The sequence below is a fragment of the Bradyrhizobium sp. USDA 4503 genome, from assembly GCF_054055815.1.
This window is the reverse complement of sequence record NZ_JBSRXS010000001.1, coordinates 4,740,001-4,796,267: the sequence shown is the minus strand read 5'-3', so window position 1 is coordinate 4,796,267 and position 56,267 is coordinate 4,740,001. Positions and strand designations below refer to the sequence as shown.

At 64.5% G+C, this 56,267-nt stretch carries 50 protein-coding genes, 2 tRNA genes, 2 rRNA genes and 1 riboswitch (2 of these 55 only partly in view); of the genes, 31 read left to right on the top strand and 23 right to left on the bottom strand.

All coding sequences use genetic code 11. The annotated features are described in order from the left end of the window. Positions 1–642, top strand: partial view of an electron transfer flavoprotein subunit alpha/FixB family protein gene (locus ACVMIH_RS23160; RefSeq protein ID WP_057017750.1) — the 3' portion only. Its footprint begins 309 nt before the window's first position; the window shows 642 of its 951 coding nt (coding positions 310–951); the start codon falls outside the window, past its left edge; it ends in the stop codon at positions 640–642. 248 nt (positions 643–890) lie between these two features. Beyond that, a complete protein-coding gene (locus tag ACVMIH_RS23155; RefSeq protein WP_076827506.1) occupies positions 891–1,772 on the top strand; it encodes a 3-hydroxybutyryl-CoA dehydrogenase in 882 nt (293 codons plus the stop codon). A gap of 133 nt (positions 1,773–1,905) precedes the next feature. Here ACVMIH_RS23155 and ACVMIH_RS23150 read toward each other — a convergent pair whose 3' ends face one another. Further along, complete coding sequence (locus ACVMIH_RS23150) at positions 1,906–3,117, bottom strand: pyridoxal phosphate-dependent aminotransferase (protein WP_456855182.1); 1,212 nt, start codon at positions 3,115–3,117, stop codon at positions 1,906–1,908. Between the two features lie 15 nt (positions 3,118–3,132). Next, positions 3,133–3,489, bottom strand: a complete 357-nt coding sequence (locus ACVMIH_RS23145) for a tautomerase family protein (protein ID WP_456855183.1) — start codon at positions 3,487–3,489, stop codon at positions 3,133–3,135. 110 nt (positions 3,490–3,599) lie between these two features. Here ACVMIH_RS23145 and ACVMIH_RS23140 point away from each other — a divergent pair, with 110 nt between their 5' ends. Beyond that, positions 3,600–4,451 carry a LysR substrate-binding domain-containing protein gene (locus tag ACVMIH_RS23140; RefSeq protein WP_375166546.1) on the top strand — a complete coding sequence of 284 codons (852 nt, stop codon included), beginning with the start codon at positions 3,600–3,602 and terminating at the stop codon, positions 4,449–4,451. An 8-nt stretch (positions 4,452–4,459) separates the two neighbouring features. Here ACVMIH_RS23140 and ACVMIH_RS23135 read toward each other — a convergent pair whose 3' ends face one another. Then, positions 4,460–4,717 (bottom strand): hypothetical protein, encoded by a 258-nt coding sequence (locus ACVMIH_RS23135; protein ID WP_092080523.1) that lies wholly within the window; start codon positions 4,715–4,717, stop codon positions 4,460–4,462. A gap of 196 nt (positions 4,718–4,913) precedes the next feature. Here ACVMIH_RS23135 and ACVMIH_RS23130 point away from each other — a divergent pair, with 196 nt between their 5' ends. The 3 genes from ACVMIH_RS23130 to ACVMIH_RS23120 all read left to right on the top strand — a co-directional run bounded on the left by ACVMIH_RS23130 (position 4,914) and on the right by ACVMIH_RS23120 (position 5,977). Continuing rightward, entirely contained in the window at positions 4,914–5,489 is a 576-nt protein-coding gene (locus ACVMIH_RS23130) for a DUF2975 domain-containing protein (protein ID WP_063790103.1), read from the top strand. Positions 5,490–5,499: 10 nt separating this feature from the next. Then, positions 5,500–5,718 (top strand): helix-turn-helix domain-containing protein, encoded by a 219-nt coding sequence (locus tag ACVMIH_RS23125; RefSeq protein ID WP_057017783.1) that lies wholly within the window; start codon positions 5,500–5,502, stop codon positions 5,716–5,718. A gap of 70 nt (positions 5,719–5,788) precedes the next feature. Then, positions 5,789–5,977, top strand: a complete 189-nt coding sequence (locus ACVMIH_RS23120) for a putative motility protein (RefSeq protein WP_253625359.1) — start codon at positions 5,789–5,791, stop codon at positions 5,975–5,977. Here the strand turns inward: ACVMIH_RS23120 and tlpA are convergent, their stop codons facing one another. Further along, positions 5,978–6,658 carry a thiol:disulfide interchange protein TlpA gene (gene tlpA, locus ACVMIH_RS23115; RefSeq protein WP_168857833.1) on the bottom strand — a complete coding sequence of 227 codons (681 nt, stop codon included), beginning with the start codon at positions 6,656–6,658 and terminating at the stop codon, positions 5,978–5,980. A gap of 126 nt (positions 6,659–6,784) precedes the next feature. Here tlpA and argH point away from each other — a divergent pair, with 126 nt between their 5' ends. From argH to lysA, 3 genes are all read left to right on the top strand, one after another. Then, on the top strand, positions 6,785–8,182 hold the full coding sequence (gene argH / locus ACVMIH_RS23110; RefSeq protein ID WP_057017757.1) for an argininosuccinate lyase: 1,398 nt from the start codon (positions 6,785–6,787) through the stop codon (positions 8,180–8,182). 92 nt (positions 8,183–8,274) lie between these two features. Next, positions 8,275–8,544, top strand: coding sequence for an LPS translocon maturation chaperone LptM (gene lptM, locus ACVMIH_RS23105; RefSeq protein ID WP_057017758.1), 270 nt, complete (start codon positions 8,275–8,277; stop codon positions 8,542–8,544). A 16-nt stretch (positions 8,545–8,560) separates the two neighbouring features. Continuing rightward, positions 8,561–9,826, top strand: a complete 1,266-nt coding sequence (gene lysA / locus ACVMIH_RS23100; protein WP_057017759.1) for a diaminopimelate decarboxylase — start codon at positions 8,561–8,563, stop codon at positions 9,824–9,826. A 236-nt stretch (positions 9,827–10,062) separates the two neighbouring features. Here lysA and ACVMIH_RS23095 read toward each other — a convergent pair whose 3' ends face one another. Further along, entirely contained in the window at positions 10,063–10,974 is a 912-nt protein-coding gene (locus ACVMIH_RS23095) for an NAD(P)-dependent oxidoreductase (protein WP_253588807.1), read from the bottom strand. Positions 10,975–11,172: 198 nt separating this feature from the next. Continuing rightward, positions 11,173–11,556: a carboxymuconolactone decarboxylase family protein gene (locus tag ACVMIH_RS23090; RefSeq protein ID WP_018268955.1), complete on the bottom strand. Its 384-nt coding sequence runs from the start codon at positions 11,554–11,556 to the stop codon at positions 11,173–11,175. A gap of 172 nt (positions 11,557–11,728) precedes the next feature. On the opposite strand from ACVMIH_RS23090, the gene ACVMIH_RS23085 reads away from it, so the two are divergent. The 3 genes from ACVMIH_RS23085 to ACVMIH_RS23075 all read left to right on the top strand — a co-directional run bounded on the left by ACVMIH_RS23085 (position 11,729) and on the right by ACVMIH_RS23075 (position 16,870). Further along, positions 11,729–14,347 carry a TIGR02302 family protein gene (locus tag ACVMIH_RS23085; RefSeq protein WP_456855184.1) on the top strand — a complete coding sequence of 873 codons (2,619 nt, stop codon included), beginning with the start codon at positions 11,729–11,731 and terminating at the stop codon, positions 14,345–14,347. 319 nt (positions 14,348–14,666) lie between these two features. Further along, entirely contained in the window at positions 14,667–16,496 is a 1,830-nt protein-coding gene (locus ACVMIH_RS23080) for a TadE/TadG family type IV pilus assembly protein (protein WP_456863457.1), read from the top strand. Next, entirely contained in the window at positions 16,493–16,870 is a 378-nt protein-coding gene (locus ACVMIH_RS23075) for a TadE/TadG family type IV pilus assembly protein (protein ID WP_225164603.1), read from the top strand. Before ACVMIH_RS23080 ends, ACVMIH_RS23075 begins: the two co-directional genes overlap by 4 nt. 171 nt (positions 16,871–17,041) lie before the next feature. Here ACVMIH_RS23075 and ACVMIH_RS23070 read toward each other — a convergent pair whose 3' ends face one another. Next, positions 17,042–17,419: a response regulator gene (locus ACVMIH_RS23070; RefSeq protein WP_016845302.1), complete on the bottom strand. Its 378-nt coding sequence runs from the start codon at positions 17,417–17,419 to the stop codon at positions 17,042–17,044. Positions 17,420–17,456: 37 nt separating this feature from the next. Beyond that, positions 17,457–18,323, bottom strand: a complete 867-nt coding sequence (locus ACVMIH_RS23065; RefSeq protein WP_456863454.1) for an MJ0042-type zinc finger domain-containing protein — start codon at positions 18,321–18,323, stop codon at positions 17,457–17,459. Positions 18,324–18,504: 181 nt separating this feature from the next. On the opposite strand from ACVMIH_RS23065, the gene ftsE reads away from it, so the two are divergent. The 4 genes from ftsE to ACVMIH_RS23045 all read left to right on the top strand — a co-directional run bounded on the left by ftsE (position 18,505) and on the right by ACVMIH_RS23045 (position 21,908). Further along, the gene (gene ftsE, locus ACVMIH_RS23060) at positions 18,505–19,164 is read left to right on the top strand and encodes a cell division ATP-binding protein FtsE (RefSeq protein ID WP_016845305.1); all 660 of its coding nucleotides are present in this window, start codon (positions 18,505–18,507) and stop codon (positions 19,162–19,164) included. Further along, positions 19,157–20,128, top strand: a complete 972-nt coding sequence (locus ACVMIH_RS23055) for a cell division protein FtsX (RefSeq protein ID WP_057017877.1) — start codon at positions 19,157–19,159, stop codon at positions 20,126–20,128. Before ftsE ends, ACVMIH_RS23055 begins: the two co-directional genes overlap by 8 nt. A 162-nt stretch (positions 20,129–20,290) precedes the next feature. Then, on the top strand, positions 20,291–21,001 hold the full coding sequence (locus ACVMIH_RS23050; protein ID WP_076827440.1) for a YdcF family protein: 711 nt from the start codon (positions 20,291–20,293) through the stop codon (positions 20,999–21,001). Between the two features lie 139 nt (positions 21,002–21,140). After that, a complete protein-coding gene (locus ACVMIH_RS23045; RefSeq protein WP_057017876.1) occupies positions 21,141–21,908 on the top strand; it encodes a lysophospholipid acyltransferase family protein in 768 nt (255 codons plus the stop codon). Between the two features lie 233 nt (positions 21,909–22,141). Here ACVMIH_RS23045 and ACVMIH_RS23040 read toward each other — a convergent pair whose 3' ends face one another. The 4 genes from ACVMIH_RS23040 to ACVMIH_RS23025 form a co-directional block, all read right to left on the bottom strand. Next, positions 22,142–23,365, bottom strand: a complete 1,224-nt coding sequence (locus tag ACVMIH_RS23040; RefSeq protein WP_057017875.1) for an ABC transporter substrate-binding protein — start codon at positions 23,363–23,365, stop codon at positions 22,142–22,144. 161 nt (positions 23,366–23,526) lie between these two features. Then, positions 23,527–25,008 carry an aldehyde dehydrogenase gene (locus ACVMIH_RS23035; RefSeq protein WP_057017874.1) on the bottom strand — a complete coding sequence of 494 codons (1,482 nt, stop codon included), beginning with the start codon at positions 25,006–25,008 and terminating at the stop codon, positions 23,527–23,529. A 107-nt stretch (positions 25,009–25,115) separates the two neighbouring features. Then, positions 25,116–25,586, bottom strand: a complete 471-nt coding sequence (locus tag ACVMIH_RS23030; RefSeq protein ID WP_057017873.1) for a peroxiredoxin family protein — start codon at positions 25,584–25,586, stop codon at positions 25,116–25,118. 57 nt (positions 25,587–25,643) lie between these two features. Continuing rightward, positions 25,644–28,946, bottom strand: coding sequence for an efflux RND transporter permease subunit (locus ACVMIH_RS23025; protein ID WP_229189169.1), 3,303 nt, complete (start codon positions 28,944–28,946; stop codon positions 25,644–25,646). 64 nt (positions 28,947–29,010) lie between these two features. Here ACVMIH_RS23025 and ACVMIH_RS23020 point away from each other — a divergent pair, with 64 nt between their 5' ends. Further along, the gene (locus ACVMIH_RS23020) at positions 29,011–29,244 is read left to right on the top strand and encodes a hypothetical protein (protein WP_456855186.1); all 234 of its coding nucleotides are present in this window, start codon (positions 29,011–29,013) and stop codon (positions 29,242–29,244) included. Positions 29,245–29,261: 17 nt separating this feature from the next. Here ACVMIH_RS23020 and ACVMIH_RS23015 read toward each other — a convergent pair whose 3' ends face one another. Beyond that, positions 29,262–29,858 (bottom strand): gamma-glutamylcyclotransferase, encoded by a 597-nt coding sequence (locus ACVMIH_RS23015; protein ID WP_456863451.1) that lies wholly within the window; start codon positions 29,856–29,858, stop codon positions 29,262–29,264. A 153-nt stretch (positions 29,859–30,011) separates the two neighbouring features. Between ACVMIH_RS23015 and ACVMIH_RS23010 the strand changes: the two genes are divergently transcribed. The 4 genes from ACVMIH_RS23010 to ACVMIH_RS22995 all read left to right on the top strand — a co-directional run bounded on the left by ACVMIH_RS23010 (position 30,012) and on the right by ACVMIH_RS22995 (position 34,886). Next, positions 30,012–31,199: a DUF2125 domain-containing protein gene (locus ACVMIH_RS23010; protein ID WP_057017871.1), complete on the top strand. Its 1,188-nt coding sequence runs from the start codon at positions 30,012–30,014 to the stop codon at positions 31,197–31,199. Between the two features lie 284 nt (positions 31,200–31,483). Further along, complete coding sequence (locus ACVMIH_RS23005) at positions 31,484–33,052, top strand: hypothetical protein (RefSeq protein WP_225160494.1); 1,569 nt, start codon at positions 31,484–31,486, stop codon at positions 33,050–33,052. Positions 33,053–33,290: 238 nt separating this feature from the next. Then, entirely contained in the window at positions 33,291–33,800 is a 510-nt protein-coding gene (locus ACVMIH_RS23000) for a hypothetical protein (protein ID WP_253625366.1), read from the top strand. Positions 33,801–33,896: 96 nt separating this feature from the next. Continuing rightward, positions 33,897–34,886 carry a Bug family tripartite tricarboxylate transporter substrate binding protein gene (locus ACVMIH_RS22995; RefSeq protein ID WP_057017869.1) on the top strand — a complete coding sequence of 330 codons (990 nt, stop codon included), beginning with the start codon at positions 33,897–33,899 and terminating at the stop codon, positions 34,884–34,886. 35 nt (positions 34,887–34,921) lie between these two features. Here ACVMIH_RS22995 and ACVMIH_RS22990 read toward each other — a convergent pair whose 3' ends face one another. The 5 genes from ACVMIH_RS22990 to ACVMIH_RS22970 all read right to left on the bottom strand — a co-directional run bounded on the left by ACVMIH_RS22990 (position 34,922) and on the right by ACVMIH_RS22970 (position 39,741). Continuing rightward, positions 34,922–35,773 (bottom strand): hypothetical protein, encoded by an 852-nt coding sequence (locus ACVMIH_RS22990; protein ID WP_141340956.1) that lies wholly within the window; start codon positions 35,771–35,773, stop codon positions 34,922–34,924. 246 nt (positions 35,774–36,019) lie between these two features. Beyond that, positions 36,020–36,454 carry a VOC family protein gene (locus ACVMIH_RS22985; protein ID WP_057017867.1) on the bottom strand — a complete coding sequence of 145 codons (435 nt, stop codon included), beginning with the start codon at positions 36,452–36,454 and terminating at the stop codon, positions 36,020–36,022. 289 nt (positions 36,455–36,743) lie between these two features. After that, the gene (locus ACVMIH_RS22980; RefSeq protein WP_057017866.1) at positions 36,744–37,676 is read right to left on the bottom strand and encodes a prephenate/arogenate dehydrogenase family protein; all 933 of its coding nucleotides are present in this window, start codon (positions 37,674–37,676) and stop codon (positions 36,744–36,746) included. A 4-nt stretch (positions 37,677–37,680) separates the two neighbouring features. Then, positions 37,681–38,778, bottom strand: a complete 1,098-nt coding sequence (gene hisC / locus ACVMIH_RS22975) for a histidinol-phosphate transaminase (protein WP_168859392.1) — start codon at positions 38,776–38,778, stop codon at positions 37,681–37,683. 99 nt (positions 38,779–38,877) lie between these two features. Next, entirely contained in the window at positions 38,878–39,741 is an 864-nt protein-coding gene (locus tag ACVMIH_RS22970; protein WP_253606686.1) for a chorismate mutase, read from the bottom strand. Positions 39,742–39,915: 174 nt separating this feature from the next. Next, positions 39,916–39,995: riboswitch (SAM riboswitch) on the top strand. A gap of 85 nt (positions 39,996–40,080) precedes the next feature. On the opposite strand from ACVMIH_RS22970, the gene metX reads away from it, so the two are divergent. Next, entirely contained in the window at positions 40,081–41,286 is a 1,206-nt protein-coding gene (gene metX / locus ACVMIH_RS22965) for a homoserine O-acetyltransferase MetX (protein WP_456855188.1), read from the top strand. Beyond that, the gene (gene metW, locus ACVMIH_RS22960; RefSeq protein ID WP_057017864.1) at positions 41,283–41,948 is read left to right on the top strand and encodes a methionine biosynthesis protein MetW; all 666 of its coding nucleotides are present in this window, start codon (positions 41,283–41,285) and stop codon (positions 41,946–41,948) included. Before metX ends, metW begins: the two co-directional genes overlap by 4 nt. A 91-nt stretch (positions 41,949–42,039) precedes the next feature. Here metW and ACVMIH_RS22955 read toward each other — a convergent pair whose 3' ends face one another. Further along, positions 42,040–42,912 (bottom strand): alpha/beta fold hydrolase, encoded by an 873-nt coding sequence (locus ACVMIH_RS22955; protein WP_456855189.1) that lies wholly within the window; start codon positions 42,910–42,912, stop codon positions 42,040–42,042. A gap of 243 nt (positions 42,913–43,155) precedes the next feature. Between ACVMIH_RS22955 and ACVMIH_RS22950 the strand changes: the two genes are divergently transcribed. After that, complete coding sequence (locus tag ACVMIH_RS22950; protein WP_456863447.1) at positions 43,156–43,821, top strand: TIGR02594 family protein; 666 nt, start codon at positions 43,156–43,158, stop codon at positions 43,819–43,821. Between the two features lie 42 nt (positions 43,822–43,863). Here ACVMIH_RS22950 and ACVMIH_RS22945 read toward each other — a convergent pair whose 3' ends face one another. Both ACVMIH_RS22945 and ACVMIH_RS22940 read right to left on the bottom strand, forming a co-directional pair. Continuing rightward, positions 43,864–44,655, bottom strand: coding sequence for an MOSC domain-containing protein (locus tag ACVMIH_RS22945; RefSeq protein WP_456855190.1), 792 nt, complete (start codon positions 44,653–44,655; stop codon positions 43,864–43,866). 55 nt (positions 44,656–44,710) lie between these two features. After that, on the bottom strand, positions 44,711–45,226 hold the full coding sequence (locus ACVMIH_RS22940; RefSeq protein WP_456855191.1) for an N-acetyltransferase family protein: 516 nt from the start codon (positions 45,224–45,226) through the stop codon (positions 44,711–44,713). Between the two features lie 58 nt (positions 45,227–45,284). On the opposite strand from ACVMIH_RS22940, the gene ACVMIH_RS22935 reads away from it, so the two are divergent. From ACVMIH_RS22935 to ACVMIH_RS22925, 3 genes are all read left to right on the top strand, one after another. After that, entirely contained in the window at positions 45,285–45,848 is a 564-nt protein-coding gene (locus ACVMIH_RS22935; RefSeq protein WP_168858416.1) for a helix-turn-helix domain-containing protein, read from the top strand. 191 nt (positions 45,849–46,039) lie between these two features. Then, positions 46,040–48,691, top strand: coding sequence for an ATP-dependent chaperone ClpB (gene clpB, locus ACVMIH_RS22930; RefSeq protein WP_456863444.1), 2,652 nt, complete (start codon positions 46,040–46,042; stop codon positions 48,689–48,691). A 295-nt stretch (positions 48,692–48,986) separates the two neighbouring features. Next, positions 48,987–49,409 (top strand): hypothetical protein, encoded by a 423-nt coding sequence (locus ACVMIH_RS22925; RefSeq protein ID WP_456863441.1) that lies wholly within the window; start codon positions 48,987–48,989, stop codon positions 49,407–49,409. 15 nt (positions 49,410–49,424) lie between these two features. On the opposite strand, the gene ACVMIH_RS22920 is transcribed toward ACVMIH_RS22925, so the two are convergent. Together ACVMIH_RS22920 and ACVMIH_RS22915 are read right to left on the bottom strand one after the other, a co-directional pair. After that, entirely contained in the window at positions 49,425–49,682 is a 258-nt protein-coding gene (locus ACVMIH_RS22920) for a hypothetical protein (RefSeq protein ID WP_456863438.1), read from the bottom strand. A gap of 94 nt (positions 49,683–49,776) precedes the next feature. Further along, positions 49,777–51,840 carry a M23 family metallopeptidase gene (locus tag ACVMIH_RS22915; protein ID WP_057017855.1) on the bottom strand — a complete coding sequence of 688 codons (2,064 nt, stop codon included), beginning with the start codon at positions 51,838–51,840 and terminating at the stop codon, positions 49,777–49,779. Positions 51,841–52,848: 1,008 nt separating this feature from the next. On the opposite strand from ACVMIH_RS22915, the gene ACVMIH_RS22910 reads away from it, so the two are divergent. From ACVMIH_RS22910 to ACVMIH_RS22895, 4 genes are all read left to right on the top strand, one after another. Next, positions 52,849–54,337, top strand: a 16S ribosomal RNA gene (locus ACVMIH_RS22910). Positions 54,338–54,548: 211 nt separating this feature from the next. Then, positions 54,549–54,625, top strand: a tRNA-Ile gene (locus ACVMIH_RS22905). 35 nt (positions 54,626–54,660) lie between these two features. Further along, positions 54,661–54,736, top strand: a tRNA-Ala gene (locus ACVMIH_RS22900). 402 nt (positions 54,737–55,138) lie between these two features. Continuing rightward, positions 55,139–56,267 (top strand): 23S ribosomal RNA (locus ACVMIH_RS22895) (it continues 1,717 nt past the right edge of the window). The 16S and 23S rRNA genes sit together here with 2 tRNA genes alongside, the layout of an rRNA operon.

The following is a 56,267-nucleotide window of genomic DNA, read 5'->3' as shown; positions in this document are numbered from 1 at the left end:
GTCGCGGCCTTGCTCGACGTCATGCAGGTCTCCGAGATCATCAAGGTCGTCGCCCCCGACACCTTCGAGCGGCCGATCTATGCCGGCAACGCGATCCAGACCGTGAAGTCGAAGGACGCCAAGAAGGTGATTACGGTGCGCACCTCGACCTTCGCCGCCGCCGGCGAAGGCGGCAGCGCTGCGATCGATAACGCCGCTGCGGCCGCCGATCCCGGCCTGTCGACGTTCGTCGGCGAGGAAGTCGCCAAGAGCGACCGTCCCGAGCTGACCTCGGCCAAGATCATCGTCTCGGGCGGCCGCGCCATGCAGAGCCGCGAGAACTTCGCCAAGTACATCGAGCCGCTCGCCGACAAGCTCGGCGCCGGCGTCGGCGCCTCGCGCGCCGCGGTCGATGCCGGCTATGCGCCGAACGACTGGCAGGTCGGCCAGACCGGCAAGGTGGTGGCTCCGGAACTTTATGTCGCGGTCGGCATCTCCGGCGCGATCCAGCATCTGGCCGGCATGAAGGACTCCAAGGTGATCGTCGCCATCAACAAGGATGAGGACGCGCCGATCTTCCAGGTCGCCGATTACGGCCTGGTCGCCGACCTCTACCAGGCGGTTCCGGAGCTCACCGAAGCGCTCGGCAAGCTCGGAAAGTAAGCGACAAGACACCGGCCGGGTGGGTAAGCTCCGGCCGGTGTTATTATTTTCGAGGCAATGATCCGGAAACGTTTTTCCGAAAGGATCGTGCTCGACGGGGGAAAATGGGACCCGGGTATGATGACCTGTCATCACATCATGGTCCCGGGAAACGTTTTCCGGCGGATTGGGCAACCCGGAAGGCTTTACTTCGGGTATCGTTGGAATTGGGCAGGCGCGATGTGCGCGCCGTTCCGGTGGATGACAAGATGACGGTGGCAATCAAAAAGGTCGGCGTGATCGGTTCGGGCCAGATGGGCAATGGCATTGCCCATGTGGCGGCGCTGGCCGGCTTCGACGTGGTGCTCAATGACGTGTCCGGCGACCGGCTGAAGTCGGCGCTGGCGACCATCAACGGCAATCTGACCCGGCAGGTCGCGAAGAAGGCGATCAGCGAGAGCGACCGCAAGCAGGCGCTCGACCGCATCGCCTCCGCCGAGTCGCTCGACGCGCTCGCCGATTGCGATCTCGTGATCGAGACCGCGATCGAGAAGGAAGAGACCAAGCGCAAGATTTTCCACGAGGTCTGTGCGGTACTGAAGCCGGAGGCGATCGTCGCGACCAACTCGTCGTCGATCTCGATCACAAGGCTCGCCGCCTCGACCGACCGCCCGGAGAAGTTCATCGGCATTCATTTCATGAATCCGGTGCCGGCGATGGAACTGGTCGAGTTGATCCGCGGCATCGCCACCGACGACATGACCTTCGACACCGCCAAGGCGTTCGTCGCCAAGCTCGGCAAACAGGTCGCGGTGTCGGAAGATTTCCCCGCCTTCATCGTCAACCGCATCCTGTTGCCGATGATCAACGAGGCGATCTACACGCTGTATGAAGGCGTCGGTAACGTCGAGGCGATCGATGCCGCGATGAAGCTCGGCGCGCACCATCCGATGGGCCCGCTCGAGCTCGCCGATTTCATCGGCCTCGACACCTGTCTGTCGATCATGCAGGTGCTGCACGAGGGGCTGGCCGACTCCAAGTACCGGCCGTGTCCGCTGCTGGTGAAGTATGTCGAGGCCGGTTGGCTCGGACGCAAGAGCCAGCGCGGCTTCTACGACTATCGCGGCGACAAGCCGATCCCGACGCGGTAATCGTCGCGTCTTCAGATCAGTGCCCGCAGCAGCGCAAGCGTCGCGGGCACCAGACCGACAATCATCGTCACACCCGTTCCAAGTCCGAGCAGATGTGCTGTCAGCGCGAGGCGCGGGGTCCGTCCGTGAGGCGTCATTGCAGTGCCGCGCAGGCGCGCTTCAGCCGCCTTGCGGCCTCCTCGATGGTCGATGACGGGTTGGCGAAGCTGAGGCGGATATAGGGCGACAGCCCGAGATCCTCGCCGGGAAACACTGCCACGTCGGCCGCCTCGAGCAGATAGGCCGAGAAATCGCGGTCGGTCCGGATCACTCTGCCGTCGGGCGCGCGCTTGCCGATTATGCCGGCGCAGGCGACCAGCAGATAGAACGTGCCTTCCGGCGGTGTGCAGGACAGCCCGGCGCATTCGTTCACGAGTTCGGCAAAGCGGTCACGCTTGGCGCGCAGGATGGCGGCACGCGCAAGCAGCACATCCTGCGCGCCGTCGAGCGCGGCAATTGCCGCGGCCTGGCTGATCGACGACGCGCCGGACGTGGTCTGCGACTGGATCGTGATCATCGCGCGGATCAGCGCCGCGGGTCCGGCGGCATAGCCGATGCGCCATCCCATCATGGCGTAGCTCTTGGCGAGGCCACTGACGGTCAGCGTCCGCGGCTTCAGGCGCGGCTCGATTTCCGCAAGCGTCGGCGCCGGAGATCCGTTGAACACGATGTGCTCGTAGAGCCCGTCGGCCAGCACCCAGATGTCCGTATGCCGTAGCAGGACCGTGGCGATCTCGGACAGATCATCACGCGAATACAGCGCGCCGGATGGGTTGACCGGATTGTTGACGATGATCCAGCGGGTTCGCGCCGAGATCGCCGCCTGCAAATCCTCCGCGCGCAGCTTGAAGCCTTTGTTCTGCGCGCACGGCACCACCACCGGCGCCGCACCGGCCAGCCGTACCTGATCGAGATAGGGCGCCCAATAGGGCGCGGGGATGATGACCTCGTCGTCGGGCGCCAGGGTCGCCAGCAGCGCGTTGAACAGCGCCTGCGTCGAGCCGTTGGTGATGACGATCTCGTCCGGGCCGTAGTCGAGATGATGGTCGCGCAGCAGCGCGGCCTGCACCGCCCGCTTCAGTTCCGGCGTGCCGTCGACATCGGTGTAACGGGTTTCGCCGCGCAATGCGGCTGCATGCGCCGCTGCGATCACATGGTCCGGTGTCGGGAAGTCCAGATTGCCCGACGACAGCTCGATGATGTCGCGCCCGGCAGCTCGCAGTTCGCGGGCGCGGCGGCGCAGCACTGATGCGGGCGATGCCGTGATGCCGCTCATGCGCGGTGAGAGAAGCGGTGCAGCGGTCATCGGACGTATTGCGCCTCACCGTTGCCAGTTCTCGGGGAGCACCTCGACAAGGTTGATGAAGATGTCCTCGGCGCGCAGGCCGGGGCTTTCGGTCAGCCGTTCCGCGATCCGTCGATAGAGCTTCTGCTTCTGCGCCACCGGGCGGGTATTGCTGACAGTAATCTGGATGATGATCAGATCATCGCGGCGCCTGATGCCGAGATAGTCGGCACCATAGAGGAAATCATCGTCATCGTGCTCGGAGATTGTCATGAAGCGATCGCCTTCCGGCACGTCGAAGGTCTCGCGCATGGCGCGATAAAGGCTTTCGAGAACGGCCTTGCGGTAGGCGGCGGGCTTGCCCCGTCGCAATGAAACGCGGGTCAGCGGCATGATGGTGGCTCTCCTGGTGGCGTGACGTGCCGCCGATCCTAGAGGCTCCTTGTTCATTGAAAAACGGTATGATAAAGCATTTCAATGATTTCATATTTAAATGAATGACCATGAAGGCGCTCGACCTCGAGGCGGTCCAGGCGTTCGTCCTGGTGGCCGATCTCAGCAGCTTCACGCGCGCGGCGCAGGCGATGGAGACCACGCAGTCCGCGGTCAGCCTGAAGATCAGGCGTCTGGAAGACGGCCTCGGCCGACGGTTGCTGGAGCGAACGCCGCGGCTGGTTCGGCTGTCAGCTGAAGGTGCCGCCTTCCTCGGCGCCGCGCGCAATCTGGTGGCCGCGCATCAATCGGCGATCAACTCGTTTGCCGTCGAGCATCGGCGGCTGGTCGTCGGCATCAGCCACCACATCGTCGGCTCGGAGCTCGCCTCGCTGCTGAAGCGGATGAACAGCACCGATCCCGGGCTGGTGATCCAGCTGCACGTCGACACGTCGCGTTCGGTGCTTAGCGCATTCGACGACGGCAGGCTCGATGCTGCGATCGTGCTCCGCCACGACGCCAAGCGCCGCGATGGCGACGTGCTGTTCGAAGAGCCGTTCGGCTGGATGGCCGCACCCGATTTTCACCATCGACCGGGCGAGCCGTTGCGCCTCGCGACGCAAGCCGAGCCGTGCAGCGTGCGTGCCATGGCGGTCGAAGCGCTCGACGCCGCCGGCATCGCCTGGACCGAGGCATTCGTCGGCGGCGGGTTGTCGACGATCGGAGCTGCGATCTCCGCTGGCCTTGCGGTCGCGGCGCTGGCGCGCCGGGTGGCGCCGGCGGACACCGTCGATCTCGGGCCGCGGCTTGGCCTGCCGCCATTGCCGTCCCGCGACGTCATGCTTCACTCAAAACTGTCCGATGCGCGGACACGGCAGGCGCTGCGCACCCTCGGCGCCGCCTTCGCGGCGAACGCGGCCTGAGCGGCTGTTCATTCTGTCAGACGGCAGCCGGCGCGCTTGAGCATGTCGCGGATGATCAGCGGCGTTGCCGGTGTCTCGGTCGCAGCGGTGGTTGCCGCGCCGGCGATCGCGTCACGGGCCTGCTGGGCGTCGAGCGTCAGCCGTCGGGCGCAGGGTGGCACGCCGTGCGCTGCATCGAGCAGCCAGCCGGTGGTTTCGCCGGCGCCGGCCAGATAGGCCGTCAGGGCCTGCCGCGCGGTCGGATTGGTGGCGGCCTGATCCAGCATGGCCCTGACTTGCGCGACGGAGATTTGCCCACGCGATGTCGAGGGTTGAGCGTGCGCGGCTGTCGTCAACAGGAGGAGGGCGCAGATGGCGCGGCTCGGGCGGTTCAGCATGAATTGGCCTTTCGATGTATGTTGACTTGCAGATATTAATTATCGTAAAACAATAATATAAGGTCAACAACCATCAAGGTCGAGCATGTCCGCGTCCCTCTCGTCAGAGCTTTCCCGATCCGCACGGCCAACGCGCCTCGAACGCATCCGCGCGGTCAGCCGCGTGCTCGCCTACGCCTGCATCGGCATTTCGCTCCTGCTTGCTGTTGGATTGCTGGCCTATTGGGTGGCGAGCCCGGATCAAGCGATCCTGCGCGACGCCGGGCTGACCGGCATCGCGTTCCATCCTGTCGGCTGGCTGGTGCGGCTGATGGGCCTCGCGGTCTCGGCGTTGCCGCTCGCCGGTCTGATCTGGGGATTGTCGCGCGTGCGCGGCTGCTTCAATGCGTTCGCGCAGGGGCGCTTCTTCACGGCCGACAACGTGGCGAGGTTGCGCGACCTTGCGATCGCGATGCTGGTTTCGACCTTGCTCAAGCCGTTGATCGGCGCGCTGCTCTCGATCCTGCTGAGCTGGCAAACCTACGCGCAGGGCAAATCCATCGTCGTCGCGTTCGGGTCCGACACGCTACTCGCGTTGCTGTTCGCCGGCCTGGTCGCGGTCACGGCCTGGGTGATGGCCGAGGCCAATGCGATCGCCGATGAGCACGCGCAATTCGTCTGAGGCATTCGCGATGCCGATCCGGGTCAGGCTGAATGTGATGCTCGCCGAGCGCAACGTGAAATCGAAGGAGCTTGCCGAATATGTCGGGATCACCGAGGCCAACCTGTCCCTGCTCAAGCAGGGCAAGGTGAAGGGTGTCCGCTTCGATACGCTGGAGCGGATCTGCACTTACCTGAAGTGCCAGCCCGGCGACCTCTTGCGCCATGAAGCGGACGATGCGTCAGCCTGACGCGGCCATCGATTACCCAAGCATTAACTTTCGCGCGTTACCTCAAACCCCAGTTTTGGGAGTGCCGCGTATGGACATGATGAGCATGGTCACCAGCATCCTGTCGATGCAGCAGGGTAGTCTGCAGGGTGAGATCGCAACCCGCGTGACCAAGCAGAACCTCGACGCCGAGAAGTTCGCGGTTCAGACCCTGCTCGGCACGCCTTCCACCGCGAATTTGTCGCCCGGCATCGGCGACAACCTCGACACCGTCGCCTGATCAGAACCCGGCTGCGGCTGGCTGCAGCGCGGCCTTCACCAGCTTGATCGCGTCGTCGCTCGCCCATTCGGCGGGACCGGCGATATTGGCGATTTCGCAGCCCTTGCCGTCGACCAGCACCGAGGTCGGCATGCCCAGCGCCTTGCCTATGTTCTTAAGATCCTGAAAAACCTTGGCTTTCTGATCCGAAAAATAGCCGAGACTGGTCAGATTGGCCTCTTTCAGGAAGTTTTTCGGCTTGTCCGGGTCGCGGGTGTCGATGTTGATCGCGACCACCTCGAAATCCTTGCCGCCGAGCTTGGTCTGCAGGCTGTCGAGCGCCGGCATTTCCTTGCGGCAGGGCACGCACCAGGTCGCCCACAAATTGACCAGCACGGTCTTGCCGCGCCAGTCCGAGAGCTTCTTCGGCTGGCCGTTGGCGTCCTCGAAGGTCAGGTCGGGCAGCATCAAGGGGGTGGTCGCCATGGTCAGCGCCGCGACCTCGCCGTGGGCAAGCGGGGCGATCTTCTTCGCAAGAGCCACCGCGCTGTTGCAGGCGATATCGCCGCCCGCGGGATGCTTGAGGCTGGAGACCCCCGCATAGCCGATCACAGCCCCGGCCAGCACGGCGCCGATCACCAGCGGGATGCGCCACTTGGCGGTCGGCCTGGCGGTCGGGTTGGGTTGGGTCGTCTCGGGCATATCGTTTGTCATCCTGGGTCGATGTGGCTAAGCAGTGCCGGGAATACGACCGGAACTGCGGTGCTGTTTCGCCGCCTCCGGCCATGAAACCGCAAGGCTGAAATACGAATTCGTGAGCGAGATGTCATGAGCAACAAGATGTGGGGCGGCCGCTTCTCGGAACGTCCCGACGCGATCATGGAGGAAATCAACGTCTCCATCGACGTCGATCGTCACCTTTATGCCCAGGACATTGCCGCGTCCAAGGCCCACGCCGCGATGCTCGCTGCGCAGGGCATCATCACGTCCGCTGATGCGAAAAATATCGGCAAAGGTCTAGACACGATTTTGTCAGAGATCGGCAAGGGCGATTTCGATTTCAAGCGCGCGCTCGAGGACATTCATATGAATGTCGAGTCGCGGTTGTCCGAATTGATCGGGCCCGCGGCGGGCCGGCTGCACACCGCGCGCTCCCGCAACGACCAGGTCGCGACCGATTTCCGGCTTTATGTCCGCGACACCATCGATGAGACCAATGCGGCGCTGGCCGCGTTCCAGCAGGCGCTGGTCGCCCGCGCGCTGGAGCATGCCGGCACGGTGATGCCGGGCTTCACCCATCTGCAGACCGCGCAGCCCGTGACCTTCGGTCATCATCTCCTAGCCTATGTCGAGATGGCCAGCCGCGACCGCGGCCGCTTCGCCGACGCGCGCAAGCGGTTGAACGAATCGCCGCTGGGCGCGGCCGCGCTCGCCGGGACCTCGTTTCCGATCGACCGCGCCACGACCGCAAAGGCGCTCGGCTTCGACCGTCCGATGGCCAATTCGCTCGACGCGGTATCCGACCGCGATTTCGTGCTGGAGACGCTGTCGGCGGCCGCGATCTGCGCAGTGCATATGTCGCGCTTCGCCGAGGAGATCGTGATCTGGACCTCGCCCTTGGTCGGCCTCGTCAAGCTCAGCGACAAGTTCACCACCGGCTCGTCGATCATGCCGCAGAAGCGCAATCCGGACGCGGCCGAGCTGGTGCGTGCCAAGACCGGCCGCGTGATCGGCGCGCTCACCGCGCTGCTGATCGTGATGAAGGGCCTGCCGCTCGCCTATCAAAAGGACATGCAGGAGGACAAGCAGGGCGCGATGGAGGCTTTCGAGGCGCTGTCACTGGCAATTCGCGCCATGACAGGCATGGTCGAGGACCTGGTGCCGGACGAGGCCAGGATGAAGGCCGCCGCCGGCGAGGGCTATGCCACCGCGACCGACCTCGCCGACTGGCTGGTCCGCACCCTGAAAATGCCGTTCCGTGACGCCCACCACGTTACCGGGCGCATCGTCGGCCTGGCATCGAAGCAGGGTGTGGCGCTGCACGAGCTGCCGCTCAAGGCCATGCAGGAGGTTGAGCCGAAGATCACGGCCGACGCGCTGAGGGTGCTCAGCGTCGAATCCTCTGTGCAGAGCCGGACCTCGTTTGGCGGCACGGCGCCGAAGAATGTGATGGCGCAGGCCAAGGCCTGGGCCAAGCGGCTGGAAAAAGAGCGAAAATTGGGCTGAACCGGAAAATTTGGCCGTGATTTCATGGCGCTCCGCCTCTCGCCAGAGCACGCCAATGTTTGTATGGTGCCGCCCGAATTGGGGAATTCGTCGTGATTAGCAAGAACCGCCTGACCCCCTCGGGATGGGCCATCATTGTGCTGGGCGTATCCGCGCTGGCGCTCGGCGGCTGCGGCCGCAAGGGACCGCTCGACCTGCCGCCGACCGCGAACGTCGCGCCGGGCGCGGCACCGAGCGACACCGAGAGCGAGCGGGCGGCGCAGCCCAGCGTGTTCAATCCGACCTATGGCTCGGAGGCCGCGCCGGCCGCGCCGCGAGGCAATAAACGGCCCTTCCTCCTCGATCCGCTGCTCGGCAATTAGTATTTAAAAGCGTGTCATGAACCATTTCGACTATCGCAACGGCGTGCTGCATGCCGAGGCGGTCAATCTCATTGAGCTGGCGGAGGCCGTCGGCACGCCGTTCTATTGCTATTCGACCGCGACGCTGGAGCGTCACTACCGCGTCTTCACCGAAGCCTTCGCCGGCGAGAAGGCGCTGGTCTGCTACGCCATGAAGGCGAACTCCAATCAGTCGGTGCTGCGCACGCTGGCCAAGCTCGGCGCCGGCGCCGACGTGGTATCCGGCGGCGAGTTGAAGCGGGCTCTGGCGGCCGGCATTCCGCCCTCGAAGATCGTGTTCTCCGGGGTCGGCAAGACCGAAGGCGAGCTGCGCGCCGCGCTCGCAACTGACATCCTCTGCATCAATATCGAGTCCGAGCCGGAGCTCGAGATGCTGTCGCGTCTCGCGGTCGAGATGAAGAAGACGGCCCGCATCTCGGTGCGGGTCAATCCCGATGTCGATGCCGGCACCCATGCCAAGATCTCGACCGGCAAGTCCGAGAACAAGTTCGGCATTCCGATCGCCCGCGCCCGCGAGGTCTATGCCCGCGCGGCAAAGCTGCCGGGCATCAAGGTCACCGGTACCGATGTGCATATCGGCAGCCAGATCACCGATCTCGGCCCGCTGGAGGTCGCTTTCCGGCTGCTCGCCGAATTCGTGCAGACGCTGCGCGCCGACGGCCACGACATCTCGCATATCGATTTCGGCGGCGGCCTCGGCATCCCCTACTACATGGATCGCGCCGCGCCGCCGGCGCCGGACGCCTATGCGGCGATGGTCAAGCGCGTCACGCACAATCTCGGCTGCACGCTGATGTTCGAGCCGGGACGCATGATCGTCGGCAATGCCGGCATCCTCGTCACCCGCGTGATCCATGTGAAGCCGGGCGATGCCAAGAACTTCGTCATCATCGACGCGGCGATGAACGACCTGATCCGGCCGACGCTGTACGAAGCGCATCACGACATTCTGCCGGTGCGCCAGCCCGCGCCCGGCACCCCGACCATGGTCGCGGATGTAGTCGGCCCGGTCTGCGAGACCGGCGATTACCTCGCGCTCGATCGCGCGCTGCCGCAGCCGAAGGCCGGCGATCTGCTGGCGATCATGACCGCCGGCGCCTACGGCGCGGTGCAGTCCGGCACCTACAACACGCGGCCTCTGGTGCCCGAAGTGCTGGTCAAAGACGACCAGTACGCCGTGGTCCGCCCGCGCATCGACGTCGACGCCCTGATCGCGATGGACAAGCCGGCGCCGTGGCTGTGATGGCCGGTGTCGCGCTTCACTAACGGTGTTGTCCCTGCCTAGTGCGCAATTGCGCACGGGAGCAGGGACCCATAACCACCGCTCCTGATTGTTGTCCTGAGCTGGGGCCGCAGCTCAGCTAAACCACGAAGTGCTGTGGTGATGGGTCCCGGGTCGCGCGGAGCCTGTCATCGGGCGGCGCTTCGCGCCGACCCGTTGGCTTGCCCGGGACGACAGCGTTTATTTCGGCGAGAGCGTTACTTCGCGGCGTGCGCGCCGCCCTTGCCGCCGCCGACGATCACGCCCGCGGCCTTCTCGATCGGCTTGATCGCCGCGGTGAAGTCCGACTCCGGTCCCTCGTCGCGGATGATGACTTCCCAGAGCCGGCCGACCGCCTCGGCGACTTCCATCGACAGCCCGAGCGCGCGCATTTCCTCGACCGCAAGCCGCACGTCCTTCACCATCAAGCCGGTGGCGAAGCCGAAGTCGAAGCTGCGCGGCAAGACCGAGCGCGGAAACTTGTCGCGGCTCGCGGTGTTCAGCCCGGAGCCGGCATTGATGACGTCGATCATCACGGCCGGATCGAGCCCGGACTTGACGCCCATCACAACAGCCTCCGAGGTCGCCACCATCGCGGTCGCCGACAGGAAGTTGTTGGCGAGCTTCATGGTCTGGCCGGAGCCCGGCTTGGTGCCGATGAAGAACACCTTGCCGATGACGTCGAGCGCGCCCTTCACCAGTTCGAAATCGGCGCGCGGGCCCGACACCATCACTGCCAGCGTGCCCTTCTCGGCGCCGGCGACGCCGCCGGAGACCGGGCTGTCGATCTGCACGATGTTCTTCTTGGCCAACAGCTCGTGGATCTTCACCGCCATCCGCGAGCCGACGGTGGAGAGGTCGATGAAGCGTTTGACGCGCGTGCCCTCGATCACGCCGCCCGCGCCGGTCGCCACCTCGAGTGAGGCCTGCAGCGAGGGCAGGCTCGCCATCACGGTCTCGACGCGGTCGGCGATGTCCTTGGGCGAGGTTGCGGCCACCGCGCCGAGTGCGACCAGCCTGTCGAGCGCGTCCTTGCTGGTGTCGAACACGGTGAGCTTGTGGCCGGCCTCGATCAGCCGGCGTGCCATCGGGAAGCCCATCTTCCCGAGGCCGATGAATCCGATTTCCATGAGTCGTTTCCTCTATGTCGTTGTGCGCGATATGCGCGCCTCCCACACGATGTCGTCTCTGCGAAAGCAGGGACCCATAACCCCAGGACTAAGTTGTTTGGTGCAGTCGGGGCCACAGCCGTCGTAACCACGACGACCTGTGGTTATGGGTCCCGGCTCGCGCTTCGCTTGGCCGGGACGACAACGAGTGGAGCTCGCTCACGCCTTGTTGTCGAGTTCGGCGAACACCTCGCGCGCGATGCGGAAGCTGTCGACGCCGGCGGGGATGCCGGCATAGATCGAGACCTGCATGAAGATCTCGCGGATTTCGTCGCGGGATACGCCGTTGGTCAGCGCGCCCTTGATGTGGGCCTTCAATTCGTGCGGCCGGTTCAGGATCGAGATCATGGCGAGGTTGAGCATGCTGCGGGTCTTGCGCGGCAGTTCCTCGCGGCCCCAGACCGCGCCCCAACAATATTCGGTGACCAGTTCCTGGAATGGTTTGTTGAAGCTGTCCGAATTCTTCAGCGCATTGTTGACATAGGCTTCGCCCAGCACCGCCTTGCGGATTTCGAGCCCCTTGTCGTGCGTTTTTTGGTCCATATCGCGTTCCTCATGCGTTAATGCGATGGTTCGGCCGGGACGTTACGGGGTCGAACCGCCGCAGTCACGCCTTCGTGTTATGCGTATTTCCCGGTGTGGGTTACTGCCTGGAACGGGTGCCTCAAAGCCGCCGCCGTGCTAGGCTGACCTGCCGGCTACCCCGGAGATTTTATTGAGCGGAGCCAACATCGACCCCTCTGACCCGTCACGCGCCGTCCGCGACAGCGATGCGATCGCGCGGCTGAAACTGACAGAGGCTCTGCAGCGGGCAAGGTTCGCGATTGGGTGGGAACGGGCTTGGCCGCATCTGGCCCGGTTCCTGACGGTCGCAGGATTGTTCCTGGTCGCGTCCTGGGCCGGGTTGTGGCTGGTGCTGCCGTTTGTCGCACGCGTGGCCGGTGCCGGCCTGTTCGCGATTGCCGCGCTCGCGGCGCTGTCGCCGCTGGTGCGCTTCCGCTGGCCGAGCCGCGAGGAGGGCCTGAGCCGGCTCGACCGCGGCGCCGGCATTCGCCATCGTCCGGCGACCACGCTCTCCGACACGCTCACCAACAAGGACCCGTTTGCGCTGGCGCTGTGGCAGGCGCAGCGCGAGCGCACGCTGGCCTCGATCAAGCGCATCCGCGCCGGGCTGCCGCGGCCGCGCGTGTCGCTGCACGACCCCTGGGCGCTGCGCGCGCTGGTCATCGTGATGCTGGTCGCGAGCTATGTCGCCGCCGGCGACGAGCGCGGCCTGCGGGTCGCCTCCGCATTCGACTGGAACGGCATCATGGCGCCGGCCAATATCCGGGTCGATGCCTGGGTGACGCCGCCCAACTACACCGGCAAGCCGCCGATCATTCTGTCCAACGCCAACAAGGACGCCAACGCGGCGGACACCACCCCGCTCGCGGTTCCGGCCGGCAGCACGCTCCTGGTGCGCTCCAGCGGCGGCAGCATCGACGTCGTCGTCGGTGGCGGTGTTACCGAGGTCGCGCCGGACGGGCAGGCGCCCAGGGGCACCAACGAGCGGCATTTCAAGATCACCGGCGACGGCACCGCGCATGTCCGTGCGCCGGCCGGCCAGCCGCAGTGGAAATTCACCGCGACGCCGGACCGCCCGCCGTCGATTGCGCTCGCCAAGGATCCGGAGCGGCAGGCGCGCGGCGCGCTGCAGATGTCCTACCGGCTCGAGGACGATTACGGCGTCAGCGAAGCGCGCGCGCAATTCGCGGTGCGGCCGACCGATGCGCCGAAGGAGGCTGACGGCAAGAAGGATGCCGACGGCAAGGCGGCGCAACCACGGCCGTTGTTCGAGCCGCCGCAATTCGCGCTGGTGCTGCCGAATGCGCGCACCCGCAACGGCGTCGGCCAGACCGTGAAGGACCTCAGTGAGGATCCCTATGCCGGCGCCGACGTGACCTTGACGCTGACGGCCAAGGACGAGGCCGGCAATGAGGGCAAGAGCGAGCCGTTCAACATGCGGCTGCCGGAGCGCCTGTTCACCAAGCCGCTGGCGCGCGCGCTGATCGAGCAGCGCCGTATCCTGGCGCTCGACGCCAACCAGAACGGCCAGGTGTTCGCCGCGCTCGAGGCGCTGATGATCGCGCCCGAAATGTTCATGCCGGAGACCGGCTATTACCTTGGCCTGCACACCGTGAGCCGGCAGCTTGAGGCGGCGCGCACCGACGACCAATTGCGCGAGGTGGTCGCCAGCCTGTGGTCGCTCGCCGTCACCATCGAGGACGGCAATATCTCGGACGTCGACAAGGCGCTGCGCGCGGCGCAGGACGCGCTCAAGCAGGCGCTCGAGCGCGGCGCGACCGACGAGGAGATCAAGAAGCTCACCGACAATCTGCGCGCCGCGCTGGACAATTTCCTCCGCCAGATGGTCGAGCAGTTCCGCAACAATCCGCAGCAGCTCGCCCGGCCGCTCGATCCCAATGCCAAGGTGCTGAGCCAGCAGGATCTCAAGAACATGCTCGATCGCATGGAGCGGCTGTCACGCTCCGGCGACAAGGATGCGGCGCGGCAGCTGCTCGAGCAGATGCAGCAGATGCTGGAAAACCTGCAAATGGCGCAGCCCAATCAGGGCGACGACGACATGCAGCAGTCGCTCAACGAGCTCGGCGACATGATCCGCAAGCAGCAGCAATTGCGCGACAAGACCTTCAAGCAGGGCCAGGATTCCCGCCGCGACCGCATGCGCGGCAAGCAGGGCGAGCAGTCGATGGGCGACCTGCAGCAGGACCAGCAGGCGCTGCGCGACCGCTTGAAGAAGCTGCAGGAAGAACTCGCCAAGCGCGGCATGGGACCGGACCAGCGCGGCCAGAAGGGCCAGAAAGGCCAGGGTCAGAAGGGCGACCAGGCGCAGCCGGGCGATCAAGGCGGCGACCAGGGCGATGACGGCGATGACGGGCTCGACCAGGCCGATTCCGCGATGGGCGATGCCTCCGGGCGGCTCGGCGAGGGCAATGCCGACGGCGCGGTGGATTCGCAGGGCCGTGCGCTGGATGCGCTGCGCAAGGGCGCCCAGAGCCTCGCCGACGCGATGCAGCAGGGCGATGGCGACCAGCCGGGCGACAACCCCGGCAACCGCGCCGGCCGCCAGCAGAGCGGCGGCAACCAGACCGATCCGCTCGGCCGCCCGTTGCATGGCCGGGAATTCGGCGACGACTACACGGTGAAGATCCCCGGCGAGATCGACGTGCAGCGCGTCCGCCGCATCCTCGAAGAGCTGCGCCGCCGCCTCGCCGATCCGTCGCGGCCGCAGATCGAGCTCGACTACATCGAGCGGCTGCTGAAGGATTATTGAGCGCCTCGTCCTTCGACTGTCGTCATCCGTGAAAGCTCGTGCCTACTCACGAGACATCGGCGCTTTGAATCGAACGGCCACGGCGACCTGTATGCCGCGCTTCCACTGGAATGACGCGGAATCTGCACGACGGTCGTAAGCCAGCGGACGTCAGCTTCTGCGGGCTACGCGCCCCGTATTCCAATCGGTGCGATCGGGACCGGGTGTCGTCCGCCCGTTGCGCACAATTTTCCTAAAATTGTCGGGTTCCCGTTGGTGCGCATTTAAGTCGCTTGCGTCACCTTACTTCGGAAAATTGGCAAGCGTCTCAGGAGAGCACATGAGGCACAGCCGTTTATTCATTGCATCGTCATACCGGCCATTGGGTATTACTCGCCGGCACCAACATCAGACCAGCTTGGTTCGACAATTCGTTCGAGACCAGTCGGGCAGCTATGTGATCATTTCAGCGCTGCTCATGCCGGTCCTGGTCGGCACGGCAGGGCTGGGTACCGAAGTGGGATGGTGGTACTACAAACATAAGAACATGCAGAGTGCCGCCGACTCCGGCGCGGTGAGCGCCGCAACGGCGGCAAGTGCAGGCGCCGACCTTTTGTCCGAAGCCAATGCGGTCACGGCAAACTACGGTTACGCGAACGGGGCGAACAACGTCACGGTCAGGGTGAATCAACCGCCGAAGACCGGCAGTCAGACGTCGAACCTGCAGGCGGTCGAAGTCATCGTGAGCCAACCGCAACAGCGGTTGCTGTCAGCCTTGTTCGGCTCGGCCCCGGTGCCGGTCACCGCGCGCGCGGTCGCGCTGCCGAATTCCGGGACGGGCTGCGTGCTTGCGCTCAACGCCAGCGCCAGTCCCGCGGTCAACGTGAGCGGCGGCAACCAGCTCAACCTGATCAAGTGCAACCTTTACAGCAACTCGGGTGCAAGCCCATCGCTCAACGTGGCCGGCAGCGCGACGGTCGCCGCCAATCAGGTCGGCGTCGTCGGCGACGTCTCCGGCACCAGCAACATCACGGCCACCAACGGCGTCAAGACGCATGTGAAGCCAATGGCTGACCCGTATGCGAACGTCTCTCCGCCGTCGAAGCCGAGCTGCACGAACGCCAAGATTACGGTCAATTCCAACGGAAAGACGAACTCCCTCAGCCCCGGCTGCTACTCGGGCAGCATTACGGTGAACGCCGGCGCAACGCTGAACCTCGATCCAGGCATCTATTACCTGGACGGCTCGAACTTGAGCGTCGCGGGCAACGCCACCATCACGGGCAGCGGCGTGACCCTGGTCTTTACGGGCTCGGGAAGCAAGTGGGGCACGGCTTCGATCGGCAGCAACGCCATCGTCGATCTGACGGCGCCGACCTCCGGCTCCACGAAGGGCATCGTCATGTATGGCGACCGCAACATGCCGGCCGGGACTACCTTTAATCTCACGGGGTGGTGCCACCCAGAACTTCGGCGGCGCCATCTACCTGCCGAAGGCCGACCTCAGCTTCGGCGGTGGCAACGGCACAAGCACATCATGCACCAAGATCATCGCGGACACGCTGACGTTCAGCGGCACGTCGAACCTTCAGGTCAATTGTTCGGCGCTCGGCACCGCGACGATAGGCACGCAAACCGCGCAACTCATCGAGTGAGGTTGGCCCCGATGCAAATCCAGAGATCCTCATCCAACAGCCGTGGTCGATTGGTTTTCTCTCTGACGCGGCTTGTGCGCACCGCCGTTCACGACAGGGGCGGCGTCGCGGCCATCGAATTCGGGATCATGATCCCGTTGCTGTCCCTGATGGTCGTCTCGGTAACCGACATCGGACTCGCGCTCTATCGCAAGATGCAGGTCGAGAATGCCGCGCAGGCGGGAGCGCAATACGCCATCGTGCGCGGCTTTGACGAGACTGGCGTCACCAGCGCCGTAACAGCCGCCACGAATTCCACAGCCATCAATGCTTCGCCCAAGCCGTACCAGTTTTGCGGGTGCCCGACCAGTTCGGGGGTCAGCACCGTCAGTTGCGGTGCGGTCTGCCCCAGCGGCGCGCAGGCCGGAACATATGCCATGGTTTCGGCGCAAGGGACCTACTACACGCTGATCAATTATCAGATTGTGGCGGCCTCCTACACCTATAGCGCCCAGTCCACTGCGAGGCTGCAGTGAAACTCACACCGCTATGGCGGGACAATCGAGGGGCCTCCGCGCTGGAATTCGCCCTGACCGCTCCCGTGTTCTTCCTGTTCATATTTGGCATCATCGAATTCGGACTGCTGTTCTGGACTCAGCTCGGGCTGCAGCACGGCACCGAAATGGCGGCGCGTTGCGCGACCGTCAACAGCACGCTCTGTCCGAGCGGGAGCGCCATCACGAATTACGCCGCGCAGCAGGCGTTCGGCCTCACGCTCCCGGCGCAGACATTCACCTATTCCACGTCAGCCTGCGGCAACGTGGTCAGCGCGAGTTATGCATTTCAATTTGCGCAATTTCTCAATCTGTCCCCGGTGACGCTGACCGCCCGGGCATGCTTTCCGAGTTGAGCTCATAACCCTAGTGTCCCGAATCCGAAGTTCGCATCATTTGCCCCATCTTCGGAGCGAACTTCGGATTCGATAAGGACACTAGCAAACTGATGATTCTAGTGTGCTTTATGAATGCGAAGTTCGTGAAAGTGGCTGCCGCGAAATCGCACGAACTTCGCATTCAGCACACTAGCCGGCCTTCCGCGCCGCCAGCGCGTCCGCGACTGCGGTGCGGATATCGGCCACCGAGAACGGTTTCGTCACCACGTCATGCACGATCGCCTCGAGGCCGGAGGCGCGTTCGCGCTGATGGGCGAAGCCGGTCATCAGCAGGATCTTCAGCGCAGGGAAGTCGCGCGCCGCGGTCAGCGCCAGCGCGATGCCGTCCATCACGGGCATCTGGATGTCGGTGAGCAGAAGGTCGAACGCGCCTTCGTCGCGCGTCAGCACCTCCAGCGCCTCGGCGCCGTCCTGCGCGGTCACGGTTTCGTGGCCGTCCATGGCGATGGCGCGCGCCACCAGCGAGCGCATTGAGTCTTCGTCGTCGGCGATCAGAACACGCGTCATGGTGATTGGTCGGTTCCCGATGGAGTTGGCCGGCGGCTCACGCGCGGCCGCCGGTGAGATCACGCTTGTTGAAGAAGCGTACGTCGATATTGCGGCCTTCGGGCGGCGGCGAGGCGAGGCGCGACTTGAAGAAGGCCCGCTCGCCGGGATTGAGCACCGGCTGCTCCAGCACGGCGTTCCAGGCATAGATTTCGGCGCCTTGCGCGTCGCGGACCGAGAAGCGCAGCCGCGGCAATTCGACCGGCTTCCTGGTCTGGCCGACGATCATGCCCTCGATCACCAGCACCGGCTTGCCGTCCACGGTCTCGTTGGTGATCTTGAGATCCTTGAAGGCGAGCCCGCGCAGATTCACGTCGAGCCCGGCCATCTTGTAGAACAGCGCGGTCTGCGGCAGCAGCCGCACCACGTCGTTGCGCCAGACGAACAGCGCGATGATCAGCGCGGCCATGGCGCCGCAGGTGGTCGGCAGGGCACCGATTACCGGCATGAACGGAATTCGGGGCAGGGCGGGCAGCCGGAACAGGCGGGGAAGCCGGGGCAGGCGGAAGCGGCCCCTGGTTCCCGCGTCCCCGGCGTCGGCATGGGCCGCGGCATCCGCCTCGGCCAGCGCCGGCCATTCCGTGTCGGCGTCGCTGCCCTCGGTGGGCAAATCGGCCGAAATCGAGGGGCTCTCGACCATCGGGGTCGCGTCAGCCTCCTCCCGGCCCATGGCCTCCCATTCGGCGGCGAGGTCGGATCCGGCGGACTGATAGGCCAGAGTGGGCGCGGTCGCCCCGACGGCGTACTCCGGCCGGGCCAGCCAGACCTCCCGGCAGCGGGAACAACGGACGGTACGTCCGGCCTCGCCAAGGGTGGCCGGATTGATGGCGTAGGATGTTGTACAATGCGGGCAGACAATATGCATGGAGGCCGAATCTCCACCGTGTGGATGCCCGGATGCTACTTAGCGACCGTTAACGAATCGGAAACCATAACCGAAGCACAAGCTTTCTGTGCGGTTCGCGGGCGCTCGGCCGGGGTTCGGGCCGTCTTCGCCGTCGGTGTAGGGTATTGGGCCATCGGCCCTCTCGAACGGAGCTAGCGCATTGGTTCGGTTCGAAAATGTCGGTCTGCGCTACGGGCTCGGCCCGGAGATTTTGCGCGACCTCTCGTTCATGATCCCGGCGCACTCGTTCCAGTTCCTCACCGGGCCGTCGGGCGCGGGCAAGACCTCGCTGCTGCGGCTGTTGTTCCTGTCGTTGCGGCCGACCCGCGGGCTGGTCAATCTGTTCGGCAAGGACGTCTCGCTGCTGAGCAAGGATCAGGTCGCCGACCTGCGCAAGCGGATCGGCATCGTGCTGCAGGATTTTCGCCTGCTCGATCACATGACCACCTATGAGAACGTCGCGCTGCCGTTCCGCGTGATGGGCCGCGAGGAATCGAGCTATCGCCGCGAGGTGATCGATCTCTTGAAATGGGTTGGCCTCGGCGAGCGCATGGACGCGCTGCCGCCGATCCTGTCGGGCGGCGAGAAGCAGCGCGCCGCGATCGCGCGCGCGGTGATCTCGCGGCCGCAACTGCTGTTGGCGGACGAGCCGACCGGCAGCGTCGATCCGACGCTCGGGCGCCGCCTGCTGCGGCTGTTCATCGAGCTCAACAAATCCGGCACCGCGGTCATCATCGCGACCCACGACATCACGCTGATGGATCAATACGAAGCGAGGCGGCTGGTGCTGCATCAGGGACGGCTGCACATCTATGAATAGGAGCGGCGACGAGAAAGTGTCGTTGGTCGATCTCGGGCGCGAACGCCCGCAGGTCCCGGCCACTGCGCGCAACATGTCGCCGATCGTGCCGCGGGCGTCGATTTCGGGCCGTGCACTGGTCGCGGTCGTCGCGATCATGACCTTCCTCGCCTCGCTGACGACAGGCACCGTGCTGCTGGTCAGCGCGTCAGCCGCCGAATGGCAGTCGGAAGTATCGAGCGAGATCACCATCCAGGTGCGCCCCTCGCCGGGCCGCGACCTCGATCGCGACGCGCAGGCCGCGGTGGACGCGATGCGGGCGCAGCCCGGCATTCTCGAGGTCCGTCCGTTCAGCAGGGAGGAATCCGCCAAGCTGCTGGAGCCGTGGCTCGGCAGCGGGCTCTCGATCGACGAACTGCCGGTGCCGCGCGTCATCGTGGCGCGGGTGCAGCCCGGCACCACGCTCGATCTCGCCGGCTTACGCGCGCGGGTGACGCAGGCGGCGCCGACCGCAAGCGTCGACGATCACCGCGCCTGGATCGAGCGCATGCGCTCGATGACCGGCGCCACGACGTTCGCCGGCGTCGGCATCCTCATCCTCGTGATCATCGCAACCATCATCTCGGTGTCGTTCGCGACCCGCGGCGCGATGGCCGCCAACCGCCCGATCGTCGAGGTGCTGCATTTTGTCGGCGCCGGCGACAGCTTCATCGCCAACCGCTTCCTGCGGCATTTCCTTCGGCTCGGCCTCGAAGGCGGGCTGATCGGTGGCGGTGCGGCGATGCTGGCGTTCGGCTTCTCCGAGTCGATCGCCAACTGGTTCTCCGGCACGCCGGTGGGCGACCAGTTCGCGGCCCTGCTCGGCACGTTCTCGCTGCGTCCGTCGGGCTATCTGGTGCTGGCGATGCAGGCGGTGCTGATCGCGGCGATCACCGCGTGGGCATCGCGGCGCACCCTGTTTGCCACGCTCGACGACATCGACTGACGGCGCCGCGAAAACTCGAAATCATGGCGCCGCCTCGTGATCGCATTTCGTCGCCCAAGTGTGATTTCGCGCGCGGCACGCGGCACTGGTCCCGAGGAAAACCGGTTTCCACTTTTCCGGATCATGCTTTAAAATCCCCCGGGGGAAGGATAACCGCATCACATGAGTTTGCAGTCCGACGATACGTCGCCGAATGGCTTTGCCGCGCGCCCGCGCGGCTGGCTGCGCGCCGTCATCGTCGCGCCGCTGGCGCTTGCCTTCGTCGCCGCGGCGGTCGGCTTTGTCGGCTTCCTCTCGCAATTGCGCGGCGTCGAGACCGACCCGCCGCAAAATGCCGACGGCATCGTGGTGCTGACCGGCGGCTCGTCGCGGGTGTCCGACGCCATGGAACTGTTGGCTGCCGGCTACGGCAAGCGTTTGCTGATCTCGGGCGTACATCCGACCAACGACGCCAGCGACATTTCCCGCTCCGTGCCGGACAGCAAGGGGCTGATGAGCTGCTGCGTCGATCTCGACCGCTCGGCGCTGAACACCCGCAGCAACGCGGCGGAGACGCGGCGCTGGGCGCGCGAGCGCGGCTTCAAGTCGCTGATCGTGGTGACCTCCAACTACCACATGCCGCGGGCGATCGTGGAACTGTCACATGCGATGCCCGACGTCACGCTGATCCCGTTCGCGGTGGTCGGCGACAAATGGCGCGACGAGCCGTGGTGGACGAGCGGCGCGACGTTCCGTCTCTTGCTATCGGAATACGCCAAATATGTCGCCGCCGAGATGCGGGTGCGGCTGGCCGGTCTCGGCCTCGACCTGACCTCCGATCTCGCCGAGCCGGCTGCCGCGCCGCGCCGCCCGGCGACGGCGCAGGCGAATTGATGTATCAGGCACCGTCATTCCGGGGCGATGCGCGGCATCGAACCCCAATTCGTAATTGCGAATTGTGGAATCTCGAGATTCCGGGTCTGGTGCTGACGCACCATCCCGGAATGACGGTGTAAAGGATAGTGTTGAGAGAATGACTTCAATCTTCCTGCGCTCGCTGATCTTCAACGTGCTGTTCTATCTCGTGCTGGTGGTGCTCTGCATCATCGCGCTGCCGGCGCTGCTGTTGCCGCGGGGGGCGTTGATGGCGCTCGAAGTCGCGTGGGCCAACACCAGCCTGTTCCTGATGCGCGTGATCTGCAACATCAGGATCGAGTTTCGCGGGATCGAGAAGATACCGAGCGGGCCGCTGGTCGTCGCCTCGAAGCACCAGTCGTTCTGGGAGACGTTCGCGCTGGTGCGCTTCTTCGAGCATCCGCTGTTCATCCTGAAGCGCGAGCTGATGATGATCCCGGTGTTCGGCTGGTACCTCAAGAAGGTCGGCATGATCTCGGTCGAGCGCGGCGGCGGCCCGCGCTCGCTGATCAAGACGCTGAAGCGCGCGGCGGCCGAGGTGAAGCTCGGCCGGCAGCTTGTGATCTTTCCCGAGGGCACCCGTACCGCACCAGGGGCGCCGCCGAACTACAAGGCCGGCGTCGCGCAGATCTATGCCGAGAGCGGCGTGCCGTGCCTGCCGATCGCGCTCAATTCCGGGCTGTTCTGGCCGCGCCGCACCTTCATGCGCTATCCGGGGACGCTGGTGGTCGAATTCCTCGATCCGCTGCCGCCGGGATTGCCGCGCGATGAGTTCATGGCTCGCTTGCGCGACCAGATCGAAACCGCCACCACCCGCATCGTCGAGGCCGGCCGCGCCGAGCAGGCGAAATTGTTCGGCGGTGTGCCGAACGCGGCGAAAGGGTAGGGCGCAGCACAAGCCCTGGTGCGGTTGCTGCCGGGAATTTCGTGCGCGCGGTTTCGTCGGTCCCTTCAGAAATCGTCATGCCCGGGCTTGTCCCGGGCATCCACGTTTTTGGTTCGGCCCGAAGCAAGACGGTGGATGGCCGGGCACAGGCAAGCCGAAGCGATGCCGTCCTTCGGGCGGCTGCCCGGCCCATGACGATGCGGAGAGTTACCGTATTGCGAATGGCGTCGCCACTACTGACCGGCCGCCGCGTCGGTGTTGAAGGTCTCGCCTTGCGGCACCCAACTCTTGCCGTCGAACGTCGCGATCTGCATCTGCGTGAACGGCGCATAGCGGTCCGGCCGCGTCGAGATAGCGATGCCGGGCAGCAGCAACGGCGCAACCACCTTGTTGAGGTTGGTTGCCTGCTTCAGCAAATTCTCGCGCGTCAGATCATCGCCGCACATCTCGATGACCTTCACCGTCATATAGGCCGAGATGTAGCCGGTGACGTTGCTGCCGTCGGCGATGTCGCCTTGCGGATACCACTTCGCCAGGAATTCCTTGAACTCCTTCACGTCGGCGGCGTTCTCCCAGGTGGGATCGGTCGGCGTCTTGAACGCCAGCGCGGTCAATAATCCCTTCGAAGCTTCGATGCCGGCCGGCTCCATGACGCCCTTGATCGATGAGGAGACGCTGACCACGTAGTTCAGCGGTTTCCATCCGAGCTCGTAGACCTTGCGTATCGCCTGCGCGCCGAACTTGGGCGTCGCCATCGTGAACAGCGTGTCGGCGCCGGAGGCTTTCAGGGAGACGATCTGCGAATCGACCGTCGGATCGGAAACCTCGTAGGTCACTTCCTTCACGATCATCGTCTTCGCCTTGTCGCCGAGGCCATCCTTCAGCCCCTTGACGTAATCCTTTCCGGCATCATCGTTCTGGGAGAACACGCCGAGCTTCGCGTCGGGCTTGTTCTTCAACAGATATTTGGCGAAGATCATGCCCTCCATCTGGTAGGGCGGATAAAGCTGGGTGGTCCACGGGAAGTTCTTCGGGTCGTCCCATTTTGCCGCGCCCGTCGAAATGAAGATCTGCGGGACCTTCTTCTGGTTCAGATACTTCTGGATCGCTGAATTGGTCGGCGTGCCGATGGTACCGATGATTGCCAGCACCTCGTCCTGTTCGACGAGGCGTCGCGTCTGCTCCACGGTCTTCGGCGGCGAATAGGCGTCGTCCAGTGAAATCAGCTTGATCTTTCGGCCGTTCACGCCGCCCTTCGCGTTGATCATCGCGTAGTAGGCCTCTTCGAGACGCCCCTGGGTGCCGTAGGCGGACGCCGGGCCGCTATAGGGCATGGTCTGGCCGATCTTCACCTCGGTATCGGTGACACCGGGGCCGTATTTCTTGTCGGCGAGGGCAGGTTGGGCGGTGGCGAGCATCAGCGCGCAGAACACTGCGCGTGAGTAACGAAACGTCATGGCGAATCTCCCCAAGTATCGGCCACGCTCTTCGGCGTGTGCCGTGGGGCTGATGATCGCTGCTCCACCCTGCACGTCAAGTGCGACAGCTCGGCGCGCGGGTGCCGTCGTACCGCTGTCCGTCCGGGAGCGGTGAAGCAAGCGATGTCAGTGCGGAAAACTCACCGCATCACGAACGGATTGGCCGGGACGTCCGTCGCGGTCGAGATCCAGACGCTCTTGGTCTCCTGATATTCGCGGACCGCGTCGATGCCGCTTTCGCGGCCGACGCCGGAGTGCTTCATGCCGCCGAACGGCATCATGTAGCTGATGGCCCGGTAGGTGTTCACCCACACGGTGCCCGCGCGCAGTTGCTTCGGCACGCGGATGGCGCGCGCGAGATCCTTGGTCCAGATGCCGGCGGCGAGGCCGTAGATCGTGTCGTTGGCGATCCGGATGGCGTCCTCCTCGGTGTCGAAAGAGATGATCGACAGCACCGGTCCGAACACCTCCTCGCGCGCGATCCGCATGGTGTTGTCGACGTCGGTGAAGATGGTCGGTTCGACGAACTGGCCGCCCTTGATGCCGTCGCCGGTGGCCGGCTTGCCGCCGAGCAGGCAGCGCGCGCCCTCGGCCTTGGCGATGTCGATATAGTCGAGCACCTTCTTGTACTGCGCCGGCGTCGTGATCGGGCCGACATTGGTGTCGGACTGCATGGGATCGCCGATCTTGGCGGACTTTGCCAGCTCCAGCACCCGCGCGACGAATTTTTCCTTGATCGAGCTCTGCACCAGAAGGCGCGATCCCGCGATGCAGGTCTGCCCCGTGGCAGCGAAGATGCCGGAGATCGCGCCGGCCGCGGCGGCGGTGAGGTCGGCGTCCTCGAACACGATGTTGGGCGACTTGCCGCCGAGCTCGAGCGAGACGCGCTTCAGGCTCTTGGCCGCGGTCTCGTAAACCTTTGCGCCGGTCGTATCGGATCCCGTGAAGGTGATCTTGGCGACGCCGGGATGGGCGATCAGCGCGGAGCCCGCCTCGGGACCGAAGCCGGTCACCACGTTGAAGATGCCGTCGGGAATTCCGGCTTCCTTGGTCAGCGCGGCGAATTCCAGCGTGCTGGCCGAGGTGAATTCCGACGGTTTGACGACCACGGCGCAACCAGCGGCGAGCGCGGCGGCGCACTTCCAGGCGACGAACAGCAGCGGCGAATTCCAGGCGGTCAGCGCCGCGACCACCCCGACCGGCTCATGGGTCGTGTAGGCAAAGGTCTCCGCCTTGTCGATCGGCACCAGGCCGCCCTCGAGCTTGTCGACGAGCCCGCCGAAATACCACCACCACTCCGGATGGTAGCGCAACTGGCCGAGCATCTCGGCCATCAGCTTGCCGTTGTCGCGCACCTCGATCTCGGCAAGGCGCTCGGCATTGGCCGCGACGAGGTCGCCGAGCTTGCGCATCACCTTGCCGCGTGCGGAGGCCGTCATCTTCGCCCAGGGGCCGCGCCACATCGCCTCATTGGCTGATTTCACCGCCTTGTCGGCGTCGGCGGCCGTGCCGCGCGGAATCTTCGCCCAGGCCTCGCCGCGATAGGGATCGATGCTGTCGAACCATTCGCCATTGGCGGGGTCGACATACTGGCCGTTGATGTAGAGCTGATAGGTTTTCATGACATCCTCCCGCAAGGCGATGGTTCTGGTTGGCGGAACGCTATCACGCATTGCGCGACGCCGTCATAACGCAGTCGCGTGAGCCGGGTTGCAGCCGAGGCGGGCCGCTATCGGCCATGCGGCGCGGCAAGCTCGGCCGCGATGATCGCGCCGAGCGCCATGTCGCTCTGTTGTCCGAAGCCATGATGCACGACGTTGCCGTCGCGGCCGATGAGGATGCTGGTCGGCGTTCCCTGCATGCCGTAGCGCTGCATGGTGACCGGGATCGGCGTGCCTTCGCCGGCCTCGTCGACGCCGATCGGGAAGGTCAGCCGGTACTCGTGGATGAAGGCTTCCAGCGACACCTCCGTCATCGCCGCGTGGTGCTCGAATACGGTGTGCAGCCCGATCACCTGCAGGTCCGAATGCTTGAACAGCTCGAACGCGCGCTGGGTCTGCGGCGTGCCGTGCGCGACGCAGCCGGGGCACAGCATCTGGAACGCGTGCAGCAGCACCGGCCGGCCGCGCAGCCCAGCCAGGGTCAGCGGCTCGCTGGTGTTGAACCAGCGCGACGCGGCGAGTTCAGGTGCGAGAGTCACAGATCGGTTCCTTGCGTCCGCTCACGGCGCAAGGTTGGCAAGATCGATACCGGTCTGTCAACGACCGGCGGCGCTTGATGCCGCGGCCCGGCGTGCGCGGCGCGCGGCGCGGCGGCGCTGGGTCCAGAGCCTGGCGCGGTCGAGATAGAGATAGACCACCGGCGTCGTGTAGAGCGTCAGGATCTGGCTCAGGATCAGCCCGCCGAAGATCGCGATGCCGAGCGGCTGACGCAGCTCGCTGCCTTCGCCGAGGCCGATCATCAGCGGCACCGCGCCGAACAAGGCAGCCAGCGTCGTCATCATGATCGGCCGGAAGCGCATCAGGCAGGCCTCGTAGATCGCATCGCGCGACGACAGCCCGCGCTGGCGCTCGGCATCGAGCGCGAAGTCGATCATCATGATGGCGTTCTTCTTGACGATGCCGACCAGGAGGATCACCCCGATCATGCCGATGATGTCGAAATCGGTGTGCGACAGCATCAAGGCCGCCACCGCGCCGACGCCTGCCGAGGGCAAGGTGGAGAGGATGGTCAGCGGGTGGATGTAGCTCTCGTAGAGCATGCCGAGCGAGATGTAGATCGTCGCCAGCGCGGCGAGGATCAGGAACAGCTCGTTCGCCAGCGCCTGCTGGAAGATTTTCGCGGAGCCCGCAAACCCGCCGGAAATGCCCGCGGGCATGCCGAGCGCGTGCATCGCGTTCTCGATCGTGGTGGTCGCCGTGCTCAGCGAGACGCCCGGCGGCAGGTTGAACGAGATGGTACTCGAGACCAGGAGATCCTGGTGGTTGACGGAAAGCGGCGTCTCGCCGTGCTCGAAGCGTGCGACGCTCGACAGCGGGATCATGGTCTCCGCGCTGGTGGAGACCGCGGTACCGGTCGATGCGACGCCCTTGCCGGTGGCGCCGATCGAATTGGTGGCCTGGTTGCGCACCACATTGGCGGCGACCGCGCTGACCGAGCTTTTTTGCGAGGACGAGGCCACCGTGCCGGCCACGGCATTGGTGCTCTGCGTGCCGCTCGCCGAGCCGCCCGAGGTCGAGATATAGACCTCCTTGAGGGTCTGCGGGTCCTGCGAGAAACGCGGCGCGACCTCCATGATGACATGATACTGGTTGCGCGCGACGAAAATGGTCGAGACTTGGCGCTGCCCGAACGCGTCATAGAGCGTGTTGTCGAGCTGGCTGACGGTGATCCCGAGCCGGGAGGCGGCGTCGCGATCGATGATCAGATTGGCTTGCAGCGCCTTGTTCTGCTGGTCGCTGTTGACGTCGGCGAGCGTCGGCTCCTTCTGCAATGCCGCGACGAGCTTCGGCGTCCACTCGTTCAGCTCCTCGAAGGTCGAGCCCTTCAGCGTGTACTGATACGCCGCATTGCCCGAGCGTCCGCCGGCGCCGAGGTCGCCGATCGATTGCAGGAACAGCGTGGCGCCCGCGACGCTTGCCAATGGCTCGCGCAGCCGCTCGATCACCTTGTCGGCGCGCAGCCGGCGCTCGTCCATCGGCTTCAGCGAGGCGAACACGGTGCCGGTGTTGGTGCCGCCGGGACCTACGCCGCCGCCGCCGGTGAAGCCGACCGCGGTGTCGACCGCCGGATCTGATTTCACGATGTCGATGAACTGGGTCAGCTTCTGCTGCATCAGCTGGAACGAGGTGCTCTGGTCGGCCTGAATCGAGCCGACCAGCAATCCGGTGTCCTGCTGCGGCACGAAGCCCTTGGGCACCACCTTGTAGAGATGGAAGTTCAAATAGAGCGTCGAGCAGAGGATCAGCATCACCAGGAGCGGATGGCGCAGCGCGAGGCCGAGCGTCGCGCGGTAGCCGTTCAGCATCAGCTCGAAGATGCGTTCGCTGATCCGGTAGATCCGGCCGTGCGGCCGGCCCTCCTCCTTGCGCAGCAGTACCGCGCACATCATCGGCGTCGTGGTCAGCGAGACCACCAGCGAGATCACGATCGCGATCGTGATGGTCATGGCGAATTCGCGGAACAGGCGGCCAACCAGGCCGCCCATCAGCAGGATCGGCACGAACACCGCGATCAGCGACACGCTCATCGACAGCACCGTGAAGCCGACCTCGCGGGTGCCGACCAGCGTGGCCTCGAGCCGCGACAGCCCGGCGTCCATGTGCCGGGTGATGTTCTCCAGCACCACGATGGCGTCGTCGACCACGAAGCCGGTCGCCACCGTCAGCGCCATCAGCGAGAAGATGTCGAGCGTGTAGCCGAGTAGATACATCACGGCGAACGTCGCGATCAATGACACGCCGACCGCCACCACCGGGACCAGCGTGGCCCGGGCATTGCGCAGGAAGGCGAACACCACCAGGATCACCAGCGCCACCGCGATCAACAGCGTGATCTCGACGTCGTGCAGCGAGGCCCGGATTGTCTTCGAGCGGTCCATCGCGAGGGTGATGTCAACCGCAGGCGAGACCGAGGCCTTCAGCTGCGGCATCAGCCCTTTCACGGTGTCGACCATCTTGATGATGTTGGCGCCCGGCTGCCGGTACACGATCATCACGACGGCCGGCTTGCCGTTGGAAAGGCCGAGCGTGCGCACATTCTCGACGGAATCGATCACGTCGCCGACATCGGTCAGGCGCACCGCCGCGCCGTTGCGGTAGGCGACGACCAGCGGCCTGTAGTCGGCCGCCTTGCGGGCCTGGTCGTTGGCGTAGATCTGGTAGCGCTGGTTGCCGACGTCGATGCCGCCCTTCGGGCTGTGCGCATTGGCGCTCGAGAGCGCGGCGCGGACGTCCTCGAGCCCGATGCCGTATTTGTACAGCGCCGGCGGGATCAGCTCGACGCGCACCGCCGGCAGCGAGCCGCCGCCGACCGAGACTTCGCCGACGCCCTCGACCTGCGACAACTTCTGCGCCAGCACGGTCGAGGCGGCGTCATAGAGCTCGGCCGGCGTCAGCGTGTCCGAGGTCAAGGTGTAGATCAGGATCGGCGCCGAGGCCGGGTTGAACTTGCGGTAGGTCGGGTTGGCGCGCAGGTTGGTCGGCAGGTCCGCCCGCGCCGCGTTGATCGCCGCCTGCACGTCGCGCGCGGCGCCGTTGATGTCGCGGTCGATATCGAACTGCAGCGTGATGCGGGCAGAGCCGAGCGAGGACACCGACGTCATTTCGGTGACGCTGGCGATCTGGCCGAGGTGGCGCTCGAGCGGGCTTGCCACCGTGGAGGCGACGTCGGCCGGGCTGGCGCCGGGCAGGGTCGCCTGCACCATGATGGTCGGGATGTCGACGTCGGGCAGCGGCGACACCGGCAGCTTGAAGAACGCAATGATGCCCGCCACCACCAGTCCAAGCGACAGCAGCGTGGTGCCGACCGGCCGTCGGACAAAGGGGGCGGAGAGGTTCATCGAATTTGCGAGCGCTGTTTGCGGATCAGCTTCTATCCGTCCGCGCCGGGATGCAAAAGCCTAAATGTCACAGGGCGGCGCCATACCGCCGCCGCGATTTGCCGGATGCACCGCGGCGCACGCCGAAAATCGAGGATCTGGCAAAACCCGTTTACAAAGGCTGATCGATGATGGTGGTGAAGCGCAGTCGCAAGCACTGCGCAAAGGCCAAATGAAGAAGCTCAAGGCATTCCGCAAGTCGCCGGATAGTCCGCTCGGCGAGGTCGTTAAACGACGGTTGGCCAAGCGAACTAAGTAGAGCCTCGCGACGCAGCCTTACGCATCCCGGGCATTCTGCAGCGGGTGACGCGCCGCGTGGGCATCATGCAGCATCGTCGCTAGCTGGTGCAGCTGCGTGTCGCGAAAGCCCTGCTTCTCGATCGAGGCCACTGTCGAGAGCACATAGTCGCGGTTGTTGCCGGAGCGGCCATGGCCCTGCAGCACCAGGCGCTGCTGCTCGGCGAGCGACAGCCGCCCGGCATATTGCACATGACCGCGATCGACCACATAGGCCAGCGCGCTGACGCGCTCGCGCGCCGCATTCTCCAGCCACACCGAGCGCATCACCTCGCGATAGACGTTGGTGGTCTGCTCGCGTCCGCGCAAATAGGCGATGGTGTCGTGGCGCAGGCGGGCGGCGACGCGGAATGCGATGCCGCGGCAGGCGCCGCCGCGGTCGAGCCCGAGCACCAGGCCCGGCTTCTCCGGCGTGCCGCGGTGGTCGAACGAATAGACGCAGAGCGCGCGATGCTCGCCGATCAGCCGCGCCGGCACCTGTTCCAGGAACTCGAAGCCCGGCTTCCACATCAGTGAGCCATAGCCGAACACCCAGAGGTCGCCGTCGGTTTCGGAATGGGGAGGATTTGCTGACATCGCGCTGATGGGCTAGCAGAACGGGCCGTCGAAGCGAAGCGGATTCCGTGAAGTTTCCAAGGCTTGCTGAAGGCTCGCTCAAGGGTTGCTCGGGGCTTGTTCAAGGCCCGCGGCCGCTTAGATTTTGACAAATTCGCCCGCCAAAGGACCTGCATGTCGGATCAGACCTCCGCCCCCCGCCGCCGCTCGCGCTTCGGCCTTTATGCCGTCCCGGTCGCGGTCCTGATCGCCGCGGTGCTGTGGAGTGCCTTCTGGTTCTTCGCCGCCTCGCAGGTCGGCGTGCAGGCCGATGCCTGGCGCGCGCAGGAGGCGAAGGCCGGCCGGGTCTATGATTGCGGGGACCGTTCGGTGGCGGGCTACCCGTTCCGGTTCGAGGTCCGCTGCACCGATCCGAGCGTGATGCTGGTCTCGCAGACCGCCGCGCCGCAGATGGCGTTCGTGGCGCGGCTCGCCGAGATCCTGGTCGTGGCGCAGGTCTACGATCCCAAGCTCGTGATCGCGGAGTTCAAGGGACCGGCCACGATCGCCGAGCGCGGCGCGCAGCCGACGCTGTCGGTGAGCTGGAGCAAGGCACGCAGCAGCGTGGTCGGCCTGCCGGCGCCGCCGCAGCGCGCCTCGCTGGTGTTCGACGATCTCGCCATCGACCGCACCGGCGGCGCGGCGCCGGTGCCGCTGGCGCGGGTCAATCACATCGAGCTGCACGGCAGGCAGGTCGACGGCTCGGCGCCGGACAGTCCGGCGATCGAGGCCGTGCTGCAGATTGCCGGCGGCACCTTGCAGGAGGTGCATCCGCTGCTCGCCCAGCCGTTCAACGCCGACATCCATGCGCGGCTCAATGGCCTGAAGGATTTCTCGCCGAAACCCTGGCCGGATCGCTTCCGCGAGATCCAGGCCGCCGGCGGCAGCGTCGAGATCCAGCAGTCGCGGATCGAGCAGGGCGATGTGCTGTCGGTCGCGGCCGGCATGCTGCGCCTCAACGCGCAAGGGCGCATCGAGGGCGAATTGCAGATGACGGTCGCCGGCCTCGAGCGCGTCATCCCCGCGCTCGGCATCGACAAGATGCTGGAGGAGGGCGTGCCGCAGGCAACGCTTGATCGCGTCGCGCCCGGCGTGAAGAGCCAGGACCTCAGCAATCTCTTCGGCGCGCTGGATCGCGCCATCCCCGGCCTCGGCAAGGTGATCAAGCAGAACGCCAATGCCGGCATTTCCGCCGGCATCAATTCGCTCGGCACCGAGGCTATCCTCGAAGGCAAGAAGGCGCGCAGCTTCCCGCTGCGCTTCGCCGACGGCGCGGTGTTCTTGGGGCCGCTGAAAGTCGCGCAGATTCCGCCGCTGTTCTGAGCGGATGGACGCTGCGGAAACATCCGTCATTGCGAGGAGCGATAGCGACGAAGCAATCCATGGCTCCGCATATGCCGCGCGATGGATTGCTTCGCTTCGCTCGCAATGAGCATACCGGTAAGGCCACTCACTATCTCCTCGCGCGCTATCGTCGATTACCGCGATCTATTCCCGCCGCCGCGATGAGAAAAACGTGACCGGAATAATACGCCCCGGCGCGAATATCACTCCCCGAGTACCGCTCTCTTTCGCCTGAGGAAACAACCTCGTGTGGAGGAGAAGCGATGCGAATTCTCGGGGGAATTCTGCTCGGCAGCATGCTGCTGTCGGCAGGCTCGGCGTTGGCGGAGGACGATGCGTCCGAGCTGCGTGCGCTGAAGGCACGGCTCAAGCAGCTCGAGCAGAAAATGGAGACGCAGGCGCGCAAGGAGGAGGCGCTGGCCGCAAGACAGAACGCAATTCAGAACGCGCAGATGACGGCGAAGGCGCCGGTGCCGTTCGATCCCTGCGCATCGGGCAAGCTCTGCTACAAGGGCGTCACCTTCACCTTCGGCGGCTGGGTCGATCTCACCGGCATCTATCGCAGCCGCAACCTCGCCTCCGATTCGGGCTCGGTCTACAACTTCATCCCGTTCCCGCAGAGCAAGAACTACAACACCGGCGAGTCGCGCTTCACCGCGCGCCAGACCCGCTTCTCGGTGCTCGCCGAAGCCAACGCCACGGAGAACATCCACGTCGCCGGCTATGGCGAGCTCGATTTCGAGGGCGCGGCGCAGACCGCCAATTCGGTCGCGACCAATTCGTTCAATCCGCGGCTGCGGCAGGCCAGCATCGAGATCGACCGCAGCGATCTCGGCCTGCATGTCCTCGCCGGCCAATCATGGTCGCTGAACACGCCGAGCAAGGCCGGCATCGATCCGCGAGGCGCCGATACGCCGGGCGTGATCGATTTCGAGCTGGTGCCGGGCTTTCTCGGCGCGCGCCAACCCGGCGTCCGGGTCTGGCAGGATATCGGGCCGGAGTTCAAGCTCGCGGTCTCGGCGGAGAATCCGCAGACATCCTTTTTCGGCGGCAACAACCCGCTGGTCGGCACGCCGGCGGTTGGCCCGCAGGGCGTGCTCAATCCGAATCTGCTGGTCAATCTCACCGGTCCGGGCGGCAGCTTCTTCAACAGCCTGAACAATGTCAGCCTCAACCACGTTCCGGATTTCACCGTGAAGGGCGCGTGGGATCCGCGGCTCGGGCCCTACAAGCTGCATGTCGAGGCGTGGGCGCTCTACCGCGACTTCTATGATCGCTTCAACTTCGCCAATCACGACGTCAACACGGTCAGCTTCGGCGGCCACCTCTCGGCCGAGATCGTGCCGAAGCTGCTCGAGGTGCAGGCCTCCGCCTCCTACGGTGCGCTGGGCCGCTTCACCGCAACGCCATTCCCGGATGCAACCGTGCGCCAGGACGGCTCGATCCAGCCGCTGCCGATCACGGCTTTCCTGGTCGGCTCGGTCTGGCACACGACGCCGTCGCTCGATCTCTACGCCTATGCCGGGCTCGAAAAGACCAAGGCGACCTTCTCCAATGTCGGCACGGTGCCGTTCGGCTACGGCAATCCGCTCTACAACAACCTCGGCTGCAACATCGAGAACTCGCCGGCCGCGACCTGCAACGGCAACACTTCGGAGGTGAGGCAGTACACCGCGGGCTTCTACGACACGATCTTCAAGGGCTCCTACGGCACCATCAAGGCCGGCGCGCAATATTCCTACACCCAGCGCTTCGCCTTCCAGGGTGTCGGCGGCGCGCCGAAGACCGACGACCACATCGTCATGACCCAGATCCGCTACTACCCGTTCTAGGGCGTGACGATGTCATTTCGAGCCGAGCTACGAACTCTGGTTACCTCGCCCCGCGCGCGGGGAGAGGTCGGCGCGCATCGTTAGATGCGCCCCGGGTGAGGGGAGCCTCCGCAAACGTTGCTATCACCATCCATGCGGAGACGGCCCCTCACCCCAACCCTCCAAGAGCACGCTTCGCTTGTCTCGACCCCGTAAGAACGGGGAGAGGGAGTGCACCACCGGCAAAGGAACACCGCACATGAGGATCGTGACCAGACCGAAGCAGAGGGCCGTGATCGCGCGCGAACTGATGATGGTCAGCCGCGCCGCGCATGTGCTGCAGCGAACTGGCCTCGCGATGGCCGGTGCCATGGCCGGCACCTTCGTCGCCGCCCAGCTCGCCAAGGGCCATGTCGCTGTCTTCGGCACGCTCGGCTTCATCGCGACGACGATCGTGATCGGTGCAGTCGGCTTCTATCTCGGCATCGATGTTCCCAAGCCGGTGATGCGCGGCACGGGTCGCATCGATGCCGTCGAGCTGATGAGCGCGGGCGGCGTCTTCCTTGCCGCGCTGGCTGCGCTGGTGTCGGTCTACGGCATCATCTTCGACGAGATTCCGCCGCGCGCCTGGGAGTTCGTGATCGGCTCCTGGTGGTTCGGCGGCGGCGTCATGCTGGCAACCGCCGGCCTCGTCGGCCGTCAGCGGCCGGCGCAGAAGGCCGCCGCGCTGTCGACGGGGCCGATCCGGGATCAACGGCTGCGGCGGTGAGCACGGTCGCAGACCTGCGGCCCCGCTGCGCCAATCTGTCCCGTAGCTGCGATCGGCCGATGCGATACCCTCACCAAAAAATCGGGGAGGGACTTCATGCCAGCGAAATTCAGCCGCCGTCACGTCATCGCTGCCGGAACCGCGGCCGCTGCGATGCCCTTCCTGCCGCGCGGCGCCTCGGCGCAAGCCGCCTGGCCCTCGCGGCAAATCCGCATGATCTGCAGCTACCCCGCCGGCGGGCAGACCGATCTCCTGGCACGCGCCTTCGGCGAATTCATCGCAAGGCAAGTCGGGCAAACCGTCGTCATCGAGAACAAGGCGGGCGCCTCGGGCTCGATCGGCGCCGCCGAGGTGGCGCGCGCCGCGCCTGACGGTCACACCATCCTGTGCTCGATCTCGACCACTTACGTGATGAACCGCGCGATGATGAAGAACCCCGGCTACGACATGGACAAGGATCTGACGCTGGTCAGCGTGATCCCGGGCGCCGGGCTGCTGCTGGTCGCGAGCCCGAAATTGGGCGTCAAGACACTGGCGGAATTCGTCGCCTATGCGCGCAGCAGCGGCAAGGTGAATTTCGGCACCTATAGCGCGGGCTCCGCGCCGCACATGACGATCAACGAGCTCAACAAGCAGTATGGCCTCACCATCGAGCCGATCCACTATCGCGGCGAGGCACCGATGTGGACCGGGCTTGCGGAAGGCACGCTCGATGTCGCGATGGGCAGCTACACCGCCGCGCAAACCGTCCTGCAAAGCGGTCGCGGCGTCGTCTTCGGGGTGCATTCGAAGAAGGTCGACGCGATCCCCGAGATCAGGACGCTGCCCGAGCAGGGCACGACGTCGAAGTTCTTCACCGTGAGCGGCTTCTCGGGCTGGGCGCTGCCGAAGGCGACGCCGCAGCCGATCGTCGATCGGCTGTCGGAGATTTGCGTCGCCGCCAATAGCGATCCGAAGGTCAAGGAGGTGCTTGCGACCTTCGTGCTGGAGCCCGCGATCGGCTTCAAGGACAGCAATGCGCTGTATCAGCGCGAATTGCCGGTCTGGATGGAGGCCGCGCAGTCACTCGGCCTGCCGCCGGCTTGAAGCGATCCGGAACTGAAGGATGGCTGCATCGACGGTCACCATTCGTCGTAGAACCACTCCCTCGGGATACGAGGCCGCGCTCTTGCGTATGGCGGGATAGACGTCCGCTCGGGCTTGCGCGCGGCCGGCGCCGGCTGCGTCGGAGCCGGTGACGCCTTCGGCTCGGAAACCTTCGCGAGCGCTCGTTTCATTTCTTCCTGGCTCGCCTTGAGTTCCTCAATGGCTTTGGAGCTCTCGCGGGCCATCTGTTGCTGGTTCGCCTTTAGTTGCTCGATATTTCGCTCAACATTTGCGAGGTCGCGTGCGATCGTTTGCAGCAGCTGCGTCTGATCGGGAAGGGCTGTGTTGGCCGTCGGCGCGGCGTCCTGCGGTGGTGCGGTCTGAGGCAACGGCGTCGCTTGGGGCGGAGCGGCGTCTGCCGCGGCGACCTGAACGGCAGGTGGAGCGGGCTGCGCCGGAGGCTGCGGATCATCCGGCGGCAATGCTGGAGTTGAAACGAGCTGCGGCGCCCAACGGGCGACAAGCAGCTTGGCTTCCCCGCCATATGACGACTGCAAAGCCAGGGCAGCGACCACGATACATGCTGCCACCGACAAGGCGGTGAGGGCGCGGAATACCGGTCTTCCGGGCCGCGATTGCGAGGCAAGTCCGGAAGAAGCAGGGCTGGGCCCGGAAGAAACGGGGTTGGGTCCGACCGAGGGCGGGTTTGGCTTTGCCGACGGGTGGGACGCGGCATCGCGCTCCATTCTTGCGAGCTGTTCACTCAAGCGCGTGAGTTCTTCATCGGCGCGCGCAATCTGCTTTTGGGCTTCCGCGAGTCGTTCGTCGGCGCGCGCGCTCGGGCTATCGTTCGATCCAACTGGGTTCGGAGTGGGCGTGGAGTTCATTGACGTTTCCCTTTCCGTCCAATGTCACCCAAGAGTGCCGACTCGGCTATCCGTCAGGGGCGATCAGCCTCCAGCACTCCCTTCAGTCTTGTCTAAAGAATGGCCGGATGATAGCGCGCCCGAGGTCTCGTGATAATGGGGCGGGATATTGGCCCGGGCTAGCCGAAGATCGGGTCCGCTCGGGTCAAAAGCCGACATCATTCCGCGCCGCTTGGGGCAATGCAAACGGCCCTGGCCAGCGTAGTCTCAGGCGTCCCGCTGGACCAACTCGAAGGTGATGCCCTCTGGGCCCTCGAACAGCCGGAGCTTCCGGCTGATGTAGTCCATCTCCTCGCTCAGCATGGTGACACCGTTGGCCACCAGGTGCGCGGTGGCCGCCTCGATGTCGTCGACGCGGAAGGCGAGGTGATTGAAGCCCAGCTTTCGCAGATTGGTCGGGTGCACCCCCGGATCGGTCCCCGGGAGCGGGTCGAACTGAAGCAGCTGGATTTCGAAATCCGCTCCTTCGAGTGCGAGGGTGATGTGCTGCGCTCTCATGGCCGGCATGCCCATGTACCGGGCGGGAACGCCGCCGTCGATGGTCGCGACGTGAGTCTTCTTGAAGCCGAGCAGTGCGAAGAATTCGATCGCCGGGCCGGCATCTGCCACTGCGATAGTCACATGATCCGGACTGAGTATCATCTGATCGCTCCCTGTCATCAGCGACGCGCCGGCTTTCCTGCTGGAGGCTATCAGCTCGCTCCGTCCGCCGGTAGGTGGGTCGGCCCTGCGGCGACACAATCCGACGGGCAACTCCAATTGTAGGATGGGTAGAGCGAAGCGAAACCCATCGATTTAAGCCCGCGGCGCCAATGATGGGTTTCGCTGCATCGTTGCGCGAAGCTGAAACGACGAGTCCCGTCAACCACACCCGCCGCGGAGTATGGGTCCCGGCTTTCGCCGGGACGACGAATGGAAAGAGTCGCCCCGGCTACTTCTCCAAATTCGCATGCGGCCGGCCGAAGTCGGGTGCGGCGGAGTCCTGGCCGGTCTCGACGATGCCGCGGCGGATGGCGCGGGTGCGGGTGAAGTGGTCGAACAGCGCTTCGCCGTCGCCGCGCCGGATCGCGCGGGTCAGCTTCGACAGATCCTCGTTGAAGGTGCCGAGCATCTCGAGCACGGCGTCCTTGTTGGCGAGGAATACGTCGCGCCACATCGTCGGGTCCGAGGCCGCGATGCGGGTGAAGTCGCGGAAGCCGCCGGCGGAGAATTTGATGACCTCGGATTCCGTCACCTGCGCCAGCTCGTCGGCGGTGCCGACGATGGTGTAGGCGATCAGATGCGGCAAATGGCTGGTAATCGCGAGCACGAGGTCATGATGGTCGGGCGTCATGATCTCGACCTTGGCGCCGAGCGCGGCCCAGAACGTGCGCAGCCGGTCGGTCGCCGCGGGATCGGTGCCTTCGGGCGGGGTGAGGATGCACCAGCGGTTGATGAACAACTCGGCGAAGCCGGAATCCGGCCCCGAATGCTCGGTGCCGGCCACCGGATGCGCCGGGACGAAGTGGACGCCGTCAGGCAGATGCGGCGCCATGTCCTTGACGACGGCGCCCTTCACCGAGCCGACGTCGGAGATGATCGCGCCGGGCTTCAGATGCGGCGCGATCTCAGCGGCGACCGGGCCGCAGGCGCCGACCGGGATGCAGAGGATGACGAGGTCGGCGTCCTTCACCGCCTCGATGTTGGTCTCGACGACGCGATCGACGATGCCGAGTTCGGCGACGCGCGCACGCGTCTTCTCCGAGCGCGCGGTGGTCACGATCTCGCCGACCAGCCCTTGCGCGCGCGCGCCGCGCGCGATCGAGCCGCCGATCAGGCCGAAGCCGATCAGCGCGATGCGTTGGAAGAGCGGGGCGGTGGTCACGATGTCACTTTCCGGCCAGGAAGTCGCGCAGCCCCTCGACCACGAGGCGGTTGGCCTCCTCGGTGCCAATGGTCATGCGCAGCGCATGCGGCAGCTTGTAATTGTTGAGTGCGCGCAGCACGAGGCCGCGCCGTGTGAGATAGGCGTCGGCTTCCGCCGCGGTCTTGCCCTTGTCGGTCGGGAAATGGATCAGCACGAAATTGGCGACGCTCGGCGTCACCTTCAGCCCGAGCTTGCCGATCTCCTCGGTCAGCCAGTTGCGCCATTGTTCGGTGTGGGTTCGCGACATCTGCACATGCGCCGAGTCCTCGATCGCCGCCACCGCCGCCAGCATCGCCGGCGTCGTGACGTTGAACGGACCGCGGATACGGTTGCAGGCATCGACGATATGCGCCGGCCCGAACATCCAGCCGATCCGCAGCGCCGCAAGGCCGTGGATCTTCGAGAAGGTGTGCGTCACCACCGTGTTGTCCGTGGTCGCGACCAGCTCGATGCCGAGCTCGTAGTCGTTGCGCGAGACGTAGTCGGCATAGGCGGCGTCGAGCACCAGCAGCACATGCGACGGCAGCGCGGCGCGCAGCCGTTTGACCTCGTCGAACGGGATGTAGGTGCCGGTCGGATTGTTCGGGTTGGCGAGCCAGACCAGTTTCGTGCGCGGCGTCACCACCTTGAGTATGGCGTCGACGTCGGCCGTGAAATTGGTCTCGGCCGCGATCACGTTCCTGGCGCCGTTCGCCATGGTGGCGATCGGGTAAACCAGGAAGCCGTGGGTGGTCGAGATCGCCTCGTCGCCGGGCGCGAGATAGGTGTGCGCCAGCAGGTTGAGGATTTCGTCGGAGCCGGCGCCGCAGATGATGCGGTCGGGATCGAGCCCGTAGGCGCGGCCGATCGCCTCGCGCAGCACGCGCGAGGTGCCTTCCGGATAGTCCTCGAGATGGTCAGCCGCCGCCTTGTAGGCCGCGATCGCCTTCGGAGACGGCCCGAACGGCGTCTCGTTGGCGGACAGCTTGAACACTTTGCGGCCCGGTTCCGGCACCGGGCTCTTGCCGGGCGTGTAGGGCGCAATATCGAGGATGCCGGGGTTCGGCACGGGGCGGGACATCATCAACTCCGAACAGAGCGTTTTCGAGCGAAGTGGATACCGGTTCGCGTGAAGAAAACGCGTCAAAACAAAAGCCTGGACGGGCGGCTGGCTCTTACTTCAGGTCCTGGCCGATCCGTTAGAGGGCACCGTATAGCGCGTTGCGTGGCTGCCGACGAGGGCCGACGAGCGGACCGAGGCGCCGGCCTTGATCAGGGCGAGCTTGATGGCCTCGAAACCCTTGTTCTTAAGGTCTTGTCCGGTGACCGAGACCAGGAGCGCCGCGCCGTCGAAAGCGGTGTCGGGGACCGCGACGATCTCGGCGAGCGGCGCAAGCGCCCGGGCGACATCGGCGTTCCAGCCGGAGACGCGCACGCTCCAGGTCTGCACTTCGGTGACCATGGCGTCGTCGGCGACCCGCGAGATCACGAACACCGGCAGCGCGGCGGGATGGTCGGCGCGTTCGAGGAACGGCAGCCGCGCGATGATCTTCGGCGCGCCACTGGCCTCGAGCGCATTCCACCACGGCGTACGGCTTGCGATCGCGGAGACCAGCGCGAGGTCGCCCTTCGACTTCGCCACCGCCTCGACCGCGGCCTGTGCGCTGAAATGCGACACGTAAGGCACCACGAAGCCGAAGTGAAACCGCGCCGAGTCGCGCATGGCCGACTCGCCGACCGAAACGTCGGCATGCACCGCGAACGGCGCCTGCACATAGGTGAAGGTCGAGATGATGACGCGCCAGATGCTCTCGATGGTGTCGAGCGGCAGGATGCCGCGATGACGCCGCACCAGCTCGCGCATCATGCTGGCCTCGCGTGCCGGGCGGAATGCCGAGCCGACCTCCTGGGTCTTCTTGACCTGGATCAGGCGGTCGATGATGTCGCCGCGCGCCATCAACAGGCGGTGTACCTGCTCGTCGATCGCATCGATCTCCTTGCGCAGATCCTGCAGCGAGGGCGGCGACGGGGGTGGGTTGGACATGCTCTCAAACCTTGTCGTCGGGGCGGCCCGGTGCCGCGTCGGACAGGGTCCCTGATTAGGAAAGACGGGCAGCGAAAGCAAAGAGAAACGTCGCAGGCGTGCCTTGCGCATTCGGTTAACCAATTGGCCGTGGGCAGGGCTGTCTTGACGGCGGGGGGCGTGGGGACTACGTTCCCTGCGTCCCGTGGTCATTTGAGCCGGCCGGCTTGCAGCCACGTTAAACAACTCGCTAAACAGGCCGGGGACCTTATCAGCTCCCGGCCGAACCTTTGTTCAGGCCGGGTTTTTTATTGGCCTGAGGTCCGTCGAGCCCTCCCGCGCGGAGGCAGGGTCGCCTAGATGAGCAACGTGCGTCCGATACCGAGCCCACAAACCCCGAGCGATGATCGCGCCCATGAGGCCGACCATCCGTCGTCATTGGTGGCGAAGTTCGGGATGGACCAGCCGCTCAAGCTCGATTGCGGCGTCGATCTCGCACCATTCCAGATCGCCTACCAGACCTATGGCGAGCTCAATGCCGACCGCTCCAACGCGATCCTGGTCTGCCACGCGCTGACCGGCGATCAGCATGTCAACAACATCCATCCCGTCACTGGCAAGCCCGGCTGGTGGGAGACCATGGTCGGCATCGGCCGGCCGATCGATCCCGACAAGTACTTCATCATCTGCTCCAATGTGATCGGCGGCTGCATGGGCTCGACCGGCCCTGCGTCGTTGAACCCCGCGACCGGCAAGGTGTGGGGACTCGATTTCCCGATCATCACCATTCCCGACATGGTGCGTGCGCAGGCGATGCTGATCGATCGTCTCGGCATCACGACGCTGTTCTGCGTGGTCGGCGGCTCGATGGGCGGCATGCAGGTCCTGCAATGGACCACGGCCTATCCGGAGCGCGTGTTCTCGACGCTCGCGATCGCCTGCTCGACGCGCCACTCGGCGCAGAACATCGCGTTCCACGAGCTCGGCCGCCAGGCCGTGATGGCCGATCCGGACTGGCGCGGCGGCCGCTATGTCGACGAGGACACCCATCCGCATCGCGGGCTCGCCGTGGCGCGGATGGCCGCGCACATCACCTATCTCTCGGACGCCGCGCTGCATCGCAAGTTCGGACGGCGGATGCAGGACCGCGAGCTGCCGACCTTCTCGTTCGATGCGGATTTTCAGGTCGAGAGCTATCTGCGCTACCAGGGCTCGTCCTTTGTCGAGCGCTTCGACGCCAACTCCTATCTCTATCTGACCCGCGCGATGGACTATTTCGACATCGCCGCCGACCACAACGGCGTGCTGGCGAAGGCGTTCACCGGCATCCAGACCCGGTTCTGCGTGGTGTCGTTCACCAGCGACTGGCTGTTTCCGACCTCGGAATCGCGCGCGCTGGTGCATGCGCTGAACGCGTCGAGCGCGCGGGTGTCGTTCGCCGAGATCGAGACCGACAAGGGGCACGACGCCTTCCTGCTCGACGTGCCCGAATTCCTCGAGATCTCCCGTGCCTTCCTGCTGGCCGCAGCCAAGGCGCGCGGACTGAAGGACGGCGGCCGGTCATGAGCATGCAGCAGACATTGCCCTTGCCGGGTATCGCGCCGGAGCGGACCGGCGGCTATCGCACCGATCATCTGTTGGTCGCCGACATGGTGCGGCCGGGCTCGCGCGTGCTCGATGTCGGCTGCGGCGACGGCGAATTGCTGCAACTGCTGGAAAGCCGCGGCATCGACGGCCGCGGCATCGAGCTGTCGCGCGAGGGTGTCAATGGCTGCGTCGCCAAGGGGCTCGCGGTGGTGCAGGGCGATGCCGACACCGACCTCGTCAATTATCCGGATGATGCGTTCGACTACGTGATCCTATCGCAGACCTTGCAGGCGACGCGGCAGCCCAAGGTGGTGCTGGAAAATCTGCTGCGGATCGGCCAGCGCGCCATCGTCTCGTTTCCAAATTTCGGGTTCTGGAAGATGCGGCTGCAGCTGTTGATCGGGGGCCACATGCCGCGCACCGAGAATTTGCCGGCGAGCTGGTACGACACCTCGAACATTCATTTCTGCACCATCAAGGATTTCGTGCAGCTCTGCGAGGAGATCAACGTCAAGATGGAGCGCGCGGTGGCGCTCGATCTCTACGGCCGTCCGGTGCCGCTCAACCTGCCGTGGTGGGTGTGGAACATGTTCGGCGAGCAGGGTGTGTTCCTGCTCAGCAGGGGTGGGCAGGGGAAGTGACGTCATGGCGTCATTCCGGGGCACGCGAAGCGTGAACCCGGAATCTCGAGATTCCGGGTTCGGTGCTGCGCATCGCCCCGGAATGACAGGACTACACCGGCGCCGCCACCAGCGACCGCGGATCGCGTACCGGCCAGCGGCCGGCCTCGACCAGCGCGATGAAGCGCTCGACCATCTCGTTGAACAGCGCCGGCTCCTCGAGGTTGAGCACGTGGCCCGACTTCGGGAAGAACGAGAGGCCGGCGGCCGGCAGATGCTGCTTCAGGAACATGCTGGGCGCGATGCAATTGTCGTCCTCGTCGCCGCACAGGATCAGCGCCGGCGTCGCGGCGCGCTTGATGGCGTCGGTCATGGTGTAGATCGAGGGCCTGCCGCCCTGGAAGCTGCGCATCGTGTTGGCTGAGCCCCTGGCGTTGTGGCGAGCGAGCGCGGCGTAGAAATCGGCGTGGCCGCGCGGATCCTTGACCAGGAACGGAATCCGGCTCGGCGCTTCGCGCGTCACCTTGGCGACCTCGACCGCGCCGATGCTCTCATATTGCTCGGCATTGGCGCGGCACTGCGCGCGGAAGGCATCGAGATTCTCGAGGCTCGAGCCGGAGCCGACCGCGGCCAGCGTCATCGACAGCGCGCGCTCCGGCGCGTTGAGGGCGACCTGCAGCGACGAATAGGAGCCCATCGAGAGTCCGACGAAATGCGCCCTGGCGATGCCGAGATGGTCGAGCACGGCGAGCGCGTCGGTATAGAAGTGCTGGTAGGTGTAGACGTCGGCACTCGCAGGCACGTCGGACGGCGTGTAGCCGCGCGCCGAATAGGCGATGCAGCGGTGGCCGCGCGCGAAATAGCGCATCTGCGGCTCCCAATTGGTGTGATCCGCGGCGAACTCGTGCAGGAAGATGATCGGGGTTCCGCTGCCGGCCTCTTCGAAATGGAGGCGGACATGATCTTTCGTCGTGGCGTAGGGCATTGAAATTCTCCTCTCGTTGGCCGCCCCCAGATTTGCAGTTAATTTTCAAGGCCGCAATGCGGCAGTTCCGGTTCCTTTCTCGTCATCGAATCATCGCGGAATGACCAAGAAATTGGTCCCGCAGTGCCGCATGAAATCTTCCTCGCGCCATCCCGATTTTCAAAACAACCGCCGTGTTCCCTTGAGTGTTTCCTTGGGAACGCGACGGGGAATTGGGGGGTGTTACAGAGGATCTAGTGAAGTATGGTTCAGTTGCTTGCGTGTCGCCGGTCGCTTTGTGTTTTGGCGCTGGCTCTGTGTTCGCTCACTCTCGCCGTGATCTCCGCCGCTCCGGCATCCGCCCGTCCGCATCATTCCCGTCACGCGCATTCGGCCCATGCCGGCCATCACGCGGGTCACTATGCACATCGTCATTATCGGCGGGCAGCGCGGCTGTCGCGCGCCGAGCGCCGCGCACTCGCGCAGCCAGGCGGGATCATCGAAACCAACGCAGCGCCGTTGCCCGGCAGCGCTGACCCCGTGCCCAACACGGGCGGCGTGATTGCGGCAAACGGCTTCGGCTCGTCCGGCATCGTCGCCGAGGCGCGCCGCTATCTCGGCGGCAATCCGACCGGCCGCTCCAGCCTGTGGTGCGCCCGCTTCATGAACATGGTGCTGCAGCACACCGGCCATCGCGGCACCGGCTCCGACATGGCGAGCTCGTTCGCCAAATACGGCACGCGCGTTTCGGGACCGCAGGTCGGCGCCATCGCCGTGATGAGCCGCCGCGGCGGCGGCCATGTCGGCATCATCACCGGCGTCGATGCCAAGGGCAATCCGATCATGATCTCGGGCAACAGCGGCCACCGCGTCCGCGAGACGCGGGTCTCGCGCGGCCGCATCTACGCCTATGTGATGCCGACCAACTGATCGCTCGAAAGCGGGGCGGGGCGCGCACGCGCCTTGCCCGGCCTACGACGCTACAGGTCCCTCAGCGGCAATCGTGTCGCCGACGGCGGCGCCGCCATCGCTGATGATCTCGGCATAGATGCCGCACTCATTGTTGCCGAAACGCTGCATCAGCGTGTTCGGCACCGAGAGGTCGCGCGCGCCGGTATCGGGATCGACATTGACCGCGGCGCAGCGGGTGATGCGCTTCACCACCCTGGCCCGGGCGCTGCCGATCGCAATGGTCTGGTCGAGCAGGCTGGCTTCATGCCAGGCCGGCCAGCCCTCGACATAGAGGTTGGCGCGGAAGCGCAGCGGATGGACCGGCGCCTGCACCATCTCCTCGATCGCCCGCAGGCTCGCCAGATTGATGATCGAGACCACCTTGCGCGGCACGTCAGAGAAGCTGTGCCCGGGGCTGACCAGCACCTTGGGCGGCCCCTTGATCTGGCCGGTATGACGATCGGCGAAATAGCGCTCGATCATGGCGCGGCCTTCCGCGGTCTCGAGGTCGCCCTGGGCCACCATCGCGCCATCCCGGCGCAGCGTCAGCACGTGGCTGTCATCGTCGAAATGGGCACGCAGCGGCGCCAGCCACTCGTCCCGCTGCAGCATCAGGAAATGCGGTTTCGGCAGCCATTTCGGCGCCGAGGGATCGAAACCGCTCGGGCCGTTCTCGATCGCATAGCGGCGATCGGAGCGGAGCGTCTCACCGATCTTGAACTCTGCGTGCGGCAGCGGCTCGGGCGTGAGACCCTTGACGGGATAGCGATAGATGCCGGTGATCCGGGCAGAGGAAGCGTGCGTGTTGTCCATTCGCCCGCTCTAGCCTGTTTGGCGTGCGAGGAGAACTGCCGCCCGCGGGAAGGTACTAGTCGGCGCGCGCCGCTCCAGGAGCGTCCAGCAGGCGTTGCATGAACACGAGATCGAGCCAGCGGCCGAATTTGCGTCCGACCTCCGGCATCCGGGCGACCTCGACAAAGCCGGCCCGCGCGTGCAGCCGCAGCGAGGCGAGATTGCCGCCGTCGATGCCGGCGATCATGACGTGCTTGCCGAGCGCGGTGGCCGCGGCGATCAGCTCGTCGACGATGATCCGGCCGAGGCCGCGGCCGCGATGATCGGCATGGATATAGACGCTGTGCTCGACGCTGTAGCGGTAGCCCGGGAAGGCCCGGAAGTCGCCGAATGTGCCGTAGCCGAGCACCGTCACTCCCTCGACGGCTACTAGCACGGGATAGCCCAGAGCCTGCCGCGCCGTCATCCAGGCCAGCCGCTCGGCCTCGGAATCCTGCTTCTCCGTCCAGATCGCGTTCGAGTTGGCGACCGCCTCGTTGAAGATCGCGGTAATCGCAGGGATGTCCTGCTCTGTGGCGGGGCGGATAATCATCGGTGGTTCCTTGACGGGCCTCTTGAACGGATCCCCATCGTCTATTATATAAGACGATATGTCAATTATAGAGGACAAGGCCGATGAGGCTCTCGGGCGGCGGGTTCGCGCCGAACGGGAGGGCCGCGGCTGGTCGCTGGCGGACCTCGCCGGGCGGGCGGGCGTGTCCAAGGCCATGCTCAGCAAGATCGAGCGGGCGGAGGCAAGCCCGACGGCGGCGACGCTGTCGCGGATCGCCACGGCCTACGGCCTGACCATGGCTGCGCTGTTCGAAGTTGCCTCACACAATTCCCGCCTGCAGCGGGCCAAGGATCAGCCGGTGTGGCGCGATCCGAAGGCGGCCTATCTGCGGCGGCAGGTGTTCCTGCATCCGGCCAATCCGCTGGAGCTGGTGGAGATCGAACTGCCTGCGAGGCAGGAAGCCGGCTTCCCCGCCAGCGCCTATCACTTGGTCCGCCAGGTGGTCTGGGTGATCAGCGGCCGCCTCACCTTGATGGAAGGAGCGGAGCGCCACGAGCTCGCTGCGGGCGACCGCGTCGAGCTCGGTCCGCCGTCGGACATCGTCTTCCGTAACGAAACCGCTCAGCCTTGCCGCTACCTTGTCGCCATCGTGCGGCGCTGAGCTTCACCGGGCGAAATCGCAGGCTGTGGCTCTTCCGTTTTGGAACCAAGTGCCCACATCTGCGGCAAGCCTGAACAATGATGGCGACGACCAGAGGCTGGTTGAGGAACGTCAACGCGGCCCGCGGAAACCCAATGAAGATGCCGTTGTCATGCCTGAATGGGTGACGATGGCAGGCCGAGGGAAAACGAATGAACATTGAGAAGTACACCGAGCGCGCGCGCGGATTCATCCAGTCTGCCCAATCGCTCGCAATGCGCGACGGTCACCAGCAATTCTCGCCGTTGCACCTGTTGAAGGTGCTGCTGGACGACAATGAGGGACTCGCCGGCGGTCTGATCGACCGTGCGGGCGGCAATTCCAGAGCAATCCTGAAAGCGACCGAAGAGGCGCTGAACAAGCTGCCGAAGGTCTCGGGCAATGGTGCCGGGCAGGTCTACCTGTCGCCGGAGCTGGCGCGTGCCTTCGATGCGGCGGAACAGGCCGCCGACAAGGCCGGCGACAGTTTTGTCACCGTCGAGCGGCTGCTGCTCGGGCTCACGCTCGAGAAGGGCAGCGAGGCGGCCTCGATCCTGAGCAAGGGCGGCGTCACGGCGCAGAACCTGAACGCGGCCATCGAAGCGCTGCGCAAGGGCCGCACCGCCGACAGTGCGACCGCCGAGAACGCTTACGACGCGCTGAAGAAATATGCCCGCGACCTGACCCAGGCTGCGCGCGACGGCAAGCTCGACCCGGTGATCGGCCGCGACGAGGAGATCCGCCGCACGATTCAAGTTCTGTCGCGGCGGACCAAGAACAATCCCGTCCTGATTGGTGAACCCGGCGTCGGCAAGACCGCCATTGTCGAGGGCCTGGCGCTGCGCATCCTCAATGGCGACGTGCCGGAGAGCTTGAAGGACAAGAAGCTGCTGTCGCTCGACATGGGCGCCTTGATCGCCGGCGCGAAATATCGCGGCGAGTTCGAGGAGCGGCTGAAATCGGTTCTGCAGGAGGTCTCGTCGGCCGAGGGCGGCATCATCCTGTTCATCGACGAGATGCACACCCTGATCGGCGCCGGCAAGACCGACGGCGCAATGGACGCGTCCAACCTCCTGAAGCCTGCGCTCGCGCGTGGTGAGTTGCACTGTATCGGTGCGACCACGCTCGACGAGTACCGCAAGCATGTCGAGAAGGATGCGGCGCTGGCTCGCCGGTTCCAGCCGATCTATGTCAGCGAGCCGACGGTCGAGGACACCATCTCGATCCTGCGCGGCCTCAAGGACAAATACGAGCAGCATCACGGCGTGCGCATCACCGACTCCGCGCTGGTGGCCGCGACCACGCTGTCGAACCGCTACATCACCGACCGCTTCCTGCCGGACAAGGCCATCGACCTGATGGACGAGGCGGCGGCGCGGCTGAAGATGCAGGTTGATTCGAAGCCGGAAGAGCTCGATTCGCTCGATCGCGACATCATCCGGCTGAAGATCGAGCAGGAGGCGCTGAAGAAGGAGAACGATGCCGGCTCCAAGAGCCGCTTGCAGACCCTGGAGAAGGAGCTCGCAGGGCTCGAGGAGCGATCGACGGCGCTGACGGCGCGCTGGAGCGCGGAGAAGAACAAGCTCTCCAATGCCCAGAAGCTGAAGAGCGAACTCGACGCGCTCCGCGTTGAGCTGGCCAATGCGCAGCGTCGCGGCGAATTCCAGAAGGCGGGCGAACTGGCCTATGGCCGGATTCCCGAGCTGGAAAAGAAGCTCGCCGACATCGAGGCGCAAGCGAACAGCAAGCCGAGCGGCGGCGAGATGATGGAGGAGGCGGTCACCGCCAACCACATCGCGCAGGTCGTCTCGCGCTGGACCGGCGTGCCGGTCGACAAGATGCTCGAGGGCGAAAAGGACAAGCTCCTGAAAATGGAGGACAGTCTCGCCAAGCGCGTCGTCGGCCAGGCTGAAGCCGTGCGTGCGGTGGCAACCGCCGTGCGCCGTGCCCGCGCGGGCCTGCAGGATCCGAACCGGCCGACCGGCTCGTTCATGTTCTTAGGCCCCACCGGCGTCGGCAAGACCGAGCTGACCAAGGCGCTCGCCGCTGACCTGTTCAACGACGAGACCGCGATGGTCCGCCTCGACATGTCCGAGTTCATGGAGAAGCACTCGGTCTCGCGGCTGATCGGCGCGCCTCCCGGCTATGTCGGCTACGACGAGGGCGGTGCCCTGACCGAAGCCGTGCGGCGCCGGCCCTACCAGGTCGTGCTGTTCGACGAGATCGAGAAGGCGCATCCCGACGTCTTCAACGTGCTGTTGCAGGTGCTCGACGACGGCCGCCTGACCGATGGTCAGGGCCGCACCGTCGACTTCCGCAACACGCTGATCATCATGACTTCGAATCTCGGTTCGGAGTTCCTGGTGAATCAGCCGGAGGGCGAGGACACCGCGGCGGTCCGCGATCAGGTGATGGGCGTCGTGCGGGCGCATTTCAGGCCGGAATTCCTGAACCGCATCGACGAGATCATCCTGTTCCACCGCCTGCAGAAGAGCGAGATGGGCCGCATCGTCGAGATCCAGTTCGCGCGGCTGACCAAGCTGCTCGAGGATCGCAAGATCGAGCTCACGCTGGACGCCAAGGCGCGGGACTGGCTCGCGGAGAAGGGCTGGGATCCGGCTTACGGCGCCCGCCCGCTGAAGCGGGTGATCCAGCGCAGCGTGCAGGATCCGCTGGCCGAGATGATCCTCGCCGGCGAGGTCAAGGACGGCGATCAAGTCGTGATCTCGGAGAAGGGCAACGTGCTGACCTTCAACGGTCAGGTGCCCAAAACCGCCGAGATCGTGCAGTTCGAGGCCCCGGTCTCGAAGCGCAAGCTGAACTGAGCGTTTCGATAGCGAAACCGGATGCGGCCTGGCGACAGGCCGCATCCATCGCCATGACATCGGCGGGCCGCATGCGACGGAGTTCCTGTTCGGCGGCCGGTTTTGTGAGCCCGAATTAATGAAACCGCCTCGGGACGGCGTTCGTTTTCATCCTGAATGACCGGCTGGAGTGGCAAACGTCCCGCGCAGCTGCAAAGGGAAGTATTCGGTCCGAATCGCATCGCTGATTCGCGCGCCGCCTTGCATCATCCTGCAAAGCCACACCGCCGGTCGCCCTCAGCAGCAGGCGAATTGCATGAGCAGAGACCTCATTGCCCATAACCTTGCCCATAACCGGCCCGTCTATGACGATCTTCATCCGCGCGTTTACGGCGCAGCCGCCGGCCTTGTCGCGTGGTTCGCGGCGGCGGCATGGATATTGTTCGACCGCCAGGACGACGTCGAGCTGTCGCTGATGTTCGTCAGCGTATTGCTGTTCGTCGCGGTGCTATTGCCGTGGGTGCTTTCGCTGATCTGGCGGAAATACGACGATCGGCACGATCTGCATCAGCGGTCGATTCCGTTCCGGGAGTGGCGGACCGGCGAATTCGCGGTCTGGGGCAGCACGATCAACAGCACCCATGCCACCATCGACATGCTGCTCCCGCTGGCGTCCGTGGCATTCGGGCTGACCGCGATCGGGATCGTGTTCCTGATCTGCGCCAGCCTCGCGCCGTAAATCTTGCCGGACCCGTCATTCCTGCGGGGCGATGGGCGGTGACGGCTCGTCGTCCTCGCTGGGCTCGAGTTCGGACAGGATATCGACCAGCTCGCGGGCGCGGCCGGTGGCCAGCGGCTTGCCGGCATTGATCAGCGGCTCGTCATTGGCGAGCCAGGCCTGCGCCTCGGCAAGCTCGGTGATCGTCGCCCCCGACGCGATAATCCTCGCGATCGTGACGTCGTCGGCGGAGCCGACGGCCTTCAGCACATCGTCGCGGGTGAGGCTTGCCATGCGCGCCTCCTCTGCAAGGTTTACCCAAGCGGACAAAGCCTGACGGGCGCGGATGGTTCCGGATGGAACGGCTTCCTGAGCGAGGTTTCCGCCGTCAGCGGTTGGTGGTGGAGCGCGTCTGCGACGTGGAACTGGTGGCGTCCGAGACGATTCGCGAGCTGCCGCGGCTGGACATCTGGGCCTCGATCCGGTCGCGCTCCTTCTCGAAGTTCGCCAGCATCGGGCCTTCGAGCGAACGGCCGCGCGGCAGCTTCACGCGCATCGGGTCGACGAATCGGCCGTTGACCAGGATTTCGTAGTGGACGTGCGGGCCGGTCGACTGGCCGGTCGAGCCGACGAAGCCGATCACCTGGCCCTGCCGCACCTTCTTGCCGATCTCCATGCCCTTGGCGAACGCCGACATGTGGCCGTAGGCGGTCTCGTAGCCATTGGCATGCTTCATGCGGATATATTTGCCGTAACCGCCCTCGTATCCGACCTTCTCGAGCACGCCATTGCCGGACGCGAAGATCGGCGTGCCGTAGGCGGTGGCCCAGTCGACGCCGGTGTGCATCTTCACATAGCCGAGGATCGGGTGGCGGCGGCCGCCGAAGCCCGAACGCATGATCGCGTTGTTGACCGGCTTGCGTACCAGGAACTTCTTCGCGCTCTTGCCGGTCTCGTCATAGTAGTCGACGAGGCCGTCGTCGGAGCTCTGGAATCGGTAGTACTTCTTGGTTTCGCCGCCCACGGTCAGCGCGGCGTAGAGCACTTCGGTCTTTTCGGTGCTGGTGACGCCCTCGTCCTCGCCGGCAAAGAACACGTCGAACGAGTCGCCGGGCTGGACCTTGCGCTGGAAATCGACGTCGTAGGAGTAGATCTTGACCATGTCTTCGATGACGGTCGGCGGCACCTTGTTGCGCAGCGCGGTCTCGTAAATGCTCTGGTAGAGCCGCACGCCGCTGCCATCATCCTCGTCATCGTCGCTGGAATTGTCGGCGGTCTCGGTGACGGTGTTCATGCTCTGCACGTCGACGGCAACGTATTTGCCGAGATCGGACAGCGCAGCGACGGCCTCGATGACGGATTCGTTGGCGACGATCACGCGATAGGGCTGCAGCCTGACATTCGGTCCGGGCGCGGCCGGCGCCATCAGGATTCGTACCTTCTGGCCTTCCTTCAGGCCGCCCTCGCGGCCACGCGGGCCGAGCGTTGCGGCGATCGCCTTCGCCTCGTCGGGCGTTGCGCCCTGATCGCGCAGGATCGAGGTGATGCTGTCGCCCTTCCTGACGAGGTGAACCCGTTCGCCGACCGGATTGCCGCCGGTGACCTGCTCTTTGGTCTTCGGCAGCAGGGTGACGTTCTCAGGCACCACGCGGGTCTCGAAGCCGGCATAGGGATCGGAGGTGTTGCCCTCGGTGGCGTAGGCCATCCTCATGTCGGGGCCGGCGCCGCTCGCGTCAGCCGCGGCATTGGCGAGTGAAGCGTAGCGCACCGAGCCGCCGGAGCCGCGCCAGTTGGCGGCGTCACGGACCCGCATCAGCACGTCGTCGAGCGCGACGACGGCGGCGAGCTTGGCTTTCGGCAGCACGGAGCCGAGATCCTTGGTGACGAACGAGACCTCGGCGTCGGGCTCGGCCGCGGCATTCGGATCCTCGGCCGCCGCCGGCGTGTCGGAGCCGACATCGGTCAAGAGACGCTGCGCGTTGAACGCCGGGATTTTGGCCGACAGGTCGCTCGTGGTCATCGAGAGATTGCCGGAAATTCGGATGAAGGGCCGCACCCGCATCACGTCGCGATTGCCGACGCGGGTCACGGTCGACACGCGCACCAGGCTGCGGGAGGCGGAGGATTCGCTGGGCGGCGGCAGGCGGTCACCCTTGTGCAGGCTGACGACGCGATCGTTGCCGGTGAACGCGCCGCGGAGCGCGCCTTCGACACGCTCCGGCACCTTGGCGAAGGTCATCTCGCCGTCGAGCGACGCAAAAACGGCGCCGCCGATCAGGGCCGCGCCACATAGTCCAGTCAGAATGGTGCCGCTAAACCATTGAACGGAGACACGGCGACGGTCGATCACCGCGGCCTCGGTGCCGTCGACTGAAAGCGGCGGCTCGTGACCGAGATCGATCATCCCGGTCTCGCGCCCAATTCCGCTTCCGCGTGACGCCCGTTGGCTCAACCCGATATCCCCCCAAATTCCAGCAACTGCGATCGACCTCAGTTCGTCCTCGTCCCCACCTTGATCCCCCGAAGAGGAATCGCGGCAGTGTGGCGAGCTACACGCATCGAATTCGAGAAGCCGATGGCCATTAGCTAGCCGCGATCTCGAACGTCAATGGTGTGCAGATCTCTCGATGTTGCTCGGCCGCGAAGGGAAGAGGCGACGGATTCTTGGAGAAAATCGCCTGGTCCCCCAGAAAAACCGCCCCAGCCCCCACAGGTTACGAGCGGTTCAATGCATTCGTTATAGCCAGAACGTCGCAGGATTGTGGCTCAAGTGCGGCATTTGAGGTGGAAAAGCTTCCCTGAAAGCAGGTCGATGCGCGCCGCCCGGCCCCGGGGCGGTCGGAACCCGTTTTGGAGGGCCTCACGGGCTGCCCGGCGACGAACTTTTTTTAAAGTTTTTTGCCGCGAGGGCTGGGTGGCGAATTTTTACCTCCGACCTAAGCCACGGAAAGCACGAGAATTTCTTCGCACTGCACAAGCGATTTGGGCGTGCGACGATTTGTTGACAATGGCCGTTGACAATCCCGAGGGGTGCGGACTATAAACCAACCACTGAGCGCGGCGCCGCCGGGTCACTGACCAAGGCGAGCGAACGCGCCACTGATGCTCCTCACTTCGATGAGTGACACAACAGCCGACATAAATCGGTTGAAGTTCACCGTCGGCCGGTGAAGGGCAGAACCACCCTCTAAGGGTGTGGGGTCATCGGATCCCGGGCTGTTTGACAAGTGAAGATGAAGAAAGAGAAACGTGGACGGCGGAGTCCTTGCGTCTCTCGGAATGCTTGAAAGCTTCGGCTTTTGACTTCTGAGAGTGGACGAAAGACTTCGGCGGTACACGTTTTAAAGGTTACACCATCGCTGCCAACGATGTGAATCGCAGGCGGCTCGTTGACTTCGGTCGACGAAGAATGGTGGGACCTCGTCAAACGTTGTGATCAGCCGGTTCAAGGTTTCAAGTCCAACTTGAGAGTTTGATCCTGGCTCAGAGCGAACGCTGGCGGCAGGCTTAACACATGCAAGTCGAGCGGGCATAGCAATATGTCAGCGGCAGACGGGTGAGTAACGCGTGGGAACGTACCTTTTGGTTCGGAACAACTGAGGGAAACTTCAGCTAATACCGGATAAGCCCTTACGGGGAAAGATTTATCGCCGAAAGATCGGCCCGCGTCTGATTAGCTAGTTGGTGAGGTAATGGCTCACCAAGGCGACGATCAGTAGCTGGTCTGAGAGGATGATCAGCCACATTGGGACTGAGACACGGCCCAAACTCCTACGGGAGGCAGCAGTGGGGAATATTGGACAATGGGCGCAAGCCTGATCCAGCCATGCCGCGTGAGTGATGAAGGCCCTAGGGTTGTAAAGCTCTTTTGTGCGGGAAGATAATGACGGTACCGCAAGAATAAGCCCCGGCTAACTTCGTGCCAGCAGCCGCGGTAATACGAAGGGGGCTAGCGTTGCTCGGAATCACTGGGCGTAAAGGGTGCGTAGGCGGGTCTTTAAGTCAGGGGTGAAATCCTGGAGCTCAACTCCAGAACTGCCTTTGATACTGAAGATCTTGAGTTCGGGAGAGGTGAGTGGAACTGCGAGTGTAGAGGTGAAATTCGTAGATATTCGCAAGAACACCAGTGGCGAAGGCGGCTCACTGGCCCGATACTGACGCTGAGGCACGAAAGCGTGGGGAGCAAACAGGATTAGATACCCTGGTAGTCCACGCCGTAAACGATGAATGCCAGCCGTTAGTGGGTTTACTCACTAGTGGCGCAGCTAACGCTTTAAGCATTCCGCCTGGGGAGTACGGTCGCAAGATTAAAACTCAAAGGAATTGACGGGGGCCCGCACAAGCGGTGGAGCATGTGGTTTAATTCGACGCAACGCGCAGAACCTTACCAGCCCTTGACATCCCGGTCGCGGACTCCAGAGACGGAGTTCTTCAGTTCGGCTGGACCGGAGACAGGTGCTGCATGGCTGTCGTCAGCTCGTGTCGTGAGATGTTGGGTTAAGTCCCGCAACGAGCGCAACCCCCGTCCTTAGTTGCTACCATTTAGTTGAGCACTCTAAGGAGACTGCCGGTGATAAGCCGCGAGGAAGGTGGGGATGACGTCAAGTCCTCATGGCCCTTACGGGCTGGGCTACACACGTGCTACAATGGCGGTGACAATGGGATGCTAAGGGGCGACCCTTCGCAAATCTCAAAAAGCCGTCTCAGTTCGGATTGGGCTCTGCAACTCGAGCCCATGAAGTTGGAATCGCTAGTAATCGTGGATCAGCACGCCACGGTGAATACGTTCCCGGGCCTTGTACACACCGCCCGTCACACCATGGGAGTTGGTTTTACCTGAAGACGGTGCGCTAACCGAAAGGGGGCAGCCGGCCACGGTAGGGTCAGCGACTGGGGTGAAGTCGTAACAAGGTAGCCGTAGGGGAACCTGCGGCTGGATCACCTCCTTTCTAAGGATGATCCTTCAGATCAGCTCACGCTATCTATCGGATCGTTTTAGAAACATTCAGGGGCCAACAGTTTCAGGATTGTTGAGCTCCATTGGCGGGATTTCGCCGTCTTCGTTTCTCTTTCTTCGCGGACGAACACGCGCCAGGGGCTGAGCGCTGTGCGATGCACCGACTTCAGGTCGAGTGCGCGCCGGCATGTCTCTCGTGTTAGGGGCTTGTAGCTCAGTTGGTTAGAGCGCGCGCTTGATAAGCGTGAGGTCGGAAGTTCAAGTCTTCCCAGGCCCACCATTTTGATCGAGTGCGGAGCATTCGTCTTCTGGTACGGGGCCATAGCTCAGCTGGGAGAGCGCGTGCTTTGCAAGCATGAGGTCGTCGGTTCGATCCCGTCTGGCTCCACCAGATGGAATTGAAGCTCGATAGCGCCTCGTTCATTTCGTCCGCGAAACATCACTTCGCACTCATTGGTCCGGATGGACGGTGACGTGCGTGTTTTCTGACATCGTAAAGAGGAGATCGATCCGAGTTTGGATCAAGCGAAGCAATTCGCCTGAGCCATTCATTATCTCCGGGATCATTTCGGCGCTCGCTTCAATCGTGAGATTGGATGCGGGTTGTAAATGATCCCTTTTAGCGAAGCTTGACCGCCTCGCTATCGGGCCGATCTTACGAAGCAAGCTGGTCTTTCTAGTCAATGTCCGGCTGCGCAATCGCATTCATCGAGGATGCGTGCCTGAGACTTCGGTCTTCGGGCAGTTGTGCAGACAACATTCTGCCGAGTGTGTGGACATTGATAATGAGAGCAATCAAGTGCCTTAAGGGTGTTCGGTGGATGCCTTGGCGCTGAGAGGCGATGAAGGACGTGCTACGCTGCGATAAGCCGTGGGGAGCTGCGAAGAAGCTTTGATCCGCGGATTTCCGAATGGGGAAACCCACCTTCGATAGCCGGAACTCCAAGACCTTGTGTGTTGGGGTTCGACCAGAAATGCGAGAAATCAAACCGCGAGGTTTTGGATTTCCGGTTATCAAGAGAAGGTATGAGACCTCTGAATAAAATAGGAGGTTTTAAGCAAACCCAGGGAACTGAAACATCTAAGTACCTGGAGGAAAGGACATCAATCGAGACTCCGTTAGTAGTGGCGAGCGAACGCGGACCAGGCCAGTGATACATCAAAGACAATCGGAACCTGTCAGGAAAGCAGGGCCTCAGAGGGTGATAGCCCCGTACGAGTAATGCGATGATGTATCCACGAGTAAGGCGGGACACGTGTAATCCTGTCTGAACACGGGGGGACCACCCTCCAAGCCTAAGTACTCCTCAGCGACCGATAGTGAACCAGTACCGTGAGGGAAAGGTGAAAAGCACCCCGACGAGGGGAGTGAAATAGACCTGAAACCGGACACCTACAAACAGACGGAGCCCAAGATACGTTCTGGGTGACGTCGTACCTTTTGTATTATGGGCCAGCGACTTAATTTAACGAGCAAGCTTAAGCCGATAGGCGAAGGCGTAGCGAAAGCGAGTCTGAATAGGGCGTCAAGTTCGTTGTATTAGACCCGAAACCTAGTGATCTAGCCATGAGCAGGTTGAAGGTGAGGTAACACTCACTGGAGGACCGAACGGGTGCCTGTTGAAAAAGGCTCCGATGACTTGTGGTTAGGGGTGAAAGGCCAATCAAACTGGGAAATAGCTGGTTCTCCGCGAAAGATATTTAGGTATCGCCTCGGATGAATACCTCAGGGGGTAGAGCACTGGATGGGCTAGGGGGACTTACCGTCTTACCAAACCCAACCAAACTCCGAATACCTGAGAGTACTATCCGGGAGTCACACGGCGGGTGCTAACGTCCGTCGTGGAGAGGGAAACAACCCGGACCTACAGCTAAGGCCCCTAATTCGTGGCTAAGTGGGAAAGGATGTGGAAATCCCAAAA

Bases quoted from the DNA above. Each gene is read 5' to 3' on its own strand.
- ACVMIH_RS23025 (WP_229189169.1), bottom strand. From the start codon at position 28,946: ATGAACCTCTCCGCCCCCTTTGTCCGACGGCCGGTCGGCACCACGCTG.
- ACVMIH_RS23125 (WP_057017783.1), top strand. From the start codon at position 5,500: ATGCCGATCCGGGTCAGGCTGAATGTGATGCTCGCCGAGCGCAACGTG.
- lysA (WP_057017759.1), top strand. From the start codon at position 8,561: ATGAACCATTTCGACTATCGCAACGGCGTGCTGCATGCCGAGGCGGTC.
- ACVMIH_RS23000 (WP_253625366.1), top strand. From the start codon at position 33,291: ATGAGGATCGTGACCAGACCGAAGCAGAGGGCCGTGATCGCGCGCGAA.
- ACVMIH_RS22940 (WP_456855191.1), bottom strand. From the start codon at position 45,226: ATGATTATCCGCCCCGCCACAGAGCAGGACATCCCTGCGATTACCGCG.
- ACVMIH_RS23130 (WP_063790103.1), top strand. From the start codon at position 4,914: ATGTCCGCGTCCCTCTCGTCAGAGCTTTCCCGATCCGCACGGCCAACG.
- hisC (WP_168859392.1), bottom strand. From the start codon at position 38,778: ATGTCCCGCCCCGTGCCGAACCCCGGCATCCTCGATATTGCGCCCTAC.
- ACVMIH_RS23020 (WP_456855186.1), top strand. From the start codon at position 29,011: ATGTCACAGGGCGGCGCCATACCGCCGCCGCGATTTGCCGGATGCACC.
- ACVMIH_RS23005 (WP_225160494.1), top strand. From the start codon at position 31,484: ATGCGAATTCTCGGGGGAATTCTGCTCGGCAGCATGCTGCTGTCGGCA.
- metX (WP_456855188.1), top strand. From the start codon at position 40,081: ATGAGCAACGTGCGTCCGATACCGAGCCCACAAACCCCGAGCGATGAT.
- ACVMIH_RS22920 (WP_456863438.1), bottom strand. From the start codon at position 49,682: ATGGCAAGCCTCACCCGCGACGATGTGCTGAAGGCCGTCGGCTCCGCC.
- ACVMIH_RS23070 (WP_016845302.1), bottom strand. From the start codon at position 17,419: ATGACGCGTGTTCTGATCGCCGACGACGAAGACTCAATGCGCTCGCTG.
- ACVMIH_RS22985 (WP_057017867.1), bottom strand. From the start codon at position 36,454: ATGATACTCAGTCCGGATCATGTGACTATCGCAGTGGCAGATGCCGGC.
- ACVMIH_RS22925 (WP_456863441.1), top strand. From the start codon at position 48,987: ATGAGCAGAGACCTCATTGCCCATAACCTTGCCCATAACCGGCCCGTC.
- ACVMIH_RS23040 (WP_057017875.1), bottom strand. From the start codon at position 23,365: ATGACGTTTCGTTACTCACGCGCAGTGTTCTGCGCGCTGATGCTCGCC.
- ACVMIH_RS23035 (WP_057017874.1), bottom strand. From the start codon at position 25,008: ATGAAAACCTATCAGCTCTACATCAACGGCCAGTATGTCGACCCCGCC.
- ACVMIH_RS23095 (WP_253588807.1), bottom strand. From the start codon at position 10,974: ATGGAAATCGGATTCATCGGCCTCGGGAAGATGGGCTTCCCGATGGCA.
- ACVMIH_RS23045 (WP_057017876.1), top strand. From the start codon at position 21,141: ATGACTTCAATCTTCCTGCGCTCGCTGATCTTCAACGTGCTGTTCTAT.
- ACVMIH_RS22935 (WP_168858416.1), top strand. From the start codon at position 45,285: ATGTCAATTATAGAGGACAAGGCCGATGAGGCTCTCGGGCGGCGGGTT.
- ACVMIH_RS23150 (WP_456855182.1), bottom strand. From the start codon at position 3,117: ATGACCGCTGCACCGCTTCTCTCACCGCGCATGAGCGGCATCACGGCA.
- ACVMIH_RS22945 (WP_456855190.1), bottom strand. From the start codon at position 44,655: ATGGACAACACGCACGCTTCCTCTGCCCGGATCACCGGCATCTATCGC.
- ACVMIH_RS23050 (WP_076827440.1), top strand. From the start codon at position 20,291: ATGAGTTTGCAGTCCGACGATACGTCGCCGAATGGCTTTGCCGCGCGC.
- ACVMIH_RS23065 (WP_456863454.1), bottom strand. From the start codon at position 18,323: ATGCATATTGTCTGCCCGCATTGTACAACATCCTACGCCATCAATCCG.
- clpB (WP_456863444.1), top strand. From the start codon at position 46,040: ATGAACATTGAGAAGTACACCGAGCGCGCGCGCGGATTCATCCAGTCT.
- ACVMIH_RS23090 (WP_018268955.1), bottom strand. From the start codon at position 11,556: ATGGACCAAAAAACGCACGACAAGGGGCTCGAAATCCGCAAGGCGGTG.
- ACVMIH_RS23140 (WP_375166546.1), top strand. From the start codon at position 3,600: ATGAAGGCGCTCGACCTCGAGGCGGTCCAGGCGTTCGTCCTGGTGGCC.
- ACVMIH_RS22990 (WP_141340956.1), bottom strand. From the start codon at position 35,773: ATGAACTCCACGCCCACTCCGAACCCAGTTGGATCGAACGATAGCCCG.
- ACVMIH_RS22950 (WP_456863447.1), top strand. From the start codon at position 43,156: ATGGTTCAGTTGCTTGCGTGTCGCCGGTCGCTTTGTGTTTTGGCGCTG.
- ACVMIH_RS23015 (WP_456863451.1), bottom strand. From the start codon at position 29,858: ATGTCAGCAAATCCTCCCCATTCCGAAACCGACGGCGACCTCTGGGTG.
- argH (WP_057017757.1), top strand. From the start codon at position 6,785: ATGAGCAACAAGATGTGGGGCGGCCGCTTCTCGGAACGTCCCGACGCG.
- ACVMIH_RS22970 (WP_253606686.1), bottom strand. From the start codon at position 39,741: ATGTCCAACCCACCCCCGTCGCCGCCCTCGCTGCAGGATCTGCGCAAG.
- ACVMIH_RS23155 (WP_076827506.1), top strand. From the start codon at position 891: ATGACGGTGGCAATCAAAAAGGTCGGCGTGATCGGTTCGGGCCAGATG.
- ACVMIH_RS23120 (WP_253625359.1), top strand. From the start codon at position 5,789: ATGGACATGATGAGCATGGTCACCAGCATCCTGTCGATGCAGCAGGGT.
- ACVMIH_RS22995 (WP_057017869.1), top strand. From the start codon at position 33,897: ATGCCAGCGAAATTCAGCCGCCGTCACGTCATCGCTGCCGGAACCGCG.
- ACVMIH_RS23055 (WP_057017877.1), top strand. From the start codon at position 19,157: ATGAATAGGAGCGGCGACGAGAAAGTGTCGTTGGTCGATCTCGGGCGC.
- ACVMIH_RS23010 (WP_057017871.1), top strand. From the start codon at position 30,012: ATGTCGGATCAGACCTCCGCCCCCCGCCGCCGCTCGCGCTTCGGCCTT.
- metW (WP_057017864.1), top strand. From the start codon at position 41,283: ATGAGCATGCAGCAGACATTGCCCTTGCCGGGTATCGCGCCGGAGCGG.
- ACVMIH_RS23080 (WP_456863457.1), top strand. From the start codon at position 14,667: ATGAGGCACAGCCGTTTATTCATTGCATCGTCATACCGGCCATTGGGT.
- tlpA (WP_168857833.1), bottom strand. From the start codon at position 6,658: ATGCCCGAGACGACCCAACCCAACCCGACCGCCAGGCCGACCGCCAAG.
- ACVMIH_RS23145 (WP_456855183.1), bottom strand. From the start codon at position 3,489: ATGCCGCTGACCCGCGTTTCATTGCGACGGGGCAAGCCCGCCGCCTAC.
- ACVMIH_RS23135 (WP_092080523.1), bottom strand. From the start codon at position 4,717: ATGCTGGATCAGGCCGCCACCAATCCGACCGCGCGGCAGGCCCTGACG.
- ACVMIH_RS22955 (WP_456855189.1), bottom strand. From the start codon at position 42,912: ATGCCCTACGCCACGACGAAAGATCATGTCCGCCTCCATTTCGAAGAG.